We start from the raw sequence: 43,044 nt of genomic DNA, 5'->3' as shown, positions 1-43,044 counted from the left end.
TTTAACTATCTATAAGGTGTGTCAACTAACTAGTGTTTATAAAATATTGAGAATACGCGAGTATTTGGAAGAAAAATTAACTTTATTGAGGGAGGATATGAACAATCACAGCTTGTGCCACTAGGAATTTTACAAAAATTATTCGAAGAAAAAGCAAGTAAAACGGGAAATGATGGAAATATTGGAGTAAAAATACCAAAATTTCTATCTGAATTGGGCGTGGAGAACATTCAATGCAGAGTCAGTGATAAAGTTAACTTCCTACATCCCGATACGAATCAACAAGAAAAGGATAGGCTGTTTTATGCGCTTAAAGAGGAGGGGGTAGGTGTCGAACCGACTAATAAAGAGCAGTTTATGGATAGCTTAATAAAACGTGGGGTCTCATTGAAAGAAGCACAGGAACAATATGAGGCTGAACTGCTATTTTCACAAGTATTTAACAAGGAATCCTCTTTAATATACGCCCCCAGCATGAAAATTACCTTTGGGGATATAAAAACTCGTAATACATAATTTGAAATGATTTATTCTTAATCTAGCAGGATCATTCTTAAGGATAATATATTTATCAATAGTACTGTATGGGGGATAGGAGCTTAGATGGAGGATTCTTGATGACACGTTTTTCATATACTATTGACCACATGATTGGAATAGAACTGCTATGTATAATTCAGATTGCCAGGACATAACTTTCTATATTAAGGAGGTATGTCTATTGAAAATGTTTGTTATAAATTTAAAAATTAGTTTGTACGTTAAATTACTTTTTTTCTTATACATTAGTGTTGTACTATTTGTTAGTCTTGTAAATATCGAATCCATCTACTTAAGGATGATAATCTTTCAACCATTGATTGAAGCACAACATAATCTAATACCGTTTACAACAATCGGAAACTACTACATAATTAATTTTCATAACTATAATTTTGATATTTGGTTTTTTAATATAATTGGTAATATATTATTATTTGTCCCAATGGGAGTATTGCTTCCAATCTTGTCATTTAAATTTAGGAAATTTTTTCCATCAATAATTTTAGTTATTTTATTTAGTCTTACAGTGGAATTGCTTCAATACGCTACTCAATTAGGTGTATTTGATGTAGATGATATTATATTGAATGCCCTAGGTGGGTCCATAGGATTTTTAATATATATTATTATGAAAAGAAGAATGAGTTAATTAGCTAAGGTATATAAGAGCTGCACGTAAGATCACCAAACTGGTGATCTTATTTCTTGTCAATTTATTAGGATATTCTAAAGGAACAAGCCTTCTGAAAGAATTCATTACTCAATACACAATATGTTAATATAAAGGTACAGTCACATTATTAAATGGTAAGAATAGTACATTTATGGTAGATAATGCGATAAATTACAGAAACAAAAAAAGGGGATAGTATGTTACTCAAAAACAAAATTGTTTTATCTCTAATATTTTCAGTACTCGTTATATTACTTTCTGGATGTAGTGGAAGTGAAAAGTTGAATCATTACTACTTATTATTAGCGGGGGAAAGTCAAACTTGGAATTTATCCGATTATGAAGTTGTCCTTACACCTGAGGACTTTAAAGCGGGTTATGGAACTTTACAGATGAAAAATTCAAATGAATACATTTCAGACTCTTTTCGTTTCGAAACTCACGTAGTTATAAATGGTGAAGATATTATAGTTCATTCTAGTTCATTCACCGGTCCAGAAATTGACATTGCAGAAGAAACAACTGGTGCAATGGAAAGCGGACCATATCTGGACGAAAATGGTAGTCCTATCACACTAAATGAAATAAGTAATATTTACATGATGGTTGAATGGTGGGATGTAGATAAGCGAGAATCTATGAATGAAAGAATAGATTTATTTACCAAATCTACTAAGGAACAAACCTTCTTTAACTAAGGCTGCTATATTGAGATGAAGGCGATTTGTATCAATGTTGTCTACATTAGTTTGGTATTTCAAATAGGTTTTCGTGTAGCTGAAGCTTCAGGACACAAAAAAATACACTGTATAGATTGGATGGAGCCAGGAGTAGCTAAACGAGGAGCAGGGGACGTATATGTGTGGGCTAAAGAAAATCAACCTTATTTATTTAAAAACATTTATGAGTGGTTAGAATCTAGTACAGATCAAAGTTCAGATGAGTATTTAAGTATACTAGATATGTATCGTAATTGTAATAAAGAAACTACTTTAAAGCAACATCATATTTCTAATATAAATTTGGCTCGTATTAAATCAGCAGAAGAATACGTAGGTATGGACTGGTTATTGTGGTGGTATCAGAGAAATCTAATTATGTTTTCGAATTTAGCTGATTTGGTAACATCAAGTGACGAGCGCATTTTATTAATCGTCGGTAGTGGCCATGTCGAAATACTATCCAATTTTCTAGAAGAAAGTGGACTGTTTAAAGTGGAAGCAATTAAAGATTACTTATATTAATTTTGTTTTTCATACCAACAGGGCAATAAGGAATCAGTGGAGGGGAAACTGATTAGGGTTTTTGGAGAAAAAAAGACTGATCTTAATTATGAAATAAGAAGAGGCGTTTATGCTGTTATTTTCAACACTACTAAGGAGAAGGTTTTAACTGTCTACACTTCAAGAGGACATTATTTTTTACCCGGTGGTGGAATTGAAAAGGATGAGAGTTTTCAAGAATGCTTACATAGAGAAATGTTAGAAGAAACTGGATATAGCGTATCGATAGGCTCTTTTATAGGTGAGGCAAAAAGGTATTTTCAATCTACTAAAAATGAGCCATTACTAAATGAGGGATACTTTTACTTAGCAGCATTATTGGACAAGCTACAGGAGCCAATAGAAGAGGACCACTTTATAAAGTGGGTTGATATTCATGATGTTCAAGAGCTCCTTTTTCACGACCATCATTGTTGGGCTGTGTATGAAGGGTTAAAAATTGAACGGAATTTAAAAGGTGGGAGATAAGATGATTTTCTTTGATATAGACGGTACTTTACTCGATTATGATTATGCAGAACGGGAAGGAATTTTAGACTTTTTCCGAGCTAACCGTTATCTCTCAACTTTTTCTAATCAACAGGCAATTGATGTTTGGAAGCAACTTTCTAGTAAATACTTTGATAAATTTTTAACGAATGAATTGTCATTTCAAGAGCAAAAAAGGGCAAGAATGATGGAACTATTTAAGATGGTTGAAATTGATCTTACCAATGATGAAGCTGATGAGAAATTTGAGCAATATTTCTCTTTCTATAAAGATAATTGGAAGGCCTATCCAGATACTATAGATGTATTGAACAAATTAAGTCAGTTAGGTTATCGGTTAGGCATTATTAGTAATGGTGAATATCAACAACAGGTCGAAAAATTGCGATGTATAGGTATTGAAGATTACTTTGACTCTATTATCACTTCAAGTGAAGTGGGTGCGGCTAAACCAGATCGTACTATCTTCAAAGAAGCTTGTAGAATTACAAATAGCCCAATTGCAAACTGCTATTATGTAGGAGACAGATTGGAAACAGATGCATTAGCCAGTCAAATGGCTGGAATGAATGGAATATGGTTAAACCGAATAGATAAAAGTTATCACCCACAGCAAGGGATTGTTGAAATTAAGTCTCTGCAGGAATTATTAAAGATTATTACATAAATAATTTTCATTTTATTAAATGCGGCATACATATTGGAAATTCTTAACGTTATGATTCGATATTTTACTATTCATATAGATCCTATTATTAATAGATATAGTAGCTATAAAGAGAAGATGAAACCTGTCCTTGCATGACAATTGCTTGTCGTAAAATGTTTGTATGCATTAAAGACGGTTATGAAAAGGGTACATGTACATGTGAAAAGGGAGCATCTGATTGGAGTTCGGGCGCATGTGCTTATGGAAAGGGAACATCTGGCTGGACTTTGGGTGAGTGTACATAAGGAAAGCGAGTATCCGGTTGGGAATTGGACTCATCCTACAGGAGCTTCTCTAAGCGTAAATATTACATAGGGGGTAGTTCAAATGGGTAAAGTTAGTTTTATTTCAGGAATAGTTATGATTGGATTAAGTGCTGTATTATTTACAACGGAAAGATTTATTGCTTTTTTTCTATACGTTAGTGATAGTTTTCCTGTAAAACTGAATGGAAATGGATCGTATCCAGGTGAACCAAATATGCCAGCAATTTTCGATAATTTCTTTGTCGGTTTATTATTGATCCTTGGATTAATATTAATAGTATTAGGGGTCATTCAAAATAATAGACTTAGTAAGTAAACTTTAAATCATTACCACTCAGCAAGACCATTTTAAGGAGAAATACAAAGGGAAGGGAATGGGATTAGAGAATGCTTATAGAGTCTTATGAGAAACCTTTGATTAATAAAAACCAGATAAATAAAAAAGGGACAGTAACAAAAGAGTATATTGAAATAAATGGGGCGCGACAAGGATTGATTATCGAATCTTTAAATCAAGCAAAACCATTATTATTATTTTTACATGGAGGTCCTGGATTTCCGGTCTATCCAGTCAATAAAGCTAATGGTACCAAATTTGAGCAATTATTCGATGTCTGTTATTGGGATCAAAGAGGTGCAGGAATGTCGTACGAAAAGAAAGAAGCCAAAAATCCTCTAACGGTGGAACAAATGGTTGAGGATACGATTCAAGTAGTAAATTATTTACGGAAAAAGTATTCCCAAGACAAGATTTATTTGATTGGCCATTCCTGGGGTACTTATCTTGGGAGTATTGTCGCAAGTAAACGACCTGAGTTATTCTACGCATATATTGGTGTAGGCCAAATAGGGGCACAAAAAGATTCTGAAAAAGAGACATATGATTATATCTTAAAAACAGCAATGGATCGGAATGATAAGCGTGCTATTAAACAAATAGAAAAAGTAAACTTTGATGAGAATTATTATAAGAATCATTCGTATGCTGTAATAAGAAAAAAGTTTACAGAAAAGTATGGTGGGGGTTTTAAACGTGATGGCTACTCTTTCATTGAGACTCTGAAAGATATTTTCTCCTGTCCAAATTATACTTTTAAAGAACGAATGAATATCCTAAGTGGTAGTTATTATAGCTATCAGTCATTAGCATATGCTATGTCTACAATTGATCTATTAAAATTAGTTCCAACACTTAACCTCCCAGTATTTATACTCCAAGGATTACATGATTATCTAACTACTCACGCGCAGGCGAAACGTTTTTATGAATCAATAGAATCCCCTTACAAGGAAATGTACACCTTTGAAAATTCATCCCATACACCTTTTATTGAAGAACATGAACTTTTTTATAAAATTATGCGAGACAATGTATTGGGTGCGATGTAATTTGCCCTATTGCTAAAAGAAGCAATACAGAAGTCTATTACCGAGTGTCGCTTTTCTCTAGCGATAGAATTCCAGAATATTTTGTTACCATTGATTTAGAAACGGAGTATTAAGAACTTGAAAAGGTGCAAGAGGTTAATTCAAATGGGTAGACCAAACCTATTTCTGGAATTGTTATTACTTCTTTATATGGAATGATCTTTTGAAAGCTAATTGGAAGGGTAGTTTAACAAGTAATAACGATCCCAATGTGTTTAGATAATACAAAAAGGGAGTCTATTATGACAGACAATTATTCATTTAGAAAATTTCGTTCGTTAATCATATGGGTTTTAATTATTACCATTTTAATTCTTTTTATCTTTTTTCTTACAGAGCGAGGAAAATATGCAAATGAGAAGGACAAATTAGAATCAGCAACGATGTACCTGTATTTTTTAGAGGTTGAAAGTAATTTAAGAAGCCTTCTTCATTATTTAGGATTAAGATCCGCGAAAGGAATAGAGTGGGAAGAACAAGAGGTTACCGAGACGCTTAACTATCATTTCGGCAATTTAGATAGAGGTATAGATAACGTAAACAATCCTATTCTAGAAGGAATCCCGGAAAAAGTACATACAGAACTTCTGACTTTGCAAGAGACGATAAAGCGTTTCCAGCAAAGTACTCAATCTCATGAAAGCATAGGCGATACTACAAAAGAGAAAATTATGATGTTTTCTAGCTCCATCCATAGTTGTAACGTGGAGGAACATAATAGGAGTTGGGAACAAATTTTTTCGGAGATAGAATGTTTAAACCAAAATACTATAAGTGCTGAAAAATAAGTGTATTAGTCGAAGCAACTGGTGACATGGTTGCATTTGAATATGTCAACTAAAGGTTAGAAACGATGGCGTTTACGTGGAAGCAGAGTTTAAATCAGGGGGAAGTTGATGTGTGATCATTATAACAGTAATATTATTTGTGTTTTTATACGATTTTACGGCAATTAGAAAGCAAAATAATACTATTATAAAACAAAATGAAAGAGTAATTACTTTATTAGAAGAAATCAAAAATAAGTGGATCATGTTTTCTGGGTTGTTTCTTTCTCATTAAGCTAAAGGGGGATGAATAACCAATTAGGTATACACAAAAATCTAGCATTAGCTAATAGATTTTTGTGTATACAAGAAATCACAGTTCTTCTAACGAAATTAATATATTTGCTTCTGCGATCAGGTTTTTAATTAACATGGAAACGGTTTGATTTTTAGCTAATCTTAGATTTTGACCGGACCAAAGTGACATGAAATCTGGGTCATTTCGTGCAGCAGAAGTTTTTCTAATATCTTGAGTTAGTGTATTTTGAACAGGGAAATCTGGTAAAATCGTTTCATGTTCCTGCATTTCTAAAATAAATTTATTTTTTATTCCTCTTGCCCATTTACCAGAAAAGGAACGCGTTAATACAGTGTAATCTTCGTTAGCGCTGAGGATTGCCTCTTTATGAACTTGATTTGCCCCACTTTCAACACAAGTCAAGAAGGCCGTACCCATTTGTACCCCTTTAGCCCCTAAGCAGATGGAAGCCATTAACCCTCTCCCGTCCATAATTCCGCCAGCAGCTACAACTGGAATCTTAACATTATCGACTACCTGTGGGATTAGGGACATTAATCCAACTAGGCTCTCTCTATCACTATCGATAAAGCTCCCCCGATGTCCACCTGCTTCACTACCTTGAACAACCACAATATCCATTCCGGCTTTTTCATTTTCTACCGCTTCTCTAACGGTTGTAGCGGTTCCCATCAGTGTAATATGAGATTTTTTTAATTCTGCCATCACTTCATGAGAAGGAATACCAAATGTAAAAGAACAAATAGGAATCTTTTCTTCTATAACAACCTTAATTTGTTCCATAAACGTATCAGAAACATCATGAGAATTAGGAATTTCAAAGCTTTCTTTTGGCTTTAAATTCAATTGCTCTCGAATTTGATTTAAGGGACGATTAGCTGATTTAATTTGATTCTCTATTACATTAAAGTAGTTAGGAACAAATAGATTTATGCCAAAAGGTTTTGAGGTTAATTGTCTTATTTCCCGTATTTGTTCCTGTATTTGCACCGGTGTCATATACCCTGCACCAATCATTCCAAGACCGCCAGAATTTGAAACCTCAGCTACTAATTTTGAAGTTGTTATTCCACCAGCCATTGGAGCTTGTATAATTGGATACTCTATTTTTAAAAGCTCTTTCATTTTATTTTTTAACATAATTTATACACCTCGTAACTCTATATTAAAATACTTTTAGCGCTCATCTGAAACTTATGTGCATCTGTGCTATGATCAAAGACTAAATTCCTCTACAGATAGTAGAAAGGTGTACTCTTCTAATAAATCAGAATATCTTTTTCCTACAACTCTAGCTCCTTTAATAAACCTGATATTTAAATTATATAGCTTATTTGCTACAAGGTATACTATATAAAAGTGATAGTTGATATCATTTATATTGATAGCTAAATGATATTTTAAGGGAAAGATTATAGTGGATTTGCATACTTTAAAAATATTCGAGACCGTTGAAAGGTTGGGAAGTATTTCACTGGCTGCAAGAGAACTTCAATTTGCGCAGTCAACTATTACAATGAAGATTCAGCAGTTGGAGTCAGATCTTCAAACTACATTTATACATATTTGATCTTATTGAGGAAACAAAAAGTGTGATGCAAGCTAATCAAATCCCAAGCGGTTCACTAGCAATTGGGTCAATGGAAACAACTACTGCAGTTCGTTTACCATACTTGCTTACAAATTATCATAATGATTATCCAGATGTTGATTTAACCTTAAAAACAAGCTCTACAGAACAAAATATTCAAGCAGTGCTACAGTATGAACTTGATGGAGCCTTTGTAGCAGGGCCTATCGGAAATCCCGAACTGATGAAGAGGAATTAATTGAAGAATTGACCATTATTACGGATACAATTCATCCTCCTATTCCCTCTATTCAGGATATCCAAACAAGGACATTGCTCGTATTTCATGCTGGATGTACATATCGAGTAAAACTTTTTTTCGATTCAAGTAGAGCAACCATGGATGTTGTTGCAATTCGATGATTCGGACAAAGAAACGATTGGTGAAGAACGTGTTGAAAACTTAGTTTCGATCAATCCTGATACGGATAACAGGAAGAACGTGAAGATGCAGTTAAAGCAGAAATTGAAGATCACGACAATAAAAACTTAACGATTACGAAGACCACCACACGTTTTTAGGAATGGTCTTCTTTTTATTTCTATTTAATATTGGAATATCCATTTTCGTGTTCCAATATTGGGCGTTATGATTTTCTCGCAAATTCAGTTTATTATCTATGCCATGTTTTTACCCATTAGTATCTTATTGTCAATGAGACCTAGCTTTGAAGGGATGGGTAAACAGGCAATTATGAAATTGTTTAATGTGATGATGCTTCGGGCTGGGATTACGCTCATTATTACAATTGCTTTTAGCATTTCCTCTATGCTTTACAGCTTAACGACAAGACCTAATTAGTTAGAATGATACACTCTTATTTTAGACAATTGTAAAATATTCATTAAAGCTATTGACTATCATATTTTACAAGTGTAGAATATAAAAAAGACAATTGTAGAAAAGGAGTTATTTGTATGGAAAATATGAAGAGGCTTCCAGACGCAGAATTTGAAATTATGAAGGTTGTATGGGAGAAGGAATCACCTATCACAACAGCGATGATTATGGAAGAAATAGGGGATAAACGCAAGTGGAAAGCACCAACTGTGCTTACCCTTATGAGACGTTTAGTCGAAAGAGGGTTTTTACGAACAGAAAAAAAGGGAAAAGAGCGTACGTATTATCCTTTGATAAGTAAAGAAGATTATCTCGAATTAGAAACAGAAAAGTTTATGAAACAGTATCATAAAAACTCATTTTTAAGCTTAGTCAACACTTTGTACAACACAAAAGAGCCTTCCGAGAAAGAATTAGATGAATTATTGAAATGGGCTAAAGAACGGAGGAAATAACTTTGCAGCAATTTATGATTTCGTTACTTGAAGTGTCTATAGCTATGTCAATAATCGCGATTGTGTACATTGCGGTCACGCCATTTTTAAGCAAATTTTTTACAGCAAAAGGACGTTATTATGCATGGTTGGTGATTATTTTAGGGATGATTATTCCATTCAGATTTTCTTGGCTAGAATCAGTAATTGCTATTGATACATTCATGCCTGCAACAAATAATTATTTCGTAAAACCATATGAGATAACCACGTTATCAACTTTTTCATGGGCTGTTCTATTTAGTGTGCTATGGCTTGTCGGTGTGGCTGTTTTTATCACAATTCATATAATTCGGCACAGACGTTTCTTGAAAATGGTAAAACGTTGGAGCATTAAAGTGGATGATGAACAAGTACTGAATATGTTGCATGGGGTTCAAACGGAGTTGGGAATTAGGAAACAGATAGAATTGCAAACCTGCCATGGTATTTCTAGTCCTATGTTGCTTGGTTTTTTCCGGCCAACTATTTTGCTACCAGTAAACAACATTCCTCCAGATGAGCTTCCGCTTATTTTAAAGCATGAGTTGATCCATTATAAACGCGGAGACATTTGGTATAAAGCATTAGTGTTTTTAGCTACAGCACTGCATTGGTTCAATCCATTCGTTTATCTGGTAGCAAGAGAAATCGCTATTCAGTGCGAGATTTCTTGTGATGAAGAAGTAGTGAAAAGTACAGACATGAATGGTCGACAAAAATACGTTGAAGCAATCATTGGGGTTATTAGAAAACAACCAATGGTGAAAAGCAAATTCTCTACAAATTTTTATAGTGGAAAGAAAGGGATGAAACATAGAGTTTTCTCCATTATGGATGCCAGAAATAAAAAACGGGGATTTTCAATTTTTGCAATTGTGCTTGTACTAACTTTCAGTACAAGCATGATGATAAAAATAAGTATACCAGATTTCCCCTTCGAAAATTCTGTTTTTGCATCTGAAAATAAGCTAGAACAAAAACATACAGGTGATGAGGAAAATAAAAAGGTTAATCAGACTTTTTCCAAAAAGGATAAATCTGTTCTAGAAAAGGAAAAGGTTATTTTAAAAGATGCGACTGAGGAGTATGTATTAATAGCTAATGATGAAAATATTTTCGAATCTGATAATCCTAAGTTAGTTGAGAGTAAGTAGTGCTACTATCGTGGAAAGTCAATAACAAAAACATGAAAGGAGAAATATATTTTGAACAATAGATTACTTTTCACATATGGGTTTTCATTCATTGTATTGCTTCTTATTGTCACGGGGTGCTCCAAAGATGATGTGGAGGAAGAAAAAGAACAAGTAGCAATTAATGAAAATAATGACAATCCATTTGAAATAGATGAAGAAGATACAGTCATTATGGGCTCTATAGGACATAGTTATGCCAATGTAGAAGTAGATGATAATGATGAAGTAATACCTTTAAGCTATGATGGAGATGAACTAGTAATAGATTACTCTGTTGAAGCAGAAGGAAAAGCAACCAATATTGGTTTCTTAGTATATGTAGACGGCATTGCACAACCATATAAACTTAACACGACGGAGTCAGCTTATCAATACATGCATATTTTTGATTTAGAAGAAGAGGGTGTTGATACACCGTTTCAATTTATATTTACACCGATTACTGGAAAAGAAGCAGAAACTGTTAATGTAACGATTACCAGCATATACAATCCTTCATTTATTCCAGATATGAAGGAAACAACCTCTTATGGTGGTTATCATCATGCTTTGTCTGTAATACGTCCAATAGAATTTCATGAGAACTCTGAATCTCTAAATATGAATGATCTTCCAACAAATAAGATTTTAAACGAGATTAGTATATCAACTGAACCTGTAACGGATGATTTTCTAGAAAAGTTAGGTGGTGGAGTAACCACAATTGATTCAGAAATGTTAGATACTAATGTATTTAACTTCGTCGAGATAAAAGATAAACCAGACAATGAAACAAACTTTCAAATAACTGATCAAGGTAACTTACATATGAAGTTAAAAATTCTTGGTCATCCAGGTGTAGCATATCAAAACACTTTTTATTTAAATCATCAAGCTCTTTCTGATCAAGAAGGAAATACTTCATTTGAAACAAAATTGACTAAAGGTGACGTGTCTGTTATTGATGTGGAAATTGATATAGATACATTAGATGATTTTAGTACCTTTTATGTTGTATCAACACCAGTGAATCCAGAAGACTTTTATGAGAATGTCCTTACGCCTTTAAAAACACCATCCGTATTATTATATAAATGATTGGAGTATCTGCCATGAAATCAAGATTTACTATTTCTATATTTATTCTGCTTATACTTTTCATAGTAGGATGTACAGCCCCAGAAACAGGAGAGGAACTAGAAGAAGAAAAAGATAATCCCATAGATACTTCTGTAGATACAGAAGGAAATACGGATTCTTCCTCTCCTTCTAAATCTACGGCGATTATTTCGAGTTTGGAGCAAATACAAGGAGATATACGTCATGTGCATTATGCTGGAAAAGGAAAAGTTTTAGTATCCGCAGAAAGGCTATATTTATATGATTTAGACACAGAAAACATACTAACAGAAGTTTCACAAGAATCAAAGGAGAATGAGCGGGTTTGGATCATTGATGATGGCTACGTGGTTATTCAAGAAATGGAAGATGATAGTGTTAGTATGACAGAATGGGAGCCTGATTATCAAGGTGTTTTCTATAATGAGGATCTAAAACAAGTGTCTGATTTTGACTTAAATCAATTGCTAGAGGAAGACGATTTTTTAATGTCATTAAAACAAATTTCCTTTAATCATGATGGAACGAATATGGCCTATGCAACCGACTCTGGTTTATATCTATATGATTTCGAATTAGAAAAAAAGACAAAAATCCTTGATTTGGAGTCTGAAAATTTTGATAATCATTCCAATATAGCAGCATTAGAACAGATTGGTTTTATTAACGATGGAACACAGATAGCTTTCAAAGCACAGACACTGCCATCTCAACTTGATCAACCCTCTTATGATACTTGTGGAATCGTTAATATAGATGGCTCTAATCTGTCTAATCAAACATTTGATAATTATACTTGTAAAGAATTGATAGCTTACAATGATTGGATGTTATTTGCAGAAGATGTCACGAATGCTACTGGTAGATTGATGGTAATGGAACAGAAGACAGAAAAAATAACCATCCATACACTAACAGATAAAGATGAAAGTGGTATAATTGCAGGCTCTGATGAAGGAGCATACTTTGCGACATTTCGTTCATCAAATCAAGATTTTATCATCCGTATCTATGATACAAAGACTGGAGAACTAATAGAAGAACTACAAAATTCTGTTGATGAAGAAGCACTTCTTAATCAACAGCCTATTCTAAAGGTAGTAGATGATACAAGAACGATTATTCTTTTATTAGGATCTAAACAAGAAGATATAGAAACAAAAATAATGGTTAATCGTTTTTAAATAAATTACTTTTCATAAAAGGAGTATCCGCTAGTGAAAGTATCATTTGAAGGTATATCTAAAAAATACAAGGGGAAATGGGCACTAAAAGATTTCTCTTCCAATTTAGAATATGGTATTTATGGTCTATTGGGTGAAAATGGAGCTGGTAAAACTACTTTAATTAATATATTTGTTGGTATTTTAAAGAGTGATCAAGGAAGGGTATTAATTAATGGTAGTGATGTTAAAAACATTGGCATTGATTTTTTATCTCATATCGGTTATTTGCCGCAATACCCTCAATTTTACAAAGAATTTACCGTCCTTGAATTTTTAAAATATATGTCCGTACTAAAAGATATTCCAAAAGAACAGGGAGAAAAAAGAGCAAAAGAATTATTGTCAATGGTCAATTTAAGTGAAGCTAAGGATATGAAAGTTGGTGCATTATCGGGAGGAATGCGACAACGTGTTGGTATCGCTCAAGCAATGTTAAATGATCCCGATATTTTAATTTTAGATGAACCTACTGCTGGACTTGACCCTCAAGAAAGAATTCGATTTCGAAACTTAATTACGAAGTTTTCAAAAAATAGAATTGTTTTGTTAGCGACACATATTGTATCAGATATTGAACATGTAGCTAATCAGGTTATTTTACTAAAAAAAGGAGAACTTCTTAAGCAAGGATCTCCTCGGGAACTTACGGATGAAATAAAGGGAAAAGTCTGGTCTATTACAGTAACAGATGATTCTTTAGAGGAAATGCTTCATCTTAAAATTAGTAGTATGATGCGAGATGACCAAGGTATACATTTAAGAGTGATTGCAGACAAGAAACCCGCTGACCATGCTGTTCATGTAAAGCCAAATTTAGAAGATGTATTCTTGTATTATTCTAGTGAGGGTGAGAAATGGTGAGATTGTCTTTTTTTGAATTCCGAAAACACTTCATGAAAAAGTCCTTAGTTATCGTAATCATATGCTTCAGTCTATTAAATATTGCGAAAATATATAGTGAATATCATGAGAAATCTCTATTATCTCCATCAGCTAATCCAGAATGGCAAGAACTTTATTGGAATGAAATCTATGAACAGTTTAAAGGGGTTATGACAGATAAAAAGATTGAAACATTAATGTCTATCTACAAACCATTAGAGCAACAAACAGCAGATAAAACCGCTAGCACAGAAACTAATAACCCTAATACATTTACAGGGAATTTGTACTATGATCATTTATTTTTTAAGTGGAATTTTGTTGACCCGATGGAATACTCTTATATGTACAAACAATATGCGAATGACGTTGTAAAAAACGCTAAGGAAAACGTAACTTTTTTTGAATCGTTAGGAAATGATTACGAATATAAAAAAAACAAGATAATATTGAATCGATTTCAAGGAAGAAGTATTGACTCGTTTTTTTATACTGAAATGTTTCAATACTATATTCATTATGATTTTTCCGCCTTTCTTGTCATATTAATATGTTTATATGCTTTAATGAGTGTATTTGTAACGGAAAAGGAAACAGAAATGAATGTACTTCTATTGACGACTAAAGCAGGTGGGAAAAAAACTATTTTTGCCAAGTTATTTTCTGCCTCTGTCTTTGTTATTGCTGTATCCTTTTGGTTTGGAATAATTGATTTTATTGCATTTGCTAGTTTTTTTGGCTCTTTAGAAGCATTATTTTCACCGATTTATGCCATTGAAAATTTTGCCAATACACCCCTTGATATTAACTTAGGAGAATATGCACTATTATCATTAGTAGTAAAGACAATAGGATTTTTAATCGTTTCTTATCTAGTTTTATTCATTTCATTATTCTTTAAAAACGCTTTACTTCCATTTATTACCAATCTGTTTTTTATGTTCGGATTTATTTATTTTCAAGAAGCATACATGGGTTCTGAACAAATAATATTTAAAGTTATTAATCCGTTTTCTTTAGTTGTTCATCGCGATTTATTTGGTGGTACGGAGTTTGTGAATTTATTTGGATTTCCTATCCTTAGTTATACGGCAGCTATCTTTTTGGGGGTAATATGGGGCGGAATTTTTCTATTAGCGATCCTCATATTTCAAAGAAAAAATACTATATATCGAATCGGGGTGAAGAAACGTGTCGATATGGTGGTATGAGATGAAAAAAATGTTTTTTTATCAAAAAGGATGGCTATGGGTTAGTTTATATTTTATTTTTAGTTTCACCTTTCTTTTCTGTTTTGATTCTCCGAAAAATCCAGAATTAGAAATGAATAATTCTGCTTATCAATATTATTTAGATTTAGTAAATGGTTCACATACAAATGAAACCGAACAACTATTTAGAAATGAAGCTAATAAGATTTCTGAAGCACAGGTAGAACTGACAAAAATCTATGATGATTATTATGATGGCCATATTTCAGAGAATGAACTACAGGATTTAATTCCTAGCTTAGAAAAGATAATAGAGAATGAACGAGGTTTTCAAGTTATTTTTGATCAATATAAGTATGTCCGTGAAAACCCCGATAACAGATACTATTTGGCTACAAATGGTTGGGATGGTTTGCTATCTACAGAACAGTTAGACTTTGGTTTGCTGTTATTGTTATTATTGCTAGTAACTCCTGTATTTTGTGCGGAATATTCAAGTGACATGCGTTCTCTTCATTTGACATTACGTAAAGGAACAAGAGAGCATGCTATTTCTAAAATGTTACTAGTGTTCCTCGTTGTTATTATCATTTCTATTTTATCCATAATGTTGAGATATGGATTTTATGATATGAAATATGGTTTAGATCATGGGAACTACCCTCTTCAAAGTTTGCCTTATTTTGGAGCATCCCTAAAAGAAATTTCATTATCTTCTACATTTTTATGGTCTACCATTTTAAAAATATTTGGCAATTTGATTTTTGCGATGTTAATTATGTTATTTTCTGTATGGACAAAGAAATATGCTTTAACGTTATTTTCTTCAACCATTATATTATTGCTTCCGTACTATCTATTTACTTTGGACTCTTCGAAGTACTTTTTACCAGGCCCGCTTGGGTTTATGCTTTCTACAGGATATTTCAGAGGAAGTGAATATGAGCGTAATCCTTTTACTGATCAGATAGACTTGATATATGAAGGGGTTCCGGTGATGACGTTGGTTATCTTACTAATTATTAGTTTGTGTATAGGAATTGGCGCATGGATAGTAATACTCTTTTATCATACGAATGCATGGTATGCAAGGAAAAGACGTCATAAGCTAAAATCACTTAGCATAACGCTGCTTCTTTGCATGATTGCCGTTACCCTTGTAGGTTGCGACTTTTCTAATGAGGTAGATAATGAACACGATATTTTTAACTCTATTTCTAGACAAACTTTTGAAAATGATTCCTACCGTTTTTATATAGATGAATCGGATGTAGAGAATATTCGACCTGTATTTGAAGATAAAGAAACAGGAGAAATAAAGAATCTTATGAGAAGCCCTTTCTCATCCTTAACGAGTATAGAAAATTATATATATGGTAATGGCTCATTAGTCTATTATATGAAAATGGATTATGATAAGTCAGGTTTTTATAAGGAAACCAATCGGCTCTCGCTCATTGAAGTGGATACAACAACTTTTGATGAAAAAATAATCTATGAAAAGAATGCAAATATGACTAAGGATACTTTTTTAGGTCTACATACGACAGATGACATTGATTTCCTTGGTATCACTTCTTTTTTTGTGGATAAGAGATATATTTATTTTGTGGTTGATGATAATCAAATAAGACGAATTAATCGACTAACTGGAAAAGAAGATACGATTATTCAAACTTCTGTATTTAACAATATCGCTTATAACGGCAGATATATTTATTACCCGAATGAAGCTTACCAAGTCATCAAGTATGATATTCAAACAGAAAAAGAAATGACGATTCCTGACATTATAACAACACAATTTTTCCTTACAGACAGCGAATTACTTTATATCAACCGTCAGGATAACTATAGTATTTATGCTATGAATTTAAGTGATTCTAACATTCGAAAAATCACCAATAAACCGGCATGGAGTATTACTGGTGATGATGATTTTATTTATTACAAAAGTAAGATAGACAATGAACTGTATCGAATTGATCGAGATGGACAAAATGAAATGTTAATAAATGAGGATAATGAATAAATGTAATCAGAAAATAATTATTCAATATTGGTTAAATAACGAGGGGCAATTTCAATTTTCGATCCCACTTGTTCTCGAGTTAAACCCAATTTTAAAAAGATTGTTAAATTAGATACTGCTTATTTCTTTTATAATACAACAATGGAAAATATGGGCTGTAGTCAAAAAGTAATCAGGGAAGATTACCTTTTTCATTTGGTAAAATCTAATAATATATTATGTTACTTTTATATTAAAACGAGCTGTGGTAATGAGGAAATATGCATAGATTCAGATTTGATAAGAAACGAGGAAGGATATTAATAGATGATTCGAATTGAAGAAACGAACTATAGTCAAGTGATCCCGCTTCTTCTTAGAACACCATACACTACTCCTACCAATGCTTGGTCAATCGTTGAAAAATATATAAAAGGAAGTATCCTTTCAAATACTATTCATAACCTAGTGCTGTGCTGATGGAAACAGATAGTGGTACATATTGTTTAGCAGGAGAACCTTCTAATAGTTTTATAGATACATTTCGTGCCTATTATGATGAGAAAAAGGGTAAACGTTTTACTATATTTTCCCCAAATAAATGCTGTGATGATGTAATAGAAAGTATTATGACACCTGACACTAAAAAGATGGAAAGGAAAATTTTAAAACTAAACACTAAATCATTTGCCGAAAAAGTGAACACTATAAATAAAACCGGTGATTTTAAATTTCATCCAATTAATAGAGATGCTATTACGATAAGCAATAACTTTAATGAAGCGTATTATCATGCACACTGGGTTAGTATAGAGCAATATCTTACATATGGTATTGGTTACTATGCTACCAATTCTGCTTGGAAAAGGGAATTATTCCTATATGGGATTGTGACGCATTAAATGCTTATTCAGTAAACCTTGCAAAAAAATTAGGTTTCGAACCATTAGCTGTGTATCATTTATATTATAAAAGTATAGGCTCATAAGATATTAGGTGAACGTAATAAGATAGTTTATCTAGCTTTCATAAACAGGGAGAAGAATTTAAAACATTTTAAGTTTTCTATTCAGATAATGGAATATTATGGTAGATAAAGTAAAAAGGAATATCTGCCAGCATATTGTTAGTTAGAGAGGAGACGCATCATTGGGGATATTGAACTTTCATCATTCTCCTGTAAAAATATGAAATACTTTACAGGAGGATTATTAAATGAATATAAAAGAAGCTCATAAATTTTATAGAAAACAATTCGATATGTTTAAAGACATAGTAGATTTATCTACACCCTATATACCTCACGTAGAAGAAATTATCGAACAGGTAGGTAGACCTTTTACGACTGTTTTAGAACTTGGTGCTGGAAATGGTTTATTAGCTCGGAGTCTTTCAACTTTTGATAAAACCATTACTACAGTTGAATTAGTACCTGAAATGGTAGAATTTGCAAAGAATTATCAACCATCAAATGTAACATCACTTTGTGGTAGTTTTTATGATATTGAATTAAAGGACACTTTTGATACAATCTTGTATATAGACGGTTTTGGAATAGGGACAGATGAAGAACAATTAACATTACTAAAAAGAATCTATCATTGGTTGAAGCCTGAAGGAGTAGCATTAATTGATATTTACCAGCCAGACTACTGGAAAAAAGTAAATGGTCAAAGAATGAGGCCATTTCCGAATTCAAAAATATCACGTATATACGGATATGATGAGAACCTTAATAGAATGACAGATACTTGGTGGGAAGATGAACATCCTGATATAAAATATACCCAGTCGTAAAAATGTTACTCTCCTGATGAAATTAGTGCGTTATGTAGTAAAGCCGATTTAAATGTAATGGCTTATTTCCCTGGTGGAGCGATGGATTTTGAGAAATGGCAATTCAAAAATTTAGTAAGTTTATCAGAATGTCTTAGTTATAGAATAAAGATTAAAAAAGCATTTAGTTGATGTAATGACCAATGGCTAGTGTAACTACTCAAAATGTTATCTGCCTAAGCAGAACCTCATACCTTCTGCGCTCATCATGTGTGGAGAACATGTTTTGCTATATAAATTTGCTAATGGTGGAGTTGGAGGTTCTCCTTTGGGACAAATTCAACTAGTATTTTGGTTCATATTAATTATTGAGGTGATCTTATTTAGTTCATTAGGCGTCGCATATAATAGAAAAAACAAATAAATGATTTTCACAAACATGGGTATTCCTGTTTAACAAGGGATGCCCTTTTTTAATTCATGTTAAAACCAGTTAATTGACGATTGGGGGCATTGCTCAAGACCAACAACTCCATATTTACTATTAGTAAATTGAAACAAGGAACATTACTTAAAATAGAATTCAAGAAGAATCAAAGTCGGACTATAAAAGCAGAATGATTGAATAAGCATAAAAGGTATTGGGATATTAGTATAGAGGTGAAGTTTATGAAAATAGTTGGTGTTATAGCAATGTTAATCTCTGTCATTCCCTTTGTACCAAGCCTTAATTATGTACAAGCCGATATAGAATGCCCGGAAATAGAACAAGTAAAGGAAACATCAATAGATGATAAAGATGAACTATTTAGTGCACTTCAGATTATTGTTTCTGATATTTATGGAAAAGGGGAGTATGGGGAGTTGTATTCTGAGTGGGAAGTATTAACGGCTCTCCCTTTTCCCCAAACTGTAGGGCTAGAAAACGATGCAGTATATTATGAAATGGCAAAAAACTTTTGTGGGCAAGCCGTGGCGGACAAATCGTGGTTAGTAAGATTATATTTCCCAAAATGGGAGGGAAAAAGTGCTAGTGCACTAGAAGGTCAAATCTTTTTATCAAAAAGCAAGGAAAATGAGTGGTTCGTTTGGTTTAGGTATCACTAATAGTTTGTATAAAAGGATACTTGAGTTAAGGAAAGACCGTCATTAATTTGACGGTCTTTATTTACTTAACTATTAATTCTCGTGAAATTGAATATTAAGCTAATAGAATAATTGTAAACGAAAATCATAGCAAAAGTAGTTTTAGCAACCATGGAAAATCAAATAGGTACTAAAACGTGTTTTCTTACTTTAAATTTTCTGGGGTCTATACAACTTGCTGTGGCAATATTCAATGCATTAGAAGCGCTTCCTTATAATAATGACATATCCATTTATGAATTAAATTTATTATGCTAATATTGAAATAGCAGTTAATAAATTAATAGAAAGTTATACAAGGTTATACTAAATTAATATAGAAAGGGTTATAAATTATGAGTCTTTTTAAGAGCAAAGAAGAGAAGTTGGAAAAAAAACAATTAAAAGAAGAACAGAAGTTGCAAAAAAAATTATTAAGAGAACAAGAATTAGATAAGATAAAAAATATGCCAGTATCGACTTTACCATCTTGTGATAAACCATTTCAAATCATTGGACTAGTGAGCTCTAGTTATGATACTGATGTAGCAGCTGATATTTCATATACTATAGAAGAATTAAAAGAGGAAGCACATAAACAAGGAGCAGACGCAGTTATTGGAGTAACCTTTCAAACCACAAGTATACCAGTAGGGCATAATAGAATTTTAGATACTAATAGACGCAGAATTAATGAAGAGAAACAAGAAAAGAGCATTATAAAAAGTAGGGCAGTAGGGACTGCGATTAAATACATAGAGGAATAAATCGGTTGAGACTACCTTTTATGGTAGTCTTTATGTTTGTTTATAAAAAAATGCACTAAAACGCTTTGAAAGAGATTCAATTTTAACTAATAGGTTAATAGGATAGCAAATAACAGGGAGATTATTAATCCGCTTTTTATCTGAAAATACCGGTTCCTTATTTGGAATATTATGTTAATATGGAAATAAACGTATTGATTCAACCAATACAACAAGATAAACAACTAGAACCTACTTTTTTAATATTATTCACTCGACAAATTTTAAGTCCTACCCATCTTAGAACAAGCATAGATTGTACTGAGGTGGGTTTTTATGAAAAAGCATCGTATAAATTTGTTGTATTTAAAAATTACCCCAAAATCGTGCAAACTGCCAAACAGAGGAAGGTAGATTAATTCAAGAGTTTACTAGTTAGCTAATCAAACAATAGTTAGGAAAAATATATAAAAGATTGATAAACTAATGGTAAAATAAGTATATAGTTAAATAACTTGAGCGGAGGCTGAGAAATGGCAAAGAAGAAAAATGAAATATTAGAATGGTTCAAACCGATAATTGGAGCACTTGTATTAGTCGTCCTTATTCGCACATTTATCTTTACACCGGTTGTAGTGGACGGATATTCGATGAATCCGACTCTACAGGACAGGGACCGCATGATTGTAACAAAAATTGGGGAACCCGAAAGATTTGATATTGTTGTGTTTCACGCCCCGGAAGGTAAAGATTATATTAAACGTGTAATTGGTCTCCCTGGTGATAGAATTGAATATAAGAATGATGTTTTATATATAAATGGAGAAGCATATGATGAACCTTATTTAGATAGTTTTAAAGAAAAAACACAAGGCACACTAACAGGATCCTTTACCTTAGAGGATACCGCAGTAGGTAGTGAAACCGTTCCAGAAGGCCACCTATTCGTGTTAGGCGATAATAGAAGGCATAGTACAGATAGCCGACATATTGGAGCAATACCGTTCGATAAAGTAGTTGGAACAACGAATATTGTTTACTATCCATTAAATGAAATAAAAATTATAACGAAATAAATTATTTAATCAAACCTCAACTAGAATTTTTAGCATAAAAGAGTGCATCTACTCCAATAGAGAGTGTTGCACTTTTTTATCATCCTCTTTGATTTTATAACTATAATAGCTGCTACAAAATGGCTATGCGCTACTGACCGGAAAGAACGGACGGGTCTTCAAACGAGTTAAATCCAAGATACGCTCATGACAAGATTTACTCATCTTCTTAACATACATTTAGAACAAATTGTTGAACAGCCAACCAACAAGATGTGCAGTATAATTAGCAGTTTACTATTTTAACTTAAGCCTATATCAACCCAACATACACGGATTAAACCTACTTGACAGTAAACCCTCTTTTAAATCCAAAGATCAACTGAATTGAAATCGTGTTGATAAATAGTAGATAGGAAGAAGAAAGGGAGAAGCTATAATCTCCATTAGATTGAAAAAAGCTAACTTTATACGTTGTTCATATAAGCAAATCATTATATAATTATAAATAAATGCTTTAGGTGGTGAATAGAGTATGTCAAAAGCAACTATTGAAATGGATAAAGCGTCAGCGATCTTAAAGTTATTAGGGGATAAGACACGCTTAACTATGATGAAGTTACTTGATAAGCATGATTGTTGTGTATGTGAGTTTGTGGAAATATTTAAAACAAGCCAACCATCCATTAGTCAACATATTCGTAAGTTAAGAGACTTAGGATTAATAAAAGAAGAGCGGAGAGGTCAATGGATATTCTACTCCATGAATAAATCGCATGAACATTATCCATTTGTTCAAGAAATCCTAAAACATCTACCAAATCAAGATGATAAATTAAGAGAATTAGAAGAACAAGGAACACGAATTACTTGTTGTTAACTTAAGGGGGAACTTATTTGTCAGCAATGGGAATACTCGCAATAATAATCTTTTTGGTCACATTAGTATTCGTTATTTGGCAACCAAAAGGATTATCAATTGGATGGTCTGCCTGTGGTGGTGCTATCTTGGCACTCTTAATAGGTGTCGTTGGTTTTCAAGACGTGATTGAGGTAACAGGGATTGTTTGGAATGCAACCTTAGCATTTGTAGCAATTATCCTTATTTCGTTAGTATTAGATGAAATTGGGTTCTTTGAATGGGCTTCCTTGCACATGGCAAGAATCGCAAAAGGTAATGGAATAAAGATGTTCATTTATGTAAGTATACTTGGTGCTTTCGTTGCAGCTTTTTTTGCAAATGATGGTGCAGCATTAATACTTACACCAATTGTTCTAGCGATGGTTCGAAATTTGAATTTTAAAGAAAAAATGGTTTTCCCATTTATAATGGCGAGCGGATTTATCGCTGATACAACTTCTTTACCACTTGTTGTCAGTAACTTAGTCAACATAGTTTCTGCAGACTTTTTTAATATTGGATTTGTGGAATATGCAACGAGAATGATTATACCAAATATCTTCTCGCTTGTTGCAACTATCGTGATCCTTTTAATTTACTTTAGAAAAAGTATTCCGAGGAACTATGATGTTTCACAATTAAACCCACCTTCTGAAGCAATTAAAGATAAGAAGATGTTTAATCTATCCTGGTATGTATTATCCGTTTTATTAATTGGGTATTTTGTTAGTGAGTTCATCCATCTCCCAGTTTCGATTGTCGCAGGGGTTATTGCAATCTTTTTCCTACTAGTAGCTAGAAAAAGTAAGGCAGTTAACACCATGGAAGTGATCAAAGGCGCACCCTGGAGTATTGTATTTTTCTCTATCGGAATGTATGTCGTTGTATTCGGCTTACGTAACGCTGGGTTGACGGATCTATTAGCAAATTTAATCCAGCTTGCTGCAGAGCAAGGATTATTTGTTGCAACAATTTCCATGGGATTTATAGCGGCCATTCTGTCATCCATTATGAATAACATGCCAACCGTTATGATTGATGCGATTGCCATTTCAGATACGAATACGACTGGAGTAATACGTGAAGCACTTATTTACGCCAATGTTATTGGTTCTGATTTAGGGCCGAAGATAACACCAATTGGTTCATTAGCCACCTTATTATGGCTTCATGTATTATCACAAAAAGGTGTAAAGATATCCTGGGGAACATACTTTAAGACGGGTATTGTTTTAACCATTCCTATCCTATTCATTACGTTACTTGGATTATATCTTACGCTTAATTTCTTGTAATGGTATTAATGAATGGGTTGAATCAATCTGTACGATTGAAAGGTAAAAACAGCAGCAATTCTAAGAAAAAATAGAGATAAATATTGAAAAAACAAAATAGAAACGGAGAATGATTATGGCTAAAAAAACGATTTATTTCTTATGTACTGGTAACTCATGCAGAAGCCAGATGGCAGAAGGGTGGGCTAAAGAGCTTCTAGGTGATGAATGGGAAGTTCGAAGCGCTGGGATTGAGGCACATGGATTAAACCCTAATGCGGTAAAAGCGATGAAAGAAGTAGGAATTGATATTTCGGAGCAAGAATCCGAACTAATCGATAGCGATTATTTAAACAATGTGACAATGGCAGTTACCCTATGTGGTGATGCTGCTGATCGTTGCCCAATGACACCACCACATGTAAAAAGAGAACACTGGGGATTTGATGATCCTGCGAAAGCAGAAGGCACAGATGAAGAAAAGTGGCAAGTTTTCCAACGAGTACGTGATGAAATCGGGGAACGTATTAAGCGTTTTGCTGAAACTGGAGAGTAAAAATATACTAGGGTGAAATTTGAAGTATATTGAGGCTCATGATATATTAAAAAAATAATACAAATAAACTAATAACAAATTATTTAAGGCTATTCTTCAAGTAGGAGAATAGCCTTTTTTCTCTATGGAAATAAATATATACTTTTAGTTAATACAGTATTAAAACTTGAAAGATAAAGTCTAACACGATGGAAAGAGTTAAAATTATCGATATGAATATGGAAATATCACAGTACTAAATGGAAGACTAATCTAACCATATATAAGTTCTGATAGACTTCCAGATAAATTATGTTATATGAATAGCTGAATAGTATAAAAGTGCAAGACTATAACAGAGGAGTGTTTTCCAATGCAGAGGAATTACTTGATTATAACGTTCGGCATTGTTTGGACTATCATTTTTTCAGGTATGAGCTTTTATTGGGCAATGGGCGGCTTACTTGGTGTTAGATCTCTAGGGGGTTCTATATATGAAATGTCCCTAAACCCTTCCCCGTCATTCATCAAGATTGTTTGGCTTACCGGTTTTATGAAATTGCTTGGATTACTTTTATTATTGCTTCTTCTTGTTCAATGGAAGAAGCCTATCATAAATAGAACGCTGTATTATGTTGTGAAAATTGTAGGGACCTTACTGTTTTTATATGGGCTCCTTAATTTCATCACCATTACCTTAAGTACGATAAATATCTTAGATTTTGATTTAGATTTATATGCAACGCTTTGGGGATTACTTTTTTGGGAACCTTTTTGGATGATTGGTGGGGTTTTTTACTTTTTCTCCGTAAAAAAACAGTAAATCTTCTTTCAACTCCCGACGGATTTTCTCAAATAAGCCATTCATTCTAAGACACTTTTCTAGAATAGGAAGCAATAAATTAATGAGGGTGATCCAACTTGGGTTACCTTTTTTCAGTTGAAATCTATTTATATTTCGGAATATTATGTTAGTATTTAGATAATAATTTTTTGTTACAGGTACGAGAGTTGTAGAATATCATTGGGATATTATTGGGGGATAAATAATTATGGATATACTTATTCGAAAAGCCAAGCAAAGCGATTACGAAGCATTGTTGCCATTATTTAGGCAGGTTCATGAATTTCATGTTTCTGTAAGACCAGATTTATATAAAGAGAATTCTACACCAGTGAAACAAGCGTTTTTTGATGGCCAACTAGTTGATGGCAAACACCATATTTTTGTGGCCACTATCAGCAATGATATAGTCGGCGTTGTCGTGACAAAGGAAGAAGAAGTAGATGAGAATACTTTTGTCAAAGCGAGGAAAATATTGTTTATAAAGAGTTTATGTGTTGGTGAAATACATAGAAAGAAAGGTATCGGAAAAAAACTAATTCAATACGTGTTTGATTTTGGAAGAAGCCTCAAGCTTGATGGTATTGAATTGGGAGTTTCCGAGGAAAATACATCTGCTATTGAATTTTATAGGTCAATAGGGATGGCAACGAAGAGTAGAAAAATGGAGATTATATTAAACTAACACGTGCTATGCCGCTAGAAGCATAGAAACAATTCCTTGTTAACTTATGGCTGCTTTATCGAGAAGAAAGTAACTTAGTAACACCTAAATTTTTTGGAGGGGTTATCATAGTAGATGAGAATGTTGGTTTAGAAACTAAGTCACAATTACATGTATTAAGTGAGATTATTGAGATATTCAAGGAGCTGGATTCTGAATTCTGGCTGCGTGGGGGTTGGGCAATTGATTTCCTTCTTGGTAAAATTACCAGAACTCACAGTGATATCGATATCGTAACGTGGATAACAACTAGAGAACAATTAGAAAAAGCACTTGAAAAAGCTGGTTATGAAAAAGTACCTGTTGGAGAGCAATTTCGTAATAGGCAGTCTGATTTTCGAAAGGATAACGTAGAAGTATCATTTGGATACGTAACACACAATAGCGATGGAAGAATTATTCTCAATGGGTTACCCGAATGGGGATGGCGGGAAGATGCCTTGTTTCAGCAATATTTCCAGTTACACGGAATATCTGCGAAAGTCTTACACCCAAAACAGCTCTTGGAAGAAAAAGAGACATATGAGCAAATCGGACGTCCATACCGACAAAAGGATGCAGAAAGCAAAAAGTTATTGTATCGTATAATATCTGATTTTAATTATCTTGCGAGATATTGATTTCTTCAATAAACGTTACAAATTTACCTTGCTGTAGTCTTGGTATAATGATGTAAATGTTACTTGAAAATACAATAAGGTTAGGAGATTTAATTTGCTAGAAACATTATCTTTTATCGGAGATAGATTAGGTGATGAAAATATAACCTGGGGAGTTGGTGGCTCACTACTCCTTAGCTTTTATAACATAATCGATAAACCAAATGATATCGATATATTAGTAGATGAAAGAAATGCTACCAAATTCAATGAAATTATGTCATCCATCGGAAAACCGAAAGAAGCATTAAGTGCTAACCCCTTTCGCACCAAATATTTCTCTAAATATAAAATTAATGGTATCGATATTGATGTGATGGGTGGATTTGCAATACAACATGGTGAAGGAATTTATAAACTATCACTGCAACAGGCATCCATTGTAGCTCACAAAAAATTACATGGGATTGATATTCCTTTATGTTCGCTTGAGGATTGGTATACTTTATATTTATTAATTCCAGACAAACAAGAAAAAGCTATGCTTATTGAAAAGTATTTTAGAACTCATGGTGTAACATACCCACATTTGTTAAAGGAAGCAATGAATCATTCTTTACCACTTGAAGTTAAAGGAAGAATTGATAAATTATTAAGCTAACTGGTGTAAGATTTAAGTTTTTTGGAGAAGAGGTTATGTACGAAAAACGTAAAATTATAAACAACTCAATTCCACTTAATTTACTTTTAGGGGTATGTGGTGAACAAATCTAGTAGTATAACTATAAGGGGAAAATAATGAATGAATTTTATAAGGCCATAACATATGTAAATGAGAATTACTATGAACCAAATCACTTAGTTATAAATACTGTCAGAGAGGAAACCCAAAATTCTGATTATGGTGCAGGTATATTTCAACTGAATTCGAAATCAGTTAGGTTCAGAGTAGCAAAGACTACACCTAATAAGGTAGGACAATTTGTATCTTTATGGGAAAAAGATGCTTCTCATAAAAACCAAGCCTTTTCATATGAGAAAGCTACCGATTTATTAGTTATTAATACCTTTGCTAATAAAAATAGATTTGGACAGTTTGTTTTTCCAAAAGAAGTTCTTTTACAACAAAAAATCCTTAAAACAGCCACTACAAAGGGAAAAATGGCAATAAGAGTATACCCTACATGGGATAAGCCCACTAACAAACAAGCTATTGAAACACAAAAGTGGCAATTAGAATATTTTATTGAGACAGATAATACTAATAATCTATCTCAACAAGAATTATTAAAGCTATATTCTTAAAGTGACAACATTCCTTAAATAGAATTTTATGATGAAGGAGAAATTTTAAATTGAAAGAATTTATTGGTACATTGTTTGCTTGTATAGTTATTTGTTGCGTTTTTACATTTTTCTTCCTCGGTATTATTGTAGAAAATATTTGGACTTTAGTTATATTGATTGCATTCGTATTAGCAGTGTTAATTACAATTCTTATAAGACAGGAAACCAGAATTGAAGAACTAGAAAATAAAATGGAAGAGTTATTAAGTAACAAATAGTCTGATATTGTGTATCATTTTTCAACCACGGTGTTAAATAAAAGCTGCTATTAGTTATTAGATATAAAAATTAAGGTGGCCCACATATTCATGACCTTGAAAACGATGTTAAGGTGATAAATGCACCATATGATACAACTAAAGGAGAATATGACAAAACCTGGTGTTTGTACTTCAATAAAAGTGGTAGGAACTCTAGGAAGAACAGAATTTCTTCCTAACGGATGTACGGATTACGATTAAAATATCAAGAAGAAGGTTAAAAAATGAATGAATATAAACTTTCCAAGACTCTTGGGATTGTTCTAGGGATAATAATGGTAATCGCTTCATTTGGTTATGGCTTTTTATATTTTCTAGGAAGATCTTTAGGTAATGTACTCATTTCTACTACTGATACAACAGCTAACGACATAGCTGCTTTAGGAATTATATTAAGTATATGTGTTATTGGATTAATTACATTTACAGGTTGTTTTGGATTGAGGGGTACAAGATGGAGACGGGTGTATATTAGATTATGCTTGATAGTGGGAGTTGCTCTTCTTGTTATGTATTTTATTTCTATCGGATCGTTAGGAACTATGTATGAATTTTCGATTCTTTTGATGAGCATTTTTTATTTATTATTAGGTTATTTTGTAAAAAAAGAGATTTAAAACTGAAGAGAGATGTAACTCGGTTACAACATGAGTTTTGAAAATACAAAGTTCATGAAAAAAACTTATGAACTTCTGTTAAGAAATATATGAGTAGTGAAGATTCATTTTCTTTCTTCAACCACAGGTTCTATATTTAGATTGAATGATGAGCTTTCTAATGTGACGGAAGCGCCTATGGGATCCCGTCATAACATGGTTATGACAAGGAAATTCATACTTGACACCCCACTCTACTATGCGTTACTATATAGTGGTAATGAGTATTACTAAATACCAGTGATACAGATTACTGATAAAATTATGAAATGCAGATGGGTGATTAATTTGGAAAATATCACAGAAATGCTTAAAGGAGTACTTGAGGGTTGTGTGCTTGAAATCATCAGTCGTGGTGAAACCTATGGCTATGAAATTACACAGCAGCTACGAGAACTTGGTTTTACGGATGTGGTCGAAGGAACAGTTTATACGATTACCATGCGGCTTGAGAAAAACAATCTAGTGAACATCGAGAAAAAACGATCCAATGTGGGACCACCAAGAAAATTTTACACACTTAACGAAGCGGGTAAAAAGCAACTTGAAATTTTTTGGGGAAAGTGGGATTTCATCTCAAGCAAAATAAATGAACTCAAAACAAAAGAAATCAAAAGGGGAAGGTAAAATGAATTTTATAGAAAAAATCATTGGAAGTCTGGATGACAAGCGTGAGTGGAAAGCGATAGAGAGGCGTGCAAAAGCACTTCCACGTGAGTACCATAACGCTTATAAAGCAATACAAAACTATATGTGGACTGTTGGTGGCCTAACCGATTGGAAGGATATAAGCCGTATATTTGATGGTATTCTCGACCTTTTCGAGGAAGGTGCAGCGGCAGGTAAGAAAGTCACTGACCTCACGGGTGAGGATGTAGCCTCTTTCTGTGAAGAACTAGTGAAGGAAGCGAAGACTTGGAAGGACAAATATCGTGAGAAGTTGAATAATACAATTGGACGTGACTAATGCCGAAATTATAGAGGATTTTCGCCTAGGCAACACACAGTCATCTTTCTATTCTGCTCTGAATGATCATACAGTATTAACATATCCCTACCTAGTTAAACAAATTACTCGATTGCATGAAGAAATCGAGTAATAAAAGCCGGAGCAGCACAAGGCAGACAACTTTGAAATATCACATGGGAACATATGGCTGCTTTAGCCGAACTAGTGGCAAACGCCAAAAATTATTCGTTAAGTATTATGAAGAAATGCCATTACAATAGATTATTCCGACTGAATAGCGGGCAGCAATGAGAATTGCCATCAGCACTATTCAGTTAAATTTTAACCCGGTAGTAAGTAATACTGAATATCAGTCAGACAGAGTAGGTGGCAAAGGACAATTTAGAAGTACAAGACAAGTTGACCGAATCATGACTAGAGCTTTGTAAGAAAGCTAAACAATTCGCTTAGGAATCAGACAAAGCAGTTATTTTATGGATTTAGCATGGCAACTTACTGCATTAACAATAAGGAGGAAAAAGGATGAATAATATAGCGATTTCTGTAAAAGGGTTAACAAAATCCTTTAAAGAAAAGAAAGTATTGAAAGGGGTGGATTTTGAGGTCCAGCGTGGCGAAATTTTTGCACTGTTGGGCTCAAACGGAGCAGGGAAGACTACAGTGGTCAATATCCTCTCGACGCTTTTAAAGCCAGATGGAGGGCAAGTTAGTATTTGCGACTTTAATGTTCAACGTCAACCAGAACAAGTTCGCCAAAGTATCAGTCTAACAGGACAGTTTGCAGCTTTAGATGGCATGCAAACCGGCCGAGAAAATCTGATGATGATTGCCAAGTTGCGGGGCGTCGCTAATCCCGCTCAAGTTACTAACAATCTACTTGAAAAATTCAACCTGACTAGTGCATCTAACCGTCGTGTTGATAATTATTCTGGTGGGATGAAGCGTAGGCTTGACATCGCTATGAGCCTAATTGGAACTCCTAAAGTCATTTTTCTCGACGAACCCACCACTGGGCTTGATCCTGAAGCAAGGATTGAAGTCTGGGATACTGTCAAAGAGCTTTCCGAGGCTGGCACGACCATATTGCTTACGACCCAGTACTTGGAGGAAGCCGAGCAACTTGCGGACCGTGTTTCTATTCTGCATGGCGGAAAAATAATCAAGACCGGCACCCTTACCGAACTTAAGAAGATGTTCCCCCCAGCAAAAGTAGAATATATCGAGAAGCAGCCGACATTGGAGGAAATTTTCCTAGCGATTATCGGCAAGAAGGAGGAGAAGTAAATGAAAAGTAAAACAGGGGTATTACTAGGGCGTTTACTACGTAATATTATGCGCAGTCCAGATACGATAATTACGGTGGCGATTACACCGATAATGATGATGTTACTATTTGTCTACGTATTTGGTGGCGCTATAGAAACAGGAACGGACAATTACGTCAATTATTTATTACCGGGAATTTTACTGATTGCTATCGCATCCGGCGTTGCATATACTTCCTTACGGCTATTTACAGATGTAAAGAGCGGGCTGATGTCGCGTATTATTACCATGCCAATCAAACGCTCGTCCATATTGTGGGCTCACGTGGTAACCTCGCTAGTATCCAATGCGATTACGATTATGGTGGTTATTCTTGTTGCGCTCTTAATGGGGTTCCGATCTAATGCTGATATCCTAGAATGGTTCGCAGTAGTTGGGATTCTTGGGCTGTTTACGCTGGCACTAACGTGGTTGGCGGTCATTCCCGGATTGACAGCAAAGTCTATAGAAGGGGCGACAGCATACTCGTATCCGCTGATTTTCCTGCCGTTCATCAGTTCAGCCTTTGTACCCACCGAATCCATGCCCAACATTGTTCGTGTGTTTGCTGAGAACCAGCCTGTGACGTCAATCGTGAATTCTATTCGTGCTCTCTTGTATGACGGTACTATTGGCAATAGTATCTGGACCGCGCTCGCCTGGTGTGTAGGAATCATGATTATCGCTTATTTGATTGCCAGAAAAGCATTTAAACGCCAGTTAGGATAAGAATATCAGAGAATATGTAAAGGAGGAGACGACAATAAACTTCTTAGAAAAGTAACCAGCAGCATATGACAAAAGAAATGAAAGGCTTCGATACCCGAGTAAAAGTTTTGCCAGCTGAATATCAGACTGCTTGGAAAGAAATTATGAATAATCTCTGGATTTATGGAGATTTCACCGATAGTAATCTAATGCCGATTCTTTAAGTAAAAGGACAAGAAAGATTGAAGTAGAGAAAAGTATAGAATGAAGAGAATTCCTAAAAAATGCCTGGTAAGCTAAGGAGGGTAAAGTCAACCAAGATTACCCATGGCTAAATCAGCAGACTAAAATAATAATTATTTCAATTATACTGGTTATTCTATTGGGAAATAATGTTAAAATTATAATATATTATTGAACAAACGAGGTATTGTACTTCAATCAAAATTTAAAAATAATGCGTCATTCACTCTTATCGAATTAATTTATATGTTAACTATAATATGCTTGTTCCACTAAAGAGGGCGTTAGTTTAAGATGATGGTTAAACACTTTTTGTATTAACCGGACAGGTTAGTGAAAAAAATAATTTAAAAACAATAAACCTGTATCCATGATTATTTGGTAATCAGAGATACAGGTTTTGTATTTCAGTTATAATTGTGTGAATGTATTTATCCATTATTCGAAAAAAGCAATTAACTATTATACATCGATTAGAAGAAAATCTTTGTTAAAATAAATATTTTCTTAAATGAACCTATTATGACTTAGCAATCGTCTAATAGCAGAATTCGAAATAGGTTAAAAGGGGGGTAGTAGAATTGGACAGAGAAGAAAAAGATTCCATATTAGAAAAAATGATGATTGAATATGGTGATGAGTTGGTACGCTTGGCATTTTATTATGTGAAAGATAAAGAGATTGCTAGGGATTTGGTTCAAAATACGTTTATCAAATGCTATAAAAAACTTGATTCGTTTCGATTTGACGCAAAAATAAAAACATGGCTCTATCGTATAACAATTAATGAATGTAAAGATTATTTAAAAAGTTGGAATTACAGGATGGTACAGGTAAAAGAACTTATAAATGAAACAACAAAGTCAATATTACCGTCAACAGAAAGAACAGTTATCGATAAATACAATAATGAAGAAATAAAAGATAGTATCTACTCTCTTCCAAAAGTCTATCGGGAAGTGGTTTTTCTATACTACTATGATTCATTAAAAACAGAGGAAATTGCAATCGTTTTAGATATCCCAATTAATACAGTGAAGACTAGATTAAGAAGAGCAAAACATAGATTAGAGTCGATGTTAAAGGAGGCAGAATTTTATGGTAGATAAACGAATAAAAGATAATATTAATAATCTATTTGATCAAGAATTAAGATTTACGAAAGAAGACCGAAACAAAGTCTTTGAACAAATTAATATAATGGAGAAAAATACTACACAAAAGAAATCTCTTGTTTCTATTGTAAAAGAATTCTCCATCCTTACAGCTTCTTTATTAGTGGTCAGCTTCTGTATATTTTTGTTTATTCCATCGATTCTTTACGAAAACTCTAATAACGAAAACAATGGAAGTAATGTAAGTGGGGTAATAACTCATGAAGACGAGTATGTTACCACTCTCTTTACGGTGAAAGATGAGAATAATAGAATACCTATTAACCTTTTACTTACTTATAGTAAAGATAAAAAGATGATGAAATTTATCTCTATCCCTCGTGATACTTATGTTCCGATATTAGGTAATGATGAAACTACTTCGTATGATAAATTGACACATGCTTATGCTTACGGAGCGGAAGGTACTGAAAGTGTAAAAACAACAGTTACTAACCTATTTGATGTAACAATTGATTATTATGCAGTTTTGGATTTAGATACGTTATCAGCGTTGATTGATTCAGTTAATGGTATAGATTACGAATTAGAAGAAGATATTCGAGTAAGAGCTATATCTCAAGTGGCATTTGAATTTAAAAAGGGGACGCATCGTTTGAATGGAGAAGAGGTTGTAGCATTAATGATGGATGCGACTGTGGGAAAAAGTATGGATGATAAAGACCAATTAAACCTCATTCATGCAGTTATAAATCAAACAATAAACGTAATATCACAAACACAATTAAAAGAATTTAGTACTAAAATAGAAGGCAATATTCCAATTGAACAATTGTTTGAGGCTAAAATGGAGCTTCCTTCAATACATTTGGTATCATTAATTGATGGAATGGTAAGTACAATGATTGACGAGGCTTACTATATTAAATTTGAAACAGACTTTTTAAATTCTGTTTCAGAGGAATTGACAACATTTAACTAAATAGAAAACTTGAGAAATTTCTTTAATGCACTTCTGGTACAAAATTTAAATTGATTTAGGATAAATGTTAGTACACAATAGAAAAGTTTTATAGAAAGATAAAGAGAGACTGTTATCATTACAGTAAATTTGAATATATGTACCAAAGACTATGAGCAAATAAAGATAGCTATAGGTAGCAAAAAATATTATAATTAGAGACATACGAATGAAGAGGAGACAAATACGATGTCCGAGAAAAAGAAGCTTAGTACCAGAGAAATTGTACAACAGCAGTTGGAACGGAAAAAACAAGCACAAGCAAACAATACAAACACCATACATGGCAATGGATCAGCAAAGCATATGCAAAGCCAGCTCGCAAAGAAACCAAGTATGACCCGACGTAAAATGGGTAGTTAATATTTGATTTAAAAAGGTATTTTTTATATTATAGCGAGTTTGATTAACAACGAGAAAACTTCAAAGAACTGATTAATAGAGGCATTAATTTCACCCCGGAATTATGTCTCTATTTTTGTTTTTATATCTTAATGATTTTAGTGGGCTGATTAACTCATAAGTTAACATACAAATTGTTTGTATCAATAAATTTTTGCATTTTTGGTAAAACCTCTGCCCAATTTTTTTTCAAACAGTAAGATTACGGAGGGTGTGTTTGATATAGATATTGTGTGAAAGGGTGCATTACTTTAACAAAAAACATTGTACACCTTTTATAGCTGTAGGTTAGAACTTAATAAGAATCATCAGATTATCTAAAATAAAGGGATCATCAAATTAATGATTCCTTTATTTTTTGGATAAAGGTTCATAATATTATGTTAGTATTTTGCAAAGAAGTTATTTTACTAACGGGGAATTTAGTTGAACAGCTTAATGAATGTTTACAAAGCTAATAACAGATATATGTTTTTTGATGAAAATAATGAAGAAAACACAGACTGGTAGTGTCGAAAGTGAATATTACCGAAAATAATTAAATCTTTGAAAAGTGAAACTTCCAATTAAATAGAAACGTATAGAAATTATAATTTGAAAGGAAGTGGATCTAATCAGCTTAATAGAGGTTGTAAAGAGTAATGAAATTCTGTTTATCCTGTTATATTGCTGTATTATTCTGTGGATCAATTACGGTTATCTTAAAGAACATAAAGAGATAAAAAAAGGTTTAGGAGCGATTACGGAAGAAGAGGAGAAAGAGATGTTTTGGAAAACCGATAGTATCTCTGTTCTGCTATTTGCCGTTGTATTTAATTTTTTCAGAAGATGGTTGTTCTATCTAATAGCGGTACTGATGATAGACAATATTATTATCACTATTATTGCAGTCGTGTTATTTATCATCGGTCTATATGACGCTGTGTTTAACGTAAGTATAGCAAGGTTGAGAAAGTCCAACCTCAGCTACTATCTTGCAATCATTGATACAATTTTAGTTGTTTTATTTGTTATATTTTTACTTTATGTTAATTAGAATCACTGTTAACGATTCAGTGGCTTATTGGAACCATCTAAATGGGTAAGGGAGAGATTTAAGCTAATACGAAAGGGTGATTTATGTGGATAAGATGATGTCCCCTGTTATTTAAATATCTAAGCAGGTTAGTTGAACAATAAGATATTTAAATAACGGGAGGAGTAGGCAACATTTTGCTATTACATACTGAAGTTAGGCAAGAGAACTAAACAAAGCGTCCTTGTTTAACAAGAACACTTTTCATATCAATATTTACTTACTGTCACAGAGTAAACCAAAGTTTGCTGATATAAGCACATCGCTAATTCCATCATTGTGATAAGAGGTTGCTGTAATGAATATGCACCTTGTAATTAGTTTTTACTATTCAATAAACCTATATATTACTTCAAGAAGGTAAACTACCTTTTATGCAACTTTTGGGGCGAGATAAATTAATTAATGATAAGGAGTAGTCAAAATGATTGAACATAAAAATTTTTCTAACATAGAATCAGATAGGCTGCTATTGCGAAATGTAAATAATGAAGATGTTGATTTTATTTATAAGCTTTTTAGTGATGAAACAGTATGTAAATATTTATATGATGAGGAAATTTTCACAAGTAAAAATGATGCAATAGAGTTTGTTGAATGGAATAAAGACCCAGAAGAAAAGGGATACAATCGTTGGGTATTAGTTAAAAAGGATGCTAACCACGAACCAATTGGGACCTGTGGATATGATAATTGGGACAGAATGAACAATATCGCTGAAATAGGCTATGATTTATGGCACGAATATTGGGGACAAGGATATATGAAAGAAGCATTAATTAGTGCAATTGAAAGTGGATTTAATCATATGAAATTGAATAGAATTAACGCTTATGTTGCTTTAGATAATGTCAACTCTATGAAGTTATTAGAAAAACTTGGATTTGTTAATGAAGGAGTTTATAGAGATAAGCATTTATTTAGGGGCAAATATTATGACCATTATTCTTTTTCTTTGTTAAACAGAGATTGGAACCATTTAAAGGATACTAACTTTCAAAATAACAGACACAAATAATACGTGATTTGTTTTAAATTCGCAGAGCCATTAGTTTAATATGACTAACTGCTTGTTGCACTATAGGGGCAAGGTTATTCAAAAAGACATAAAACAATAGAATAAATGACATAGGAAGATTTGTTATCTTATAAGCTTAACTAAAATTCTAGCAGCTACTGATAACCAACACTATAGGAACCACAATAAACTATAATAAAGGAAGGTGTAGTAGACAATGAAAGCAGACTTCGGAAAAGTGTCGAAAGAGTACGCTCAATATAGAAATGATTTACCGGAAGAATTGACGACGAGTTTAACGATGAGAGGAATTGACTTTCAGAAGAAATTCATTGTGGACTTGGGATCAGGCTCTGGAGTTCTTACAAGGATGTTGTTTGATCAAGGAGCGGAGGTAGTCGGTGTTGAACCCTCCATGAAACTAATAGAAGAAGCCAAATCAATCGATATAAAACTTGGTGCAAAAATCAAATACTTAAACAAGTACTCCGAAGATACAGGCTTGCCAAATCTCTCATATGATTTTGTAACAGTTTTAAGAGCTTGGCATTGGTTTGACCGCGAAGCTTCTTTAAAAGAAATAAGGAGAATCTTAAAACCTGGTGGCTACTTAATCATAATGGATTCTGGTTTTACCAATTTTGATCATGTGGTTAAAGATACAATGGTAATCTTAAAAAAGTTAATACCGGCAGAACGACTCAAGCCCGCTGGCACAAAAGCGGATTCAAAGCAATCAATAAACAGTTTTCCAGTCGAGTGGTTCAAAGAATGGGAAGAATATGGTTTAAATATGAAAGATACCTATAACTTTGATTATAAAGTATCGTTTACAACTGCAGAGTGGTGTGACAGAGTCGGAACTTTGTCTTGGCTATTGCATTTGAGTAAGGAAGAACGAAATGAAATTAAAGAAAAAATCCGTTCCCACCTGACTGACATATACGGAGATAGTACCCATAGAATCTCGCATAAATTTCATTTGGTTTTAATGAGAAATTCTTCTTTATAACTATCCATACTGAAATATTTGGTGATAATACAGTTGTGACCTTCAAGAAAAAAAGCATGTCTGTGGAACGATAAGAGAAATAAGGAAAGAGAGGAGAAAAATGGATAATAGATATAATCTGTTAAAGCGAGCTGAAAAACAAAAAAGGAATGAGATATATAGAATCTGTTCTTATTCCAATGGGTGAAACAGATAAAATTAGATTCGATGATGAAGAATACAACCTTAATTACCATATGCTACGTATTAGTTTATCAAAATTGCTCGTAGTTAACTTTATTATAAGGAACCTTATATCATTTACGTTTATCCATGAATAAAAAATCTTTAGATATAATGTTAGTGTTGAAGTATCATATATTAAAATAACGACTGCTTAGTTGAACAACTTTCAAAATGACATTAATAGAGTGTTACGTTAAATTTAAAATTTCCAATAGTGAAAGAAGAATAAACTAAAAAGAGATGTTTTGGGGGAAATCTGATTAATGATAATAAGGAAATAGATGCTTTCAAGTAGAGATTTTCATGATGTAGTTCAATTAGCTTTTGACAGACCGGGATACGGATATAGTGAAAGATCCAAAAATGTTAAAGTAACCCGGATTTTGCAAGCATGTCTTATTAATAAAGCGTTAAAAGAACTTAGTATTGATTAATAAATAATTTTAGTTGGTCATTCATGGAGAGGCACGAACTCTTTGTTGCAGGAATTACCACGTTAGCAGGAGCTATGTACAAAGAAGGTTATCCAGCTGAGCATGGCGATTTATTATCTAAGGTAGTCACAACGCCTATCCTAGGAGAGAATAAAAGAACAAATGTTCACTGATTGAAATGATCAATATAAAAGTAGACATTATAAAGAAGCTTCTTTCACAAGTCTTTTTATCATTAAATAAATATTTATCGTTTGTATATTAATCCCTATTTCCTGGTTCATAAATATTACCAGGCCATTCTTTTTTTCTGGATTGTAAAGTGCTATAGTAAACACCCCTGGAATCGGAACCAGTATGTCCGACAATGTTTCCAGTATTTAATTTTTTCATTAAAATTTCGTCTAATGATGAATAACTCCAGCCTAAAGCTTGCTTTCCATCGTTCGAATACGGACTCAACATTTCTTTTATAGTTTCCGGTTTTAGTATGGAAGTGTTATCTTTGTTTGGAAAAGACATGCTCATAAGAAATTTACTAAAATCAACCACATTTGTCTTTAAGGAACCATCAGGATATGTTGGAAAAGAGTATTTTGGCAAAGCTGTACTCCCCTCATACGGCACTGCGAAATTTTCTGTTGTTACATCTTTATGAAGCCAATGCGTTTGTGTCATTCCTAATGGATTAAATATGTATTGTTGAGAATATTGATCGAATGGCAGTTGACTAATTTGTTCAACAATATAACCCAATAGCCCGTAACCGACATTACTATAAACAAAAGTTGTTCCAGGTTTATTCACGGTATAGTTTTTTTCCTCTGAATACCATTTTCCGCCTTCGTTTAAGTATTCTTTGGAAAATTCACCAATCGAAATTTCTGAGTCACCTCCGCCACTATCAATCGTATAAAGACTGTCTAATATATCCCAATTGTCTTCAATACCTGACGTGTGATCCAATAACATTCTAACTGTAATCGACTCATTTGGGAAATTAGGATTTACAACTGAAAATGGAAGATACTTATTAATTTCATCATCTAAATTGATTTTTTTCTTCTCATATAGTTGCATGATGGCGGTAGCAGTGACAACTTTTGATAATGATGCAATTTGAAATACTGTGTCTTGATTAACCTTTTTTCCTTCATTGATATTTGCATAACCATAACTTATATATTTTTCAACTTCATTATTTTTTATAATAGCAATTGAGACACCTGGTACATCTGTTTTATTCAACTTATTATGTACAAAACTTTTTAAATTTACTGGGTTTGAAAAATCTACTTTAAGTGTTACTACTATGCTTGTAATTATAAAAACCATGGCGATAATTATTCCCATTATTTTAGTGGCTTTTTTAAGCATTTAAAACACTCCTTTTTTCCATAAACGGTTATATTCAATATACCATTTTTTTCTAATAGATATTTGTTTTAATAAAAAATTTACAACTTCACTTTCGCCAGTTCTCCATTTCTCCATTTCACTGAATCCAATGTCTCGTAGTTTGCCATTTCCGAAAACGATAAATTAATAGAATAAAAATTAAAGAAGAGGGTGGGAGAATGACGACTTAGGGCTAATTCTGCGAGGGAGAACTGAATGGAAAATGTGACTTTGACAACCTTTATTGAGCTAAAGGGTGCAAGAGTTCTCCAGTACATTTTCTTCGATTTAATTTTAACAATTGATAGTAATTATATGAGGTGATATTCATTGCAATTTCATATCAGAGTACGAGCAGGCGCAATTATCATTGAAAATAATAAAATATTATTGACAGTTTATAATGACTCGAAAAGAGGAACCATCTATGATTTACCTGCCGGTGGAACAGAACCTAATGAATCTATTACTAATGCAGTTATAAGAGAAGCCAAAGAAGAAGCATGTATAGATGTAGAAGTAGGGCCTTTAGCCTTTGTTTATGAATATACACCACATCTTAATCTTGAAAAGTTTGGAAAGGTCCATACATTAGTTATGATGTTTGAATGCAAAATAAAAAACCACTCTATTCCAAAATTCCCAGAAAAACCAGATTCGAATCAAATAAATGTTATATGGTTACCAATAACGGAGCTACAAAATGTTGAAATGTATGCTAATATCGGTTCTTATTTACAGGATTATACCATTAGCCGTAGAAACATTGATCTAATAGAAGAACATAAACTAAATCAAACTATTAAGTGAAGCTGCAAAAAAATTAACCCTTACCTCAGTAATGGGAGGTAGTGAAAGGCTAAACAACTTCCTACATGAACTTTGCTCAGTAATCCCAGAACCATTCAACACGATCAATCTGTACTTTCATCCAGATCAATTTAACGAGGAATTTACTCGTATAAATTATCATAGTAGTGATGTTCTCATGGTTAGAGGGGATTTAGTCGATATGCCACCTTTTGTGAAAATACCTATAACAGCAGCGTTTTAATTAATACAGAATGGATAGGAATAAGATTGGCAATATCTAACAAACTTGAAGTAAAACTCTAAACTAAAATTATTGCGATTATTAGTTAGATACTTATTTTCAAGGTCGACATTAAAAATATTGACTACCACTAACGGGGCAGGTTTATGAAAGAAGAAATTAAAAATTTAAGAGGAGGTGTTATAGTGGTGAAACGAGTGGCAGCGATTTATGACATACACGGAAATTACCTAGCTTTAAACGCTGTTCTAAAAGAAATGCAAAGGTGTAATGTGGATACCATTGTAATTGGTGGTGATTTGGCATGGGGACCCCAACCTGCATTAGTAATGAAACGGATTATGGCTTTAGAGGGAGATGTGCATTTTATAAAAGGCAACGCCGATAGAGAGGTCGGAGAGCGATATGGAGTTGAACAGGGACTTGATGAATCGATCGCAGAGATAAATCAATGGTGTGCAGACCAATTAACCGAGTCTCAGTTGAAATTCTTAAATAATCTACAAAAAGATGTGACTTTAAATATCGATGGATTGGGTGAAGTCTTGTTTGTTCATGGTTCACCAAGAAATGATGAAGAAGCTATTCGTAAAAATACACTAGAAATGGAGATTAAACCCATGATTGCCTCAGTAAAGCAAGACATTATAGTTTGTGGTCACACACATATTCATTTTGACCGTACTGTACATGAGAAAAGAATTATTAACGCAGGAAGTGTTGGACTTCAAACTGCTGCAAGAGGAGCGTGTTGGGCTTTGCTGGGTCCTGATGTAGAATTGCGTGAGACAGAATATAATTATCAATTAGCTGCTGAACAAATTCGCCAATCAGGGGTGCCAATGGCAAGTTCATTCGCTGAACATGTTTTAAACCCACCAACCGTAGGACCGTGAAAATGTCCTTCTAAATTACTTAGTAATTTACCATCTTCTTGTTAAACAAACGGGTGCAATAGTTAAACAAGGTGATCCGAGTGGGTCGCCTTTTTCTTTTGGATAAATTTTCAATTATATTTTTGGAATATTATGTTAGTATTTAGATAGAAGTTATTAAGCTAACGAGGCAGTTTAGTGGAAGATCGATGTTTTACTCGTGTTTCACGCTCGAACCATTTTACGGAATAAATAAAACCTATACTGAACGGGGTGTATAAAGTGAATCGGTTAATTGTTAGTGTGGTTATCATTATTTGTTTAATTTTTTTAAATGGGTGTAGTGAAGCTGAGGGGAGAAATTTAAAATTTCTGATGGATATCCAGTTGTTTTGACTCATAATTTAGAATACGATATGGAAGCAGAACTTAAAGGTGTTCTTGAATACGAAAATGAAACGAAATGCTTGTATATTAAGAGCACCATCAAAGATGATCTAAATCCCATTAATGTACCCATTTGACCAAAGGGTACTACTGCATATACAGAAAATGATCGACATCGTGTTAAAATTCCAACCCATGGAACTTACCTTGAAGGAGCCATTGTAGAAGGTGGTGGTGGAGTTGATGTTTCGAATTTAGAAAGTGACTGTCTGGAAAATGGTATAAGCTTTGTAGTTACAAGCCTCAATAAATAAAAAGCATAGTTCAAGAATCGGGTGTAATAGTTCGACAAGGAATCATCAAATTGATGGTCTTTATATTTTGGATAAATAATTTAAATATTATGTTATTATTTAACTAACTCTAAAGATCTTGTGATAATAGGGCAAATCACTATAGGACTTACCCAAACAATGAGGGGATAATTATGAATAAGGGAAAACTTCAAGTATTATATATTATCAGCGTTTTAGCATTGCTAATGATTTTTAGCAATAGGAATTATATCAGTATTGAAGAGCTAAGTTTTATAGTACCTGTTATAATTGTTTCTCTGTTAATAGGAGTGATAGGGGTATATTTATTTGGAAAAGATATGAAACTTTATAAATACTTGTATTTCATATGTTATATGATTACGATAGGATTTGTATTTGTACCTGTTCTAGGGGTTTATATTGAAGATGGTAGTTATTATTATGGGTTTCCTGCTCAATGGTTCAATTACTATTCAAATGGCTATGTTAACTTTGAATTAGGAGCATTCCTGTAATGAAGAAATTTGAGGATTGAAACAAAAAGAGCCCTCTTGGTATCATACGAGGTGTCCAAAGCTTCGAAGCAAAAATGGAC

Annotated in this window: 52 protein-coding genes and 3 pseudogenes; 52 read left to right on the top strand and 3 right to left on the bottom strand. The window is 33.2% G+C overall.

Going from position 1 to position 43,044, the window contains the following annotated elements; all coding sequences use genetic code 11:
• Positions 1 to 114 precede the first annotated feature (114 nt).
• The 9 genes from ACSKT4_RS18810 (at position 115) to ACSKT4_RS18770 (ending at position 6,179) form a co-directional block, all read left to right on the top strand.
• Positions 115 to 516, top strand: a complete 402-nt coding sequence (locus tag ACSKT4_RS18810; protein WP_465823747.1) for a hypothetical protein — start codon at positions 115 to 117, stop codon at positions 514 to 516.
• Between the two features lie 238 nt (positions 517 to 754).
• Entirely contained in the window at positions 755 to 1,192 is a 438-nt protein-coding gene (locus ACSKT4_RS18805; RefSeq protein WP_465823746.1) for a VanZ family protein, read from the top strand.
• A gap of 305 nt (positions 1,193 to 1,497) precedes the next feature.
• A complete protein-coding gene (locus ACSKT4_RS18800; protein ID WP_465823745.1) occupies positions 1,498 to 1,914 on the top strand; it encodes a hypothetical protein in 417 nt (138 codons plus the stop codon).
• Between the two features lie 15 nt (positions 1,915 to 1,929).
• Positions 1,930 to 2,460: a DUF5694 domain-containing protein gene (locus tag ACSKT4_RS18795; RefSeq protein WP_465823744.1), complete on the top strand. Its 531-nt coding sequence runs from the start codon at positions 1,930 to 1,932 to the stop codon at positions 2,458 to 2,460.
• A 36-nt stretch (positions 2,461 to 2,496) separates the two neighbouring features.
• Positions 2,497 to 2,967 (top strand): NUDIX hydrolase, encoded by a 471-nt coding sequence (locus tag ACSKT4_RS18790; protein ID WP_465823743.1) that lies wholly within the window; start codon positions 2,497 to 2,499, stop codon positions 2,965 to 2,967.
• Position 2,968: 1 nt separating this feature from the next.
• Positions 2,969 to 3,655 (top strand): HAD family hydrolase, encoded by a 687-nt coding sequence (locus tag ACSKT4_RS18785; RefSeq protein ID WP_465823742.1) that lies wholly within the window; start codon positions 2,969 to 2,971, stop codon positions 3,653 to 3,655.
• 369 nt (positions 3,656 to 4,024) lie between these two features.
• Positions 4,025 to 4,279 carry a hypothetical protein gene (locus ACSKT4_RS18780; RefSeq protein WP_465823741.1) on the top strand — a complete coding sequence of 85 codons (255 nt, stop codon included), beginning with the start codon at positions 4,025 to 4,027 and terminating at the stop codon, positions 4,277 to 4,279.
• 71 nt (positions 4,280 to 4,350) lie between these two features.
• Positions 4,351 to 5,352: an alpha/beta fold hydrolase gene (locus ACSKT4_RS18775; protein ID WP_465823740.1), complete on the top strand. Its 1,002-nt coding sequence runs from the start codon at positions 4,351 to 4,353 to the stop codon at positions 5,350 to 5,352.
• 281 nt (positions 5,353 to 5,633) lie between these two features.
• Complete coding sequence (locus ACSKT4_RS18770) at positions 5,634 to 6,179, top strand: hypothetical protein (RefSeq protein ID WP_465823739.1); 546 nt, start codon at positions 5,634 to 5,636, stop codon at positions 6,177 to 6,179.
• A 352-nt stretch (positions 6,180 to 6,531) separates the two neighbouring features.
• On the opposite strand, the gene ACSKT4_RS18765 is transcribed toward ACSKT4_RS18770, so the two are convergent.
• Entirely contained in the window at positions 6,532 to 7,617 is a 1,086-nt protein-coding gene (locus ACSKT4_RS18765) for an NAD(P)H-dependent flavin oxidoreductase (protein WP_465823738.1), read from the bottom strand.
• Positions 7,618 to 7,894: 277 nt separating this feature from the next.
• On the opposite strand from ACSKT4_RS18765, the gene ACSKT4_RS18760 reads away from it, so the two are divergent.
• The 10 genes and pseudogenes from ACSKT4_RS18760 to ACSKT4_RS18715 all read left to right on the top strand — a co-directional run bounded on the left by ACSKT4_RS18760 (position 7,895) and on the right by ACSKT4_RS18715 (position 17,069).
• Positions 7,895 to 8,047 carry a LysR family transcriptional regulator gene (locus ACSKT4_RS18760; protein ID WP_465823737.1) on the top strand — a complete coding sequence of 51 codons (153 nt, stop codon included), beginning with the start codon at positions 7,895 to 7,897 and terminating at the stop codon, positions 8,045 to 8,047.
• Between the two features lie 25 nt (positions 8,048 to 8,072).
• On the top strand, positions 8,073 to 8,306 hold the full coding sequence (locus tag ACSKT4_RS18755; RefSeq protein WP_465823736.1) for a LysR substrate-binding domain-containing protein: 234 nt from the start codon (positions 8,073 to 8,075) through the stop codon (positions 8,304 to 8,306).
• Positions 8,307 to 8,417: 111 nt separating this feature from the next.
• Positions 8,418 to 8,894: pseudogene (locus ACSKT4_RS18750) on the top strand (CD3337/EF1877 family mobilome membrane protein); the annotation flags it as partial.
• A 131-nt stretch (positions 8,895 to 9,025) separates the two neighbouring features.
• On the top strand, positions 9,026 to 9,403 hold the full coding sequence (locus ACSKT4_RS18745) for a BlaI/MecI/CopY family transcriptional regulator (RefSeq protein WP_067843314.1): 378 nt from the start codon (positions 9,026 to 9,028) through the stop codon (positions 9,401 to 9,403).
• 2 nt (positions 9,404 to 9,405) lie between these two features.
• Positions 9,406 to 10,578: a M56 family metallopeptidase gene (locus ACSKT4_RS18740; RefSeq protein WP_465823735.1), complete on the top strand. Its 1,173-nt coding sequence runs from the start codon at positions 9,406 to 9,408 to the stop codon at positions 10,576 to 10,578.
• Positions 10,579 to 10,629: 51 nt separating this feature from the next.
• The gene (locus tag ACSKT4_RS18735) at positions 10,630 to 11,697 is read left to right on the top strand and encodes a beta-glucanase/beta-glucan synthetase (RefSeq protein ID WP_465823734.1); all 1,068 of its coding nucleotides are present in this window, start codon (positions 10,630 to 10,632) and stop codon (positions 11,695 to 11,697) included.
• A 14-nt stretch (positions 11,698 to 11,711) separates the two neighbouring features.
• Positions 11,712 to 12,902, top strand: coding sequence for a transcriptional regulator (locus ACSKT4_RS18730; protein ID WP_186871411.1), 1,191 nt, complete (start codon positions 11,712 to 11,714; stop codon positions 12,900 to 12,902).
• A gap of 33 nt (positions 12,903 to 12,935) precedes the next feature.
• On the top strand, positions 12,936 to 13,805 hold the full coding sequence (locus ACSKT4_RS18725; RefSeq protein WP_186871410.1) for an ABC transporter ATP-binding protein: 870 nt from the start codon (positions 12,936 to 12,938) through the stop codon (positions 13,803 to 13,805).
• A gap of 32 nt (positions 13,806 to 13,837) precedes the next feature.
• Positions 13,838 to 15,037 carry an ABC transporter permease gene (locus ACSKT4_RS18720; protein ID WP_255488181.1) on the top strand — a complete coding sequence of 400 codons (1,200 nt, stop codon included), beginning with the start codon at positions 13,838 to 13,840 and terminating at the stop codon, positions 15,035 to 15,037.
• A gap of 1 nt (position 15,038) precedes the next feature.
• The gene (locus ACSKT4_RS18715) at positions 15,039 to 17,069 is read left to right on the top strand and encodes a DUF5050 domain-containing protein (RefSeq protein ID WP_465823733.1); all 2,031 of its coding nucleotides are present in this window, start codon (positions 15,039 to 15,041) and stop codon (positions 17,067 to 17,069) included.
• A 20-nt stretch (positions 17,070 to 17,089) separates the two neighbouring features.
• Here the strand turns inward: ACSKT4_RS18715 and ACSKT4_RS18710 are convergent.
• Positions 17,090 to 17,164 (bottom strand): annotated as a pseudogene (locus tag ACSKT4_RS18710) (XRE family transcriptional regulator); the annotation flags it as partial.
• A gap of 363 nt (positions 17,165 to 17,527) precedes the next feature.
• Between ACSKT4_RS18710 and ACSKT4_RS18705 the strand changes: the two are divergent.
• The 29 genes and pseudogenes from ACSKT4_RS18705 to ACSKT4_RS18565 all read left to right on the top strand — a co-directional run bounded on the left by ACSKT4_RS18705 (position 17,528) and on the right by ACSKT4_RS18565 (position 38,591).
• A complete protein-coding gene (locus ACSKT4_RS18705) occupies positions 17,528 to 17,950 on the top strand; it encodes a GNAT family N-acetyltransferase (protein ID WP_465823732.1) in 423 nt (140 codons plus the stop codon).
• Positions 17,908 to 18,036, top strand: a complete 129-nt coding sequence (locus ACSKT4_RS18700) for a GNAT family N-acetyltransferase (RefSeq protein ID WP_465823731.1) — start codon at positions 17,908 to 17,910, stop codon at positions 18,034 to 18,036. The genes ACSKT4_RS18705 and ACSKT4_RS18700 overlap by 43 nt, the downstream gene beginning before the upstream one ends.
• Positions 18,037 to 18,263: 227 nt before the next feature.
• Positions 18,264 to 19,016 (top strand): annotated as a pseudogene (locus tag ACSKT4_RS18695) (class I SAM-dependent methyltransferase).
• Positions 19,017 to 19,445: 429 nt separating this feature from the next.
• Positions 19,446 to 19,931 (top strand): hypothetical protein, encoded by a 486-nt coding sequence (locus ACSKT4_RS18690; RefSeq protein WP_465823730.1) that lies wholly within the window; start codon positions 19,446 to 19,448, stop codon positions 19,929 to 19,931.
• Positions 19,932 to 20,305: 374 nt separating this feature from the next.
• Complete coding sequence (locus ACSKT4_RS18685; protein WP_211741381.1) at positions 20,306 to 20,716, top strand: heavy metal-binding domain-containing protein; 411 nt, start codon at positions 20,306 to 20,308, stop codon at positions 20,714 to 20,716.
• 512 nt (positions 20,717 to 21,228) lie between these two features.
• A complete protein-coding gene (gene lepB / locus ACSKT4_RS18680; protein WP_186871519.1) occupies positions 21,229 to 21,771 on the top strand; it encodes a signal peptidase I in 543 nt (180 codons plus the stop codon).
• A gap of 514 nt (positions 21,772 to 22,285) precedes the next feature.
• On the top strand, positions 22,286 to 22,630 hold the full coding sequence (locus ACSKT4_RS18675) for an ArsR/SmtB family transcription factor (RefSeq protein ID WP_186871518.1): 345 nt from the start codon (positions 22,286 to 22,288) through the stop codon (positions 22,628 to 22,630).
• A 26-nt stretch (positions 22,631 to 22,656) separates the two neighbouring features.
• The gene (locus ACSKT4_RS18670; RefSeq protein WP_465823748.1) at positions 22,657 to 23,946 is read left to right on the top strand and encodes an arsenic transporter; all 1,290 of its coding nucleotides are present in this window, start codon (positions 22,657 to 22,659) and stop codon (positions 23,944 to 23,946) included.
• A gap of 115 nt (positions 23,947 to 24,061) precedes the next feature.
• Complete coding sequence (gene arsC / locus ACSKT4_RS18665; protein ID WP_211741379.1) at positions 24,062 to 24,481, top strand: arsenate reductase (thioredoxin); 420 nt, start codon at positions 24,062 to 24,064, stop codon at positions 24,479 to 24,481.
• Positions 24,482 to 24,833: 352 nt separating this feature from the next.
• Positions 24,834 to 25,283, top strand: coding sequence for a DUF3995 domain-containing protein (locus ACSKT4_RS18660; protein WP_211741378.1), 450 nt, complete (start codon positions 24,834 to 24,836; stop codon positions 25,281 to 25,283).
• 229 nt (positions 25,284 to 25,512) lie between these two features.
• Positions 25,513 to 25,989 (top strand): GNAT family N-acetyltransferase, encoded by a 477-nt coding sequence (locus ACSKT4_RS18655; protein ID WP_211741377.1) that lies wholly within the window; start codon positions 25,513 to 25,515, stop codon positions 25,987 to 25,989.
• Positions 25,990 to 26,039: 50 nt separating this feature from the next.
• Positions 26,040 to 26,648 (top strand): nucleotidyltransferase domain-containing protein, encoded by a 609-nt coding sequence (locus ACSKT4_RS18650; protein WP_425516480.1) that lies wholly within the window; start codon positions 26,040 to 26,042, stop codon positions 26,646 to 26,648.
• A gap of 94 nt (positions 26,649 to 26,742) precedes the next feature.
• The gene (locus ACSKT4_RS18645; protein WP_186871514.1) at positions 26,743 to 27,288 is read left to right on the top strand and encodes a nucleotidyltransferase domain-containing protein; all 546 of its coding nucleotides are present in this window, start codon (positions 26,743 to 26,745) and stop codon (positions 27,286 to 27,288) included.
• A 137-nt stretch (positions 27,289 to 27,425) separates the two neighbouring features.
• Positions 27,426 to 27,932 carry a MepB family protein gene (locus tag ACSKT4_RS18640; RefSeq protein WP_186871513.1) on the top strand — a complete coding sequence of 169 codons (507 nt, stop codon included), beginning with the start codon at positions 27,426 to 27,428 and terminating at the stop codon, positions 27,930 to 27,932.
• 50 nt (positions 27,933 to 27,982) lie between these two features.
• Complete coding sequence (locus ACSKT4_RS18635; RefSeq protein WP_186871512.1) at positions 27,983 to 28,192, top strand: hypothetical protein; 210 nt, start codon at positions 27,983 to 27,985, stop codon at positions 28,190 to 28,192.
• A 266-nt stretch (positions 28,193 to 28,458) separates the two neighbouring features.
• Entirely contained in the window at positions 28,459 to 28,851 is a 393-nt protein-coding gene (locus ACSKT4_RS18630) for a hypothetical protein (RefSeq protein WP_211741376.1), read from the top strand.
• Between the two features lie 327 nt (positions 28,852 to 29,178).
• Entirely contained in the window at positions 29,179 to 29,517 is a 339-nt protein-coding gene (locus tag ACSKT4_RS18625; RefSeq protein WP_186871522.1) for a PadR family transcriptional regulator, read from the top strand.
• A 1-nt stretch (position 29,518) separates the two neighbouring features.
• A complete protein-coding gene (locus tag ACSKT4_RS18620) occupies positions 29,519 to 29,857 on the top strand; it encodes a DUF1048 domain-containing protein (RefSeq protein WP_211741375.1) in 339 nt (112 codons plus the stop codon).
• A gap of 525 nt (positions 29,858 to 30,382) precedes the next feature.
• Complete coding sequence (locus ACSKT4_RS18615) at positions 30,383 to 31,144, top strand: ABC transporter ATP-binding protein (RefSeq protein WP_186871509.1); 762 nt, start codon at positions 30,383 to 30,385, stop codon at positions 31,142 to 31,144.
• Positions 31,145 to 31,894 carry an ABC transporter permease gene (locus ACSKT4_RS18610; RefSeq protein ID WP_186871508.1) on the top strand — a complete coding sequence of 250 codons (750 nt, stop codon included), beginning with the start codon at positions 31,145 to 31,147 and terminating at the stop codon, positions 31,892 to 31,894.
• Between the two features lie 65 nt (positions 31,895 to 31,959).
• Complete coding sequence (locus ACSKT4_RS18605) at positions 31,960 to 32,097, top strand: DUF1048 domain-containing protein (protein WP_186871507.1); 138 nt, start codon at positions 31,960 to 31,962, stop codon at positions 32,095 to 32,097.
• A gap of 600 nt (positions 32,098 to 32,697) precedes the next feature.
• Positions 32,698 to 33,225 carry a sigma-70 family RNA polymerase sigma factor gene (locus tag ACSKT4_RS18600; protein WP_186871506.1) on the top strand — a complete coding sequence of 176 codons (528 nt, stop codon included), beginning with the start codon at positions 32,698 to 32,700 and terminating at the stop codon, positions 33,223 to 33,225.
• Positions 33,215 to 34,213, top strand: a complete 999-nt coding sequence (locus ACSKT4_RS18595; RefSeq protein WP_186871505.1) for an LCP family protein — start codon at positions 33,215 to 33,217, stop codon at positions 34,211 to 34,213. The genes ACSKT4_RS18600 and ACSKT4_RS18595 overlap by 11 nt, the downstream gene beginning before the upstream one ends.
• 228 nt (positions 34,214 to 34,441) lie before the next feature.
• Positions 34,442 to 34,615: a hypothetical protein gene (locus tag ACSKT4_RS18590; protein WP_186871504.1), complete on the top strand. Its 174-nt coding sequence runs from the start codon at positions 34,442 to 34,444 to the stop codon at positions 34,613 to 34,615.
• A gap of 643 nt (positions 34,616 to 35,258) precedes the next feature.
• On the top strand, positions 35,259 to 35,690 hold the full coding sequence (locus tag ACSKT4_RS18585; RefSeq protein WP_186871503.1) for a hypothetical protein: 432 nt from the start codon (positions 35,259 to 35,261) through the stop codon (positions 35,688 to 35,690).
• A gap of 463 nt (positions 35,691 to 36,153) precedes the next feature.
• Positions 36,154 to 36,747, top strand: a complete 594-nt coding sequence (locus ACSKT4_RS18580; RefSeq protein WP_186871502.1) for a GNAT family N-acetyltransferase — start codon at positions 36,154 to 36,156, stop codon at positions 36,745 to 36,747.
• 217 nt (positions 36,748 to 36,964) lie between these two features.
• The gene (locus tag ACSKT4_RS18575; protein WP_186871501.1) at positions 36,965 to 37,759 is read left to right on the top strand and encodes a class I SAM-dependent methyltransferase; all 795 of its coding nucleotides are present in this window, start codon (positions 36,965 to 36,967) and stop codon (positions 37,757 to 37,759) included.
• A 506-nt stretch (positions 37,760 to 38,265) separates the two neighbouring features.
• A complete protein-coding gene (locus tag ACSKT4_RS18570) occupies positions 38,266 to 38,418 on the top strand; it encodes a hypothetical protein (RefSeq protein WP_465823729.1) in 153 nt (50 codons plus the stop codon).
• Positions 38,419 to 38,441: 23 nt separating this feature from the next.
• On the top strand, positions 38,442 to 38,591 hold the full coding sequence (locus ACSKT4_RS18565) for a hypothetical protein (protein WP_186871498.1): 150 nt from the start codon (positions 38,442 to 38,444) through the stop codon (positions 38,589 to 38,591).
• Positions 38,592 to 38,679: 88 nt separating this feature from the next.
• Here ACSKT4_RS18565 and ACSKT4_RS18560 read toward each other — a convergent pair whose 3' ends face one another.
• Positions 38,680 to 39,795, bottom strand: coding sequence for a serine hydrolase domain-containing protein (locus ACSKT4_RS18560; RefSeq protein ID WP_465823728.1), 1,116 nt, complete (start codon positions 39,793 to 39,795; stop codon positions 38,680 to 38,682).
• 351 nt (positions 39,796 to 40,146) lie between these two features.
• On the opposite strand from ACSKT4_RS18560, the gene ACSKT4_RS18555 reads away from it, so the two are divergent.
• The 4 genes from ACSKT4_RS18555 to ACSKT4_RS18540 all read left to right on the top strand — a co-directional run bounded on the left by ACSKT4_RS18555 (position 40,147) and on the right by ACSKT4_RS18540 (position 42,964).
• A complete protein-coding gene (locus ACSKT4_RS18555) occupies positions 40,147 to 40,626 on the top strand; it encodes an NUDIX domain-containing protein (RefSeq protein ID WP_211741370.1) in 480 nt (159 codons plus the stop codon).
• Between the two features lie 31 nt (positions 40,627 to 40,657).
• Positions 40,658 to 40,870, top strand: coding sequence for a hypothetical protein (locus ACSKT4_RS18550; RefSeq protein WP_186871495.1), 213 nt, complete (start codon positions 40,658 to 40,660; stop codon positions 40,868 to 40,870).
• Positions 40,871 to 41,055: 185 nt separating this feature from the next.
• On the top strand, positions 41,056 to 41,766 hold the full coding sequence (locus ACSKT4_RS18545) for a metallophosphoesterase family protein (RefSeq protein WP_211741369.1): 711 nt from the start codon (positions 41,056 to 41,058) through the stop codon (positions 41,764 to 41,766).
• Between the two features lie 853 nt (positions 41,767 to 42,619).
• Positions 42,620 to 42,964, top strand: a complete 345-nt coding sequence (locus tag ACSKT4_RS18540; protein ID WP_465823727.1) for a hypothetical protein — start codon at positions 42,620 to 42,622, stop codon at positions 42,962 to 42,964.
• Positions 42,965 to 43,044: the final 80 nt, after the last annotated feature.

Source organism: Ornithinibacillus liuyingii (assembly GCF_055550225.1).
The sequence above is the reverse complement of the archived record's forward strand: the minus strand, read 5'-3'. Positions and strand labels throughout refer to the sequence as shown.

Coding starts and splice junctions, on each gene's coding strand:
- ACSKT4_RS18795 (WP_465823744.1), top strand. CDS start 1,930: ATGAAGGCGATTTGTATCAATGTTGTCTACATTAGTTTGGTATTTCAA.
- ACSKT4_RS18730 (WP_186871411.1), top strand. CDS start 11,712: ATGAAATCAAGATTTACTATTTCTATATTTATTCTGCTTATACTTTTC.
- ACSKT4_RS18705 (WP_465823732.1), top strand. CDS start 17,528: ATGGAAACAGATAGTGGTACATATTGTTTAGCAGGAGAACCTTCTAAT.
- lepB (WP_186871519.1), top strand. CDS start 21,229: ATGGCAAAGAAGAAAAATGAAATATTAGAATGGTTCAAACCGATAATT.
- ACSKT4_RS18590 (WP_186871504.1), top strand. CDS start 34,442: ATGTCCGAGAAAAAGAAGCTTAGTACCAGAGAAATTGTACAACAGCAG.
- ACSKT4_RS18775 (WP_465823740.1), top strand. CDS start 4,351: ATGCTTATAGAGTCTTATGAGAAACCTTTGATTAATAAAAACCAGATA.
- ACSKT4_RS18575 (WP_186871501.1), top strand. CDS start 36,965: ATGAAAGCAGACTTCGGAAAAGTGTCGAAAGAGTACGCTCAATATAGA.
- ACSKT4_RS18630 (WP_211741376.1), top strand. CDS start 28,459: ATGAATGAATATAAACTTTCCAAGACTCTTGGGATTGTTCTAGGGATA.
- ACSKT4_RS18605 (WP_186871507.1), top strand. CDS start 31,960: ATGACAAAAGAAATGAAAGGCTTCGATACCCGAGTAAAAGTTTTGCCA.
- ACSKT4_RS18640 (WP_186871513.1), top strand. CDS start 27,426: ATGAATGAATTTTATAAGGCCATAACATATGTAAATGAGAATTACTAT.
- ACSKT4_RS18655 (WP_211741377.1), top strand. CDS start 25,513: ATGGATATACTTATTCGAAAAGCCAAGCAAAGCGATTACGAAGCATTG.
- ACSKT4_RS18550 (WP_186871495.1), top strand. CDS start 40,658: ATGGGAGGTAGTGAAAGGCTAAACAACTTCCTACATGAACTTTGCTCA.
- ACSKT4_RS18765 (WP_465823738.1), bottom strand. CDS start 7,617: ATGTTAAAAAATAAAATGAAAGAGCTTTTAAAAATAGAGTATCCAATT.
- ACSKT4_RS18785 (WP_465823742.1), top strand. CDS start 2,969: ATGATTTTCTTTGATATAGACGGTACTTTACTCGATTATGATTATGCA.
- ACSKT4_RS18685 (WP_211741381.1), top strand. CDS start 20,306: ATGAGTCTTTTTAAGAGCAAAGAAGAGAAGTTGGAAAAAAAACAATTA.
- ACSKT4_RS18620 (WP_211741375.1), top strand. CDS start 29,519: ATGAATTTTATAGAAAAAATCATTGGAAGTCTGGATGACAAGCGTGAG.
- ACSKT4_RS18720 (WP_255488181.1), top strand. CDS start 13,838: ATGAAAAAGTCCTTAGTTATCGTAATCATATGCTTCAGTCTATTAAAT.
- ACSKT4_RS18570 (WP_465823729.1), top strand. CDS start 38,266: ATGCTTTCAAGTAGAGATTTTCATGATGTAGTTCAATTAGCTTTTGAC.
- ACSKT4_RS18595 (WP_186871505.1), top strand. CDS start 33,215: ATGGTAGATAAACGAATAAAAGATAATATTAATAATCTATTTGATCAA.
- ACSKT4_RS18670 (WP_465823748.1), top strand. CDS start 22,657: ATGGGAATACTCGCAATAATAATCTTTTTGGTCACATTAGTATTCGTT.
- ACSKT4_RS18780 (WP_465823741.1), top strand. CDS start 4,025: ATGGGTAAAGTTAGTTTTATTTCAGGAATAGTTATGATTGGATTAAGT.
- ACSKT4_RS18560 (WP_465823728.1), bottom strand. CDS start 39,795: ATGCTTAAAAAAGCCACTAAAATAATGGGAATAATTATCGCCATGGTT.
- ACSKT4_RS18770 (WP_465823739.1), top strand. CDS start 5,634: ATGACAGACAATTATTCATTTAGAAAATTTCGTTCGTTAATCATATGG.
- ACSKT4_RS18755 (WP_465823736.1), top strand. CDS start 8,073: ATGCAAGCTAATCAAATCCCAAGCGGTTCACTAGCAATTGGGTCAATG.
- ACSKT4_RS18615 (WP_186871509.1), top strand. CDS start 30,383: ATGAATAATATAGCGATTTCTGTAAAAGGGTTAACAAAATCCTTTAAA.
- arsC (WP_211741379.1), top strand. CDS start 24,062: ATGGCTAAAAAAACGATTTATTTCTTATGTACTGGTAACTCATGCAGA.
- ACSKT4_RS18745 (WP_067843314.1), top strand. CDS start 9,026: ATGGAAAATATGAAGAGGCTTCCAGACGCAGAATTTGAAATTATGAAG.
- ACSKT4_RS18540 (WP_465823727.1), top strand. CDS start 42,620: ATGAATAAGGGAAAACTTCAAGTATTATATATTATCAGCGTTTTAGCA.
- ACSKT4_RS18660 (WP_211741378.1), top strand. CDS start 24,834: ATGCAGAGGAATTACTTGATTATAACGTTCGGCATTGTTTGGACTATC.
- ACSKT4_RS18675 (WP_186871518.1), top strand. CDS start 22,286: ATGTCAAAAGCAACTATTGAAATGGATAAAGCGTCAGCGATCTTAAAG.
- ACSKT4_RS18565 (WP_186871498.1), top strand. CDS start 38,442: ATGGAGAGGCACGAACTCTTTGTTGCAGGAATTACCACGTTAGCAGGA.
- ACSKT4_RS18610 (WP_186871508.1), top strand. CDS start 31,145: ATGAAAAGTAAAACAGGGGTATTACTAGGGCGTTTACTACGTAATATT.
- ACSKT4_RS18715 (WP_465823733.1), top strand. CDS start 15,039: ATGAAAAAAATGTTTTTTTATCAAAAAGGATGGCTATGGGTTAGTTTA.
- ACSKT4_RS18580 (WP_186871502.1), top strand. CDS start 36,154: ATGATTGAACATAAAAATTTTTCTAACATAGAATCAGATAGGCTGCTA.